62 protein-coding genes and 2 tRNA genes (1 of these 64 cut by a window edge) are annotated in these 56467 nt (G+C 28.8%); 43 read left to right on the forward strand and 21 right to left on the reverse strand.

Annotated features, from left to right (window positions below; all coding sequences use genetic code 11):
* From dnaA to CVOLT_RS00050, 10 genes are all read left to right on the forward strand, one after another.
* Nucleotides 1–1332, forward strand: coding sequence for a chromosomal replication initiator protein DnaA (gene dnaA, locus CVOLT_RS00005; protein WP_039664879.1), 1332 nt, complete (start codon nucleotides 1–3; stop codon nucleotides 1330–1332).
* A gap of 133 nt (nucleotides 1333–1465) precedes the next feature.
* Entirely contained in the window at nucleotides 1466–2533 is a 1068-nt protein-coding gene (gene dnaN, locus CVOLT_RS00010) for a DNA polymerase III subunit beta (RefSeq protein WP_039664880.1), read from the forward strand.
* A gap of 9 nt (nucleotides 2534–2542) precedes the next feature.
* On the forward strand, nucleotides 2543–4861 hold the full coding sequence (gyrB, locus tag CVOLT_RS00015) for a DNA topoisomerase (ATP-hydrolyzing) subunit B (RefSeq protein WP_039664881.1): 2319 nt from the start codon (nucleotides 2543–2545) through the stop codon (nucleotides 4859–4861).
* A gap of 9 nt (nucleotides 4862–4870) precedes the next feature.
* A complete protein-coding gene (locus tag CVOLT_RS00020; RefSeq protein ID WP_039664882.1) occupies nucleotides 4871–5863 on the forward strand; it encodes an adenosine deaminase in 993 nt (330 codons plus the stop codon).
* Nucleotides 5860–6387, forward strand: a complete 528-nt coding sequence (locus CVOLT_RS00025; protein ID WP_039664883.1) for a hypothetical protein — start codon at nucleotides 5860–5862, stop codon at nucleotides 6385–6387. The genes CVOLT_RS00020 and CVOLT_RS00025 overlap by 4 nt, the downstream gene beginning before the upstream one ends.
* A 26-nt stretch (nucleotides 6388–6413) precedes the next feature.
* Nucleotides 6414–6797, forward strand: coding sequence for a preQ(1) synthase (queF, locus tag CVOLT_RS00030; protein WP_039664884.1), 384 nt, complete (start codon nucleotides 6414–6416; stop codon nucleotides 6795–6797).
* 184 nt (nucleotides 6798–6981) lie between these two features.
* Complete coding sequence (gene sorA, locus CVOLT_RS00035) at nucleotides 6982–8241, forward strand: sulfite:cytochrome c oxidoreductase molybdopterin oxidoreductase subunit (RefSeq protein WP_039664885.1); 1260 nt, start codon at nucleotides 6982–6984, stop codon at nucleotides 8239–8241.
* A 1-nt stretch (nucleotide 8242) separates the two neighbouring features.
* Complete coding sequence (sorB, locus tag CVOLT_RS00040; protein ID WP_039664886.1) at nucleotides 8243–8581, forward strand: sulfite:cytochrome c oxidoreductase monoheme cytochrome C subunit; 339 nt, start codon at nucleotides 8243–8245, stop codon at nucleotides 8579–8581.
* A 46-nt stretch (nucleotides 8582–8627) separates the two neighbouring features.
* The gene (locus CVOLT_RS00045) at nucleotides 8628–9278 is read left to right on the forward strand and encodes an outer membrane beta-barrel protein (RefSeq protein WP_039664887.1); all 651 of its coding nucleotides are present in this window, start codon (nucleotides 8628–8630) and stop codon (nucleotides 9276–9278) included.
* 8 nt (nucleotides 9279–9286) lie between these two features.
* Nucleotides 9287–9496, forward strand: a complete 210-nt coding sequence (locus tag CVOLT_RS00050) for an alkylphosphonate utilization protein (protein WP_039664888.1) — start codon at nucleotides 9287–9289, stop codon at nucleotides 9494–9496.
* Nucleotides 9497–9512: 16 nt separating this feature from the next.
* Here the strand turns inward: CVOLT_RS00050 and thyX are convergent, their stop codons facing one another.
* Nucleotides 9513–10139 carry an FAD-dependent thymidylate synthase gene (thyX, locus tag CVOLT_RS00055; RefSeq protein WP_039664889.1) on the reverse strand — a complete coding sequence of 209 codons (627 nt, stop codon included), beginning with the start codon at nucleotides 10137–10139 and terminating at the stop codon, nucleotides 9513–9515.
* 99 nt (nucleotides 10140–10238) lie between these two features.
* Here thyX and pyrG point away from each other — a divergent pair, with 99 nt between their 5' ends.
* Genes pyrG through CVOLT_RS00070 form a run of 3 tightly spaced genes read left to right on the forward strand, consistent with a single transcriptional unit; the run spans nucleotide 10239 to nucleotide 14027 of the window.
* The gene (pyrG, locus tag CVOLT_RS00060) at nucleotides 10239–11879 is read left to right on the forward strand and encodes a CTP synthase (protein WP_039664890.1); all 1641 of its coding nucleotides are present in this window, start codon (nucleotides 10239–10241) and stop codon (nucleotides 11877–11879) included.
* Nucleotides 11869–13440: a single-stranded-DNA-specific exonuclease RecJ gene (gene recJ, locus CVOLT_RS00065; RefSeq protein WP_039664891.1), complete on the forward strand. Its 1572-nt coding sequence runs from the start codon at nucleotides 11869–11871 to the stop codon at nucleotides 13438–13440. Before pyrG ends, recJ begins: the two co-directional genes overlap by 11 nt.
* 14 nt (nucleotides 13441–13454) lie before the next feature.
* On the forward strand, nucleotides 13455–14027 hold the full coding sequence (locus tag CVOLT_RS00070) for a lytic transglycosylase domain-containing protein (protein ID WP_052243136.1): 573 nt from the start codon (nucleotides 13455–13457) through the stop codon (nucleotides 14025–14027).
* Here the strand turns inward: CVOLT_RS00070 and prfA are convergent, their stop codons facing one another.
* From prfA to rsmA, 5 genes are all read right to left on the reverse strand, one after another.
* Entirely contained in the window at nucleotides 14028–15095 is a 1068-nt protein-coding gene (prfA, locus tag CVOLT_RS00075; RefSeq protein ID WP_039664892.1) for a peptide chain release factor 1, read from the reverse strand.
* A gap of 4 nt (nucleotides 15096–15099) precedes the next feature.
* Nucleotides 15100–15363: a 30S ribosomal protein S20 gene (gene rpsT / locus CVOLT_RS00080; protein ID WP_039664893.1), complete on the reverse strand. Its 264-nt coding sequence runs from the start codon at nucleotides 15361–15363 to the stop codon at nucleotides 15100–15102.
* 122 nt (nucleotides 15364–15485) lie between these two features.
* Nucleotides 15486–16247, reverse strand: coding sequence for a pseudouridine synthase (locus CVOLT_RS00085; protein ID WP_039664894.1), 762 nt, complete (start codon nucleotides 16245–16247; stop codon nucleotides 15486–15488).
* 11 nt (nucleotides 16248–16258) lie between these two features.
* Nucleotides 16259–18199, reverse strand: a complete 1941-nt coding sequence (locus CVOLT_RS00090) for a ribonuclease J (RefSeq protein WP_039664895.1) — start codon at nucleotides 18197–18199, stop codon at nucleotides 16259–16261.
* The gene (gene rsmA, locus CVOLT_RS00095) at nucleotides 18165–18986 is read right to left on the reverse strand and encodes a 16S rRNA (adenine(1518)-N(6)/adenine(1519)-N(6))-dimethyltransferase RsmA (RefSeq protein ID WP_039664896.1); all 822 of its coding nucleotides are present in this window, start codon (nucleotides 18984–18986) and stop codon (nucleotides 18165–18167) included. The genes CVOLT_RS00090 and rsmA overlap by 35 nt, the downstream gene beginning before the upstream one ends.
* A gap of 99 nt (nucleotides 18987–19085) precedes the next feature.
* On the opposite strand from rsmA, the gene CVOLT_RS00100 reads away from it, so the two are divergent.
* Genes CVOLT_RS00100 through CVOLT_RS00110 form a run of 4 tightly spaced genes read left to right on the forward strand, consistent with a single transcriptional unit; the run spans nucleotide 19086 to nucleotide 21792 of the window.
* A complete protein-coding gene (locus tag CVOLT_RS00100) occupies nucleotides 19086–19610 on the forward strand; it encodes a purine-nucleoside phosphorylase (RefSeq protein WP_039666204.1) in 525 nt (174 codons plus the stop codon).
* 10 nt (nucleotides 19611–19620) lie between these two features.
* Nucleotides 19621–20676: a dual-specificity RNA methyltransferase RlmN gene (gene rlmN, locus CVOLT_RS00105; RefSeq protein ID WP_039664897.1), complete on the forward strand. Its 1056-nt coding sequence runs from the start codon at nucleotides 19621–19623 to the stop codon at nucleotides 20674–20676.
* A complete protein-coding gene (locus tag CVOLT_RS07980) occupies nucleotides 20673–20783 on the forward strand; it encodes a hypothetical protein (RefSeq protein WP_229238062.1) in 111 nt (36 codons plus the stop codon). Before rlmN ends, CVOLT_RS07980 begins: the two co-directional genes overlap by 4 nt.
* Nucleotides 20773–21792, forward strand: a complete 1020-nt coding sequence (locus tag CVOLT_RS00110; protein WP_039664898.1) for a radical SAM domain-containing protein — start codon at nucleotides 20773–20775, stop codon at nucleotides 21790–21792. Before CVOLT_RS07980 ends, CVOLT_RS00110 begins: the two co-directional genes overlap by 11 nt.
* A gap of 97 nt (nucleotides 21793–21889) precedes the next feature.
* Here the strand turns inward: CVOLT_RS00110 and CVOLT_RS08095 are convergent, their stop codons facing one another.
* From CVOLT_RS08095 to CVOLT_RS00120, 3 genes are all read right to left on the reverse strand, one after another.
* Entirely contained in the window at nucleotides 21890–22015 is a 126-nt protein-coding gene (locus tag CVOLT_RS08095; RefSeq protein ID WP_256375841.1) for a hypothetical protein, read from the reverse strand.
* Between the two features lie 584 nt (nucleotides 22016–22599).
* Nucleotides 22600–22944 (reverse strand): hypothetical protein, encoded by a 345-nt coding sequence (locus tag CVOLT_RS00115; protein ID WP_039664899.1) that lies wholly within the window; start codon nucleotides 22942–22944, stop codon nucleotides 22600–22602.
* Between the two features lie 16 nt (nucleotides 22945–22960).
* On the reverse strand, nucleotides 22961–23851 hold the full coding sequence (locus CVOLT_RS00120) for an RluA family pseudouridine synthase (protein WP_039664900.1): 891 nt from the start codon (nucleotides 23849–23851) through the stop codon (nucleotides 22961–22963).
* 90 nt (nucleotides 23852–23941) lie between these two features.
* On the opposite strand from CVOLT_RS00120, the gene purB reads away from it, so the two are divergent.
* The 11 genes from purB to CVOLT_RS00175 all read left to right on the forward strand — a co-directional run bounded on the left by purB (nucleotide 23942) and on the right by CVOLT_RS00175 (nucleotide 36309).
* Nucleotides 23942–25270: an adenylosuccinate lyase gene (purB, locus tag CVOLT_RS00125; RefSeq protein ID WP_039664901.1), complete on the forward strand. Its 1329-nt coding sequence runs from the start codon at nucleotides 23942–23944 to the stop codon at nucleotides 25268–25270.
* A 14-nt stretch (nucleotides 25271–25284) separates the two neighbouring features.
* Entirely contained in the window at nucleotides 25285–27654 is a 2370-nt protein-coding gene (locus CVOLT_RS00130) for an aerobic ribonucleoside-diphosphate reductase Ia, B1 protein subunit NrdA (RefSeq protein ID WP_039664902.1), read from the forward strand.
* 16 nt (nucleotides 27655–27670) lie between these two features.
* Nucleotides 27671–29656 (forward strand): OPT family oligopeptide transporter, encoded by a 1986-nt coding sequence (locus tag CVOLT_RS00135; protein WP_039666205.1) that lies wholly within the window; start codon nucleotides 27671–27673, stop codon nucleotides 29654–29656.
* 2 nt (nucleotides 29657–29658) lie between these two features.
* A complete protein-coding gene (locus tag CVOLT_RS00140; protein WP_039666206.1) occupies nucleotides 29659–30459 on the forward strand; it encodes an undecaprenyl-diphosphate phosphatase in 801 nt (266 codons plus the stop codon).
* 106 nt (nucleotides 30460–30565) lie between these two features.
* The gene (gene thrS / locus CVOLT_RS00145) at nucleotides 30566–32377 is read left to right on the forward strand and encodes a threonine--tRNA ligase (protein ID WP_039664903.1); all 1812 of its coding nucleotides are present in this window, start codon (nucleotides 30566–30568) and stop codon (nucleotides 32375–32377) included.
* Nucleotides 32374–32895 carry a translation initiation factor IF-3 gene (infC, locus tag CVOLT_RS00150; RefSeq protein ID WP_039664904.1) on the forward strand — a complete coding sequence of 174 codons (522 nt, stop codon included), beginning with the start codon at nucleotides 32374–32376 and terminating at the stop codon, nucleotides 32893–32895. Before thrS ends, infC begins: the two co-directional genes overlap by 4 nt.
* A 3-nt stretch (nucleotides 32896–32898) precedes the next feature.
* Nucleotides 32899–33612: an EcoRI family type II restriction endonuclease gene (locus CVOLT_RS00155; RefSeq protein ID WP_039664905.1), complete on the forward strand. Its 714-nt coding sequence runs from the start codon at nucleotides 32899–32901 to the stop codon at nucleotides 33610–33612.
* Nucleotides 33612–34709, forward strand: a complete 1098-nt coding sequence (locus CVOLT_RS00160) for a DNA adenine methylase (RefSeq protein WP_390621663.1) — start codon at nucleotides 33612–33614, stop codon at nucleotides 34707–34709. Before CVOLT_RS00155 ends, CVOLT_RS00160 begins: the two co-directional genes overlap by 1 nt.
* 78 nt (nucleotides 34710–34787) lie before the next feature.
* A complete protein-coding gene (rpmI, locus tag CVOLT_RS00165; protein ID WP_002777995.1) occupies nucleotides 34788–34979 on the forward strand; it encodes a 50S ribosomal protein L35 in 192 nt (63 codons plus the stop codon).
* Between the two features lie 99 nt (nucleotides 34980–35078).
* Nucleotides 35079–35432, forward strand: coding sequence for a 50S ribosomal protein L20 (gene rplT / locus CVOLT_RS00170; RefSeq protein WP_039617097.1), 354 nt, complete (start codon nucleotides 35079–35081; stop codon nucleotides 35430–35432).
* Nucleotides 35410–36309: a DNA ligase gene (locus tag CVOLT_RS00175; protein WP_052243137.1), complete on the forward strand. Its 900-nt coding sequence runs from the start codon at nucleotides 35410–35412 to the stop codon at nucleotides 36307–36309. The genes rplT and CVOLT_RS00175 overlap by 23 nt, the downstream gene beginning before the upstream one ends.
* Here CVOLT_RS00175 and CVOLT_RS00180 read toward each other — a convergent pair.
* The 4 genes from CVOLT_RS00180 to CVOLT_RS00195 are packed head-to-tail and all read right to left on the reverse strand — an operon-like array spanning nucleotide 36286 to nucleotide 40004.
* A complete protein-coding gene (locus CVOLT_RS00180; RefSeq protein ID WP_039664906.1) occupies nucleotides 36286–37101 on the reverse strand; it encodes a cation ABC transporter, integral membrane protein in 816 nt (271 codons plus the stop codon). The two genes, CVOLT_RS00175 and CVOLT_RS00180, sit on opposite strands and share 24 nt — an antisense overlap.
* Complete coding sequence (locus CVOLT_RS00185; protein ID WP_039664907.1) at nucleotides 37094–37843, reverse strand: cation ABC transporter, ATP-binding protein; 750 nt, start codon at nucleotides 37841–37843, stop codon at nucleotides 37094–37096. Before CVOLT_RS00185 ends, CVOLT_RS00180 begins: the two co-directional genes overlap by 8 nt.
* Entirely contained in the window at nucleotides 37843–39171 is a 1329-nt protein-coding gene (locus CVOLT_RS00190) for a HoxN/HupN/NixA family nickel/cobalt transporter (protein WP_039664908.1), read from the reverse strand. Before CVOLT_RS00190 ends, CVOLT_RS00185 begins: the two co-directional genes overlap by 1 nt.
* On the reverse strand, nucleotides 39168–40004 hold the full coding sequence (locus CVOLT_RS00195; protein ID WP_039664909.1) for a metal ABC transporter solute-binding protein, Zn/Mn family: 837 nt from the start codon (nucleotides 40002–40004) through the stop codon (nucleotides 39168–39170). The genes CVOLT_RS00190 and CVOLT_RS00195 overlap by 4 nt, the downstream gene beginning before the upstream one ends.
* A gap of 128 nt (nucleotides 40005–40132) precedes the next feature.
* On the opposite strand from CVOLT_RS00195, the gene CVOLT_RS00200 reads away from it, so the two are divergent.
* Together CVOLT_RS00200 and CVOLT_RS00205 are read left to right on the forward strand one after the other, a co-directional pair.
* Entirely contained in the window at nucleotides 40133–40480 is a 348-nt protein-coding gene (locus tag CVOLT_RS00200) for a Fur family transcriptional regulator (RefSeq protein WP_039664910.1), read from the forward strand.
* Nucleotides 40480–41175: a class I SAM-dependent methyltransferase gene (locus tag CVOLT_RS00205; protein ID WP_039664911.1), complete on the forward strand. Its 696-nt coding sequence runs from the start codon at nucleotides 40480–40482 to the stop codon at nucleotides 41173–41175. Before CVOLT_RS00200 ends, CVOLT_RS00205 begins: the two co-directional genes overlap by 1 nt.
* Nucleotides 41176–41178: 3 nt before the next feature.
* On the opposite strand, the gene pyrC is transcribed toward CVOLT_RS00205, so the two are convergent.
* From pyrC to CVOLT_RS00225, 4 genes are read right to left on the reverse strand one after another with little or no spacing between them, the layout of a single operon-like run.
* Complete coding sequence (gene pyrC / locus CVOLT_RS00210) at nucleotides 41179–42174, reverse strand: dihydroorotase (protein WP_039664912.1); 996 nt, start codon at nucleotides 42172–42174, stop codon at nucleotides 41179–41181.
* A 10-nt stretch (nucleotides 42175–42184) separates the two neighbouring features.
* Nucleotides 42185–42415, reverse strand: coding sequence for a DeoR family transcriptional regulator (locus CVOLT_RS00215; RefSeq protein ID WP_039664913.1), 231 nt, complete (start codon nucleotides 42413–42415; stop codon nucleotides 42185–42187).
* Nucleotides 42408–42770, reverse strand: coding sequence for a diacylglycerol kinase (locus tag CVOLT_RS00220; protein WP_039664914.1), 363 nt, complete (start codon nucleotides 42768–42770; stop codon nucleotides 42408–42410). Before CVOLT_RS00220 ends, CVOLT_RS00215 begins: the two co-directional genes overlap by 8 nt.
* Entirely contained in the window at nucleotides 42767–44317 is a 1551-nt protein-coding gene (locus CVOLT_RS00225; protein ID WP_039664915.1) for a phosphoethanolamine transferase, read from the reverse strand. The genes CVOLT_RS00220 and CVOLT_RS00225 overlap by 4 nt, the downstream gene beginning before the upstream one ends.
* Before the next feature lie 98 nt (nucleotides 44318–44415).
* Between CVOLT_RS00225 and CVOLT_RS00230 the strand changes: the two genes are divergently transcribed.
* Nucleotides 44416–45174, forward strand: a complete 759-nt coding sequence (locus CVOLT_RS00230; RefSeq protein ID WP_039664916.1) for an exodeoxyribonuclease III — start codon at nucleotides 44416–44418, stop codon at nucleotides 45172–45174.
* On the opposite strand, the gene CVOLT_RS00235 is transcribed toward CVOLT_RS00230, so the two are convergent.
* The gene (locus CVOLT_RS00235; protein ID WP_039664917.1) at nucleotides 45171–45731 is read right to left on the reverse strand and encodes a manganese efflux pump MntP; all 561 of its coding nucleotides are present in this window, start codon (nucleotides 45729–45731) and stop codon (nucleotides 45171–45173) included. The genes CVOLT_RS00230 and CVOLT_RS00235 overlap by 4 nt on opposite strands.
* A gap of 119 nt (nucleotides 45732–45850) precedes the next feature.
* On the opposite strand from CVOLT_RS00235, the gene CVOLT_RS00240 reads away from it, so the two are divergent.
* The 4 genes from CVOLT_RS00240 (at nucleotide 45851) to sodB (ending at nucleotide 49403) form a co-directional block, all read left to right on the forward strand.
* Nucleotides 45851–45925 (forward strand) — tRNA-Glu (locus CVOLT_RS00240).
* Nucleotides 45926–46125: 200 nt separating this feature from the next.
* Nucleotides 46126–48201 carry an anaerobic ribonucleoside triphosphate reductase gene (locus tag CVOLT_RS00245; protein ID WP_235362401.1) on the forward strand — a complete coding sequence of 692 codons (2076 nt, stop codon included), beginning with the start codon at nucleotides 46126–46128 and terminating at the stop codon, nucleotides 48199–48201.
* Nucleotides 48173–48682, forward strand: coding sequence for an anaerobic ribonucleoside-triphosphate reductase activating protein (gene nrdG / locus CVOLT_RS00250; RefSeq protein WP_039664918.1), 510 nt, complete (start codon nucleotides 48173–48175; stop codon nucleotides 48680–48682). The genes CVOLT_RS00245 and nrdG overlap by 29 nt, the downstream gene beginning before the upstream one ends.
* Before the next feature lie 67 nt (nucleotides 48683–48749).
* The gene (gene sodB, locus CVOLT_RS00255) at nucleotides 48750–49403 is read left to right on the forward strand and encodes a superoxide dismutase [Fe] (protein WP_039664919.1); all 654 of its coding nucleotides are present in this window, start codon (nucleotides 48750–48752) and stop codon (nucleotides 49401–49403) included.
* Between the two features lie 29 nt (nucleotides 49404–49432).
* Here sodB and purM read toward each other — a convergent pair whose 3' ends face one another.
* The gene (gene purM / locus CVOLT_RS00260; RefSeq protein ID WP_039664920.1) at nucleotides 49433–50422 is read right to left on the reverse strand and encodes a phosphoribosylformylglycinamidine cyclo-ligase; all 990 of its coding nucleotides are present in this window, start codon (nucleotides 50420–50422) and stop codon (nucleotides 49433–49435) included.
* Nucleotides 50423–50478: 56 nt separating this feature from the next.
* On the opposite strand from purM, the gene coaE reads away from it, so the two are divergent.
* From coaE to CVOLT_RS00275, 3 genes are read left to right on the forward strand one after another with little or no spacing between them, the layout of a single operon-like run.
* A complete protein-coding gene (gene coaE, locus CVOLT_RS00265) occupies nucleotides 50479–51069 on the forward strand; it encodes a dephospho-CoA kinase (protein WP_039664921.1) in 591 nt (196 codons plus the stop codon).
* Entirely contained in the window at nucleotides 51070–51822 is a 753-nt protein-coding gene (gene dapF, locus CVOLT_RS00270; protein ID WP_039664922.1) for a diaminopimelate epimerase, read from the forward strand.
* A complete protein-coding gene (locus CVOLT_RS00275; protein WP_039664923.1) occupies nucleotides 51794–52501 on the forward strand; it encodes a glucosaminidase domain-containing protein in 708 nt (235 codons plus the stop codon). The genes dapF and CVOLT_RS00275 overlap by 29 nt, the downstream gene beginning before the upstream one ends.
* On the opposite strand, the gene CVOLT_RS00280 is transcribed toward CVOLT_RS00275, so the two are convergent.
* Together CVOLT_RS00280 and CVOLT_RS00285 are read right to left on the reverse strand one after the other, a co-directional pair.
* Entirely contained in the window at nucleotides 52498–53556 is a 1059-nt protein-coding gene (locus tag CVOLT_RS00280) for an ATP-binding protein (RefSeq protein WP_039664924.1), read from the reverse strand. The two genes, CVOLT_RS00275 and CVOLT_RS00280, sit on opposite strands and share 4 nt — an antisense overlap.
* A gap of 6 nt (nucleotides 53557–53562) precedes the next feature.
* Nucleotides 53563–53638 (reverse strand) — tRNA-Ala (locus tag CVOLT_RS00285).
* 232 nt (nucleotides 53639–53870) lie between these two features.
* On the opposite strand from CVOLT_RS00285, the gene rpsJ reads away from it, so the two are divergent.
* The 5 genes in view from rpsJ to rplB are tightly spaced (at most 9 nt apart) and all read left to right on the forward strand, a layout consistent with a single transcriptional unit that may run on beyond the window.
* Complete coding sequence (rpsJ, locus tag CVOLT_RS00290) at nucleotides 53871–54182, forward strand: 30S ribosomal protein S10 (protein ID WP_012660810.1); 312 nt, start codon at nucleotides 53871–53873, stop codon at nucleotides 54180–54182.
* 9 nt (nucleotides 54183–54191) lie between these two features.
* Complete coding sequence (rplC, locus tag CVOLT_RS00295) at nucleotides 54192–54767, forward strand: 50S ribosomal protein L3 (RefSeq protein WP_039664925.1); 576 nt, start codon at nucleotides 54192–54194, stop codon at nucleotides 54765–54767.
* Nucleotides 54764–55378, forward strand: coding sequence for a 50S ribosomal protein L4 (gene rplD, locus CVOLT_RS00300; RefSeq protein WP_039664926.1), 615 nt, complete (start codon nucleotides 54764–54766; stop codon nucleotides 55376–55378). Before rplC ends, rplD begins: the two co-directional genes overlap by 4 nt.
* Before the next feature lies 1 nt (nucleotide 55379).
* Nucleotides 55380–55661 (forward strand): 50S ribosomal protein L23, encoded by a 282-nt coding sequence (locus CVOLT_RS00305; RefSeq protein WP_039664927.1) that lies wholly within the window; start codon nucleotides 55380–55382, stop codon nucleotides 55659–55661.
* A 1-nt stretch (nucleotide 55662) separates the two neighbouring features.
* Nucleotides 55663–56467: the 5' portion of a 50S ribosomal protein L2 gene (rplB, locus tag CVOLT_RS00310; RefSeq protein ID WP_039664928.1), read on the forward strand. Its footprint extends 26 nt past the window's final position; only the first 805 of its 831 coding nucleotides appear in the window; the start codon lies at nucleotides 55663–55665; its stop codon lies beyond the right edge, outside the window.

Here is a 56467-nt window from a genome sequence, read left to right on the forward strand (position 1 = left end):
ATGGACATAAAAGAATTTTTACAAGAATTTAAAACTGAAATTACTGATAATGAATACCAAGCTTATATCACGCATTTGCAATTTAGCGAAAAATTAAGTAAAAATAACAATTTAGTATTTATAGCCCCTAATCATTTTTTAGCTAAATTTATACAAACAAAATATGCACAAAAATTAGCTTATTTTTATGAAGTAAAAACTGGTATTAATCCCCAAATTACCATAAGCACAAATGAAACAAAATCTTCAAATAAAAATAATTCTAAAATAGATATTTCACAAATTAAAGCACAAAGCACTATACTTAATCCATCTTTTACTTTTGAAAGTTTTGTTGTAGGTGATTCTAATCAATACGCTTATGCAACTTGTAAAGCCATTACAAGTAAAAATAAATTAGGAAAATTATACAATCCTATTTTTATATATGGGCCTACAGGACTTGGCAAAACGCATCTACTTCAAGCAGTAGGTAATGCATGCTTAGATAATGGATATAAAGTTATTTATGCTACAAGTGATAATTTTATCAATGATTTTACTTCACATTTAAATAATAAAACTATGAATAAATTCCATGAAAAATATAAAAGTTGTGATGTATTGCTTATAGATGATGTGCAATTTTTAGGCAAAACTGACAAAATTCAAGAAGAATTTTTTTTCACATTTAATGAAATAAAAGAAAAATTTGGTCAAATTATAATGACAAGTGATAATCCCCCAAATATGCTAAAAGGCATTACAGAGCGTTTAAAAAGTCGTTTTGCAAATGGAATTATTGCAGATATTACTCCGCCTGAACTTGATACAAAAATAGCAATTATCAAGAAAAAATGTGAATTTAATGCTATTGATCTTGACTCACAAGTAATTAGTTATATCGCTACTTCTATGGGAGATAATATCAGAGAAATTGAAGGAATGATTACAAATTTAAATGCTCAAGCAAGACTTTTTAATCAAAAAATCACACTAGAAATAGTAAAAAGTTTTATGAAAGATCATATCAAAGAAACAAAAGAAAACATTAGCATTGAAGATATACTAAGTGAAGTTTCAAAAAGCTATAATCTAAAACCAAATGATATAAAATCAAACAAAAAAACACAAAATATCGTCATAGCAAGAAGAGTAGTAATATTTTTAGCAAGGGAATTAACAACGATGTCTATGCCTCAACTTGCAAGATTTTTTAATATGAAAGATCATACAGCTATATCACATAATATTAAAAAAATTCAAGAACTCATTAAAGAAAATGAAAATTTAAAAATCATCATCGATGAACTAAGAAACAAAATTTTAACAAAAATAAAAAGTGCTATGTGAATAAATGTGAAAAATATTATTTTTTATTCTACAAACAAAAAAGCTATAGAAAAAAGTCTCAAAATACTTTTTCACATTTTCACATTACTTATTATTATGATAAAATAAATTTTAAAAACTACAAGGAAGAAAAATGAAAATAAGCATTAACAAAAACACCCTTGAATCAGCCATAGTTTTAACAAATTCTTATGTTGATAAAAAAGATTCTAGTAATATAGCTTCACACCTTCTTTTTGAAGTAATAGAAGATAAATTAATCATAAGAGCAAGTGATTATGAAATAGGAATAAACTATAAAATCAAAAAAATAAAAGTTGAAAATGCGGGTTTTGCAACAGCTAATGCAAAAAGTATATTAGATATTATCAAAAGTTTAAATAATGAAGATGTAGTTTTAGAAACTATAGAAAACTTCCTTTTTATTAGACAAAAAGGAACAAAATATAAACTTCCTATGTTTAATTATGAAGATTTTCCAAATTTTCCAAGTATAGAAGGTAAAGATAAATTTGATATTGACTCAAGTGATTTAAGTAGATCTTTGAAAAAAATCTTACCAGCAGTAGATACAAATAATCCAAAATACTCTTTAAATGGTGCCTTACTTGATATAAAAACAACCCATATAAATTTTGTAGGAACAGACACAAAACGCTTAGCAATTTTTACTTTAAATAAAACAAATGAAAGAGAATTAAATCTTTGTATCCCTAAAAAAGCTATACTTGAAATGCAAAAAATCTTCTTTGAAAAAATTGAAATTTACTATGATGAAAATATATTGATTGCTAAAAATGATAATTTTGAATTCTTCACAAAACTTATCAATGATAAATTTCCTGATTATGAAAGAGTCATACCAAAAAATATCACAAAAGAATTTATCTTTAAAACTGAAGATTTTTCAGATGCACTAAAAAAAATCAATGTCATTACTGAAAAAATGAAATTAAATTTTCATAAAAATAAATTGGTATTTGAAGGTATTAGTTTAGATAATATGGAAGCAAAAACTGAACTTGACATAGAACTTGACATAGAAGAAGAATTTAATCTTTGTATAAAAAATAAATTCATCACAGACTTTTTAAATTCTATAGAAAGTGAAACTTTCAAACTAAGTATAAATGAACCTCACATGGCTTTTTTAGTTTCAAGTGAAGAATTACAAACTGTGATAATGCCAGTAATTTTATAAGGAAAATAAATGCAAGAAAATCAAAATTATGGTGCTGGAAATATAAAAGTATTAAAAGGCTTAGAAGCTGTTAGAAAACGCCCTGGTATGTATATAGGTGATACAAACATAGGCGGACTTCATCATATGATTTATGAAGTAGTAGATAATTCTATAGATGAAGCTATGGCTGGATATTGCGATACTATAGATGTAGAAATTACCACTGAAGGTTCTTGTATAGTTAGTGATAATGGTCGTGGAATTCCTGTTGGTATGCATCCTACTGAAAATATGCCTACTTTAACTGTTGTTTTAACTGTTTTACATGCAGGCGGTAAATTTGATAAAGATACTTATAAAGTTTCTGGAGGACTTCACGGAGTAGGTGTAAGTGTTGTAAATGCTTTGTCTAAAAAACTTATAGCTACAGTTCATAGAGATGGTGAAATTTATAGACAAGAATTTTCAGAAGGAAAAGTAATAAGTAATTTTGAAACTATAGGAACTAGTAAAAAAACAGGAACTATAATAGAATTTTGGCCAGATGATAAAATTTTTGAAATAACTAATTTTGATTACGAAATTTTAGCAAAAAGATTTAGAGAACTTGCATATTTAAATCCAAAAATAACTATAAATTTTAAAGATAATCGCATAGGTAAAAGTGAAAGTTTTCATTATGAAGGTGGTATAAGCCAATTTGTAATGGATATGAATAAAAAACAAGCTTTAACTAAAGCTATATTTTTTAATGTAGATGAAGAAGATGTAAATGTGGAAGTAGCTTTGCTTTATAATGATAGTTATAGTGAAAATTTACTTTCTTTTGTAAATAATATTAAAACCCCAGATGGTGGAACTCATGAAGCTGGTTTTAGAATGGGACTTACAAGAGTTATAAGTAATTATATAGAAGCAAATGCTAGTGCTAGAGAAAAAGATTCTAAAATAACAGGTGATGATGTAAGAGAAGGTTTAATAGCGGTTGTAAGTGTAAAAGTTCCTGAACCTCAATTTGAAGGACAAACTAAAGGTAAATTAGGTTCTTCTTATGTTCGTCCTATAGTTTCTAAAGCTACATTTGAATATTTAACAAAATATTTTGAAGAAAATCCTATAGAAGCAAAAGCTATTATGAATAAAGCTTTAATGGCTGCTCGTGGTAGAGAAGCTGCTAAAAAAGCAAGAGAATTAACAAGAAAAAAAGAAAGTTCAAGCGTAGGAACTTTACCTGGAAAATTAGCTGATTGTCAAAGTAAAGATCCAAGTGAAAGTGAAATTTATTTAGTTGAGGGAGATAGTGCTGGAGGTTCAGCAAAACAAGGTAGAGAAAGAACTTTTCAAGCTATTTTACCTTTAAGAGGAAAAATACTTAATGTTGAAAAAGCAAGACTTGATAAAATTTTAAAATCTGAACAAATTCAAAATATGATTACAGCTTTTGGTTGTGGAATAGGAGATGAATTTGATATAGAAAAATTAAGATATCATAAAATTATCATTATGACAGATGCTGATGTAGATGGATCTCATATACAAACTTTGCTTTTAACATTTTTCTTTCGTTTTATGAATGATTTAGTTAAAAATGGCCATATTTATTTAGCTCAACCGCCTTTATATCGCTATAAAAAAGGACAAAAAAAAGAAATTTATTTAAAAGATGAAAAAGCTTTAAATGATTATTTAATAGAAACTGGTATAGAAACTTTACCTTATGAAGGTATAGGTTTAAATGATTTAAAAGATTTTTTAAAAATAGTCGCAGCTTATAAAAATGTTTTGAAAGAATTAGAAAAAAGATTTAATGTTATTTCAGTGATTAGATATTTGATAGAAAACCCTGATTTTATAAAATTAGATAATCAAAAATTATTTGATATTATCAAAGAATTTTTAGAAAAACAAAATCACAATATCTTAAATTCATATATCAATGAAAATGAAATTCGTCTTTATGTACAAACTGAAAATGGTTTAGAAGAGCTTATAATAAATGATGATTTATTTTCTCATCCTCTTTATGAAGAAGCAAATTATATTTATCAAAAAATCAAAGATAGAGATTTGAAATTTGATAAAGATGTATTAGAAATTTTAGATGATGTAGAAAAAAATGCTAAAAAAGGTGCTTACATACAGCGTTATAAAGGTCTTGGTGAGATGAATCCTGATCAATTATGGGAAACTACTATGGATCCAAACAATCGTCGTTTATTAAAGATTACTATAGAAGATGCTCAAAGTGCAAATGATACTTTTAATCTATTTATGGGAGATGATGTAGAACCTCGCCGTGAATATATACAAACTCATGCTAAAGATGTTAAACATTTGGATGTTTGATATTAAATTATGAAAACTTTTTTACAAAATATCCCAAAAGTAGAATTACACTTACACATTGAAGGCTCATTAGAGCCTAAAATGATGTTTGATTTAGCTAAGAAAAATAATATTACTTTAAAATATAAAAGCGAAGAAGAGATTAAAAAAGCTTATGATTTTTCAAATTTGCAAGATTTTTTAGATATTTATTATCAAGGTGCAAATGTCTTACAAACCAAGCAAGATTTTTATGATTTAACCTTTGCTTATATGAAAAAGTGTAAAGAGCAAAATGTAATCCATACTGAAATTTTTTTCGATCCTCAAACTCATACTGCTAGAAATATTCCTTTAAAAGATGTTATAGAAGGTATTTGGGAAGCTTTACAAAAAGCTAAAAGTGAATTTGGAATTTCAAGTTTTTTAATAGCTTGTATTTTAAGACATTTAAGCGAAGAAGATGGTTTAAAAACTTTAGATGAGCTTTGTTTGTATAAAGATAAAATCAAAGCTATAGGACTTGATAGCTCAGAACTTAACAACCCTCCTTTTAAATTTAAAAATTTATTTAAAAAAGCTAAAGAAGAAGGCTTTTTATTAGTTATGCATGCTGGCGAAGAAGGAGATAGTGAATATATCAAACAAGCTTTAAATTTAGGGGCTAATAGAATAGATCATGGAGTAAGGTGTCAAGAGGATTTAGAGCTTGTAAAACAATTAGCTAAAAGTCAAATTCCATTGACAGTATGTCCTTTATCAAATATAAAATTAAAAGTGTTTAATGTTATGCAAGAGCATAATATCTTAAAACTTTTAAAACAAAATCTCTGTGTTTGCGTAAATTCAGATGATCCTGCGTATTTTGGTGGATATATTTTAGAAAATTTTAATGCTTTAGATGAAGCTTTTAAATTTAGTAAAGATGAGGTTAAAAAACTTTGTATAAATGCTGTAAATGCATCATTTTTACAAGAAAATGAGAAAAAAAGTTTAATAAAAATGATCGAAGAATTTTCATGATTTTTTTAATTGGTGGAGAAAGTCATACAGGAAAAACTTTATTAGCCCAAAAATTACTTGAAAAATATTTTTATTCTTACTTGAGTTTGGATCATTTAAAAATGGGGTTAATCAAAGGATTAAAGGATTTTCCTTTTAGAGTATATGAAGACGAAAAAATAAGTGAGTATTTATTTCCTATCGTAGAAAGCATTATACAAACTTGTCTTGAAAATAATCAAAATTTAATTATAGAAGGAATTTATCTTACTCCTAAAAGAATTCAAAAATTTAAAAATAACGCTTTAATAAAGATATTCTATATTATTTTTTCAAAAGAATATATTTTGCAAAATTATAAATTAATATATCAAAAAGAAAATATTATAGAAACTCGTTTAACCAGTGAAAAAGAAAATATAAATATTTTAATATCAAATCATAAGTATTTAAAATCACAATGTGAAAATTTTAATTTAGCTTTTTTAGAAATTAAAAAAGACTATGAAATTGAAATTCAAAAAGCTTTTGATTTTTTTGTATAATTTTAATTTTAAATAGGAGAAATTATATGAGATATGGTGAAAAAGAGATAAAGGAATTTAGCGTAGAAAATATGGAAGTTTGGCCAAATGATGCTAAAAATGATTATGTGATTAAGATCACTTTACCTGAATTTATGTGTTGTTGTCCGCGTAGTGGATATCCTGATTTTGCTACTATTTATCTTGAATATATACCAAATAAATTAGTAGTAGAGCTTAAAGCTATAAAACTTTATATAAATACTTTTATGCATAGAAATGTTTCACATGAAGCAAGTATAAATGAAATTTATAATACTTTAAAAGAAAAATTAGATCCAAAATGGATAAAAGTAGTTGGCGATTTTAATCCACGCGGTAATGTTCATACTGTTATAGAATGTAGATCAGATTTAGTAGTACCAAAATAAAATATTTGTTTTAAAAATTCCATTTTTAAAAATATAAATTAAATTTATATTAAATATAATAATTATATATTTTAAACACTTTTACTTTTAGAAACACTTTTTATATAAATAGGATACTTTTTATATTATTTTATAAAAAAGTATCTTAGAATTTACTCGAATTTACATTTTAAGGATAAATACAATGGAAAAGTATCAATTAGATCAAGAACAAAATTCACAAGAAGATCGTAGAGGCTTTTTAAAAAATTTAGGTATTACTTTGCTTGGAGCTAGTGCTTTGGCAAATGTTTCTTTTGATAATTATTTTTTAGGTAGTCAAGCACTTGCTAAAGAATTAGATAGTTTTAAAATCGATGGAAAAAAAGATGTGATTTATCATGGGGAAAGACCTATGACAGCAGAAACACAAATTTATGCTTTAGATCCTGATTTTACAAGACCTGAAAATTTCTTTGTAAGAAATAATGGTGTTCCACCTGAAATGAGTACAATAAAAGAAAGAATGAAAAAAGGTTGGACACTTGAAATTGGCGGAGAAAGTGTAAAAACTGCAAAAACATACACTCTAGATGAACTAAAGAAAAAATTCAAACATTATACCTATGCATTGACTTTAGAATGCGGTGGTAATGGTAGAGGTGAAGTTATACCTAGCACTAAAGGGACTCAATGGGGTTATGGAGCTGTTGCTTGTGGTAGATGGACAGGAGTTAGACTAAAAGATATTTTAGAAGATTGTGGTGTAAAAGATGATGCTGTTTATATAGGGTATTATGGAATCGATACTAAATTAAATGGTGAAGAAGCTTCTCCTATTAGTAGAGGTGTGCCTATTAAAAAAGCTATGCAAGATGAAACATTAGTTGCTTGGGCTTATGAGGGTAAAGATATACCTTGGATCAATGGTTATCCACTTCGTTTAGTTTGTGGAGGATACCCTGCGAGTACAAGTGGTAAATGGCTTTCAAAAATTGTTGTAAGAAATAAAGTTCATGATGGTGAAAAAATGGACACTTCTTATAAAGTTCCAGTAAATCCTGTAAAACCAGGTGATTTTACATCTAAAGTTGAAATGAAAATCATCGAATCAATGCCAGTAAGATCTATCATCACTAACATCAAAAATAACACAAAAATTAAAGCAAATAAAAAATTTGAAGTTAGAGGAAAAGCTTGGGCGGGCGAGTTAGAAGTAAAAGAAGTATATGTAAGTAATGATTATGGTGTAACTTGGACTAAAGCAAAAGTTGAAAAACCTTTAAATCGTCTTGCATGGCAAAAATGGAGCACTCAAATTTCAATCCCAACAAAAGGATATTATGAAATTTGGGCTAGAGCAGTTGATAGTGAAGGAAATAGTCAGCCTATGGTTTTAGCACAATGGAATCCGGGTGGTTATATCAACAATGCTTGTCATAGAATAAATGTTCTTGGAGTATGAGATGTTTAAAAAAATAATCTTAGTTTTATGTATAGGATTTTCTTTTCTTTTTGCAAATGCGCAATATAAAGTAAATCCTGATACAGGATTGATTATAGATCCAGATTCTCCTTTAGTGGAAGCTAATTGTTTAGCTTGTCATGGCTCAGGACTTATCACTAATATGCGTGCAAGCAAACAAGCTTGGCTTGCTGCTATTAGATGGATGCAAGAATCAGAAGGTTTATGGGAAATTCCTGCAGATGATGAGGAAAAAATTTTAAATTATTTAACTAAATATTACGGGGAAAAATACGATACTAGAAGAAGAATCCCTTTAAATGTTTTGTTAGAAAAATAAAAATTTAGGATATAATTAATAAATTATAAACCAAAAGGAGTAAAATATGAAGTTAAAATCTTTAAGTATTATCGCAAGCATTGCTTTGCTTTCTAATGTAGCTATAGCAGATGAAAATTCTGGTTTGCTTTTAGGTGTTGATGCTGGTTGGTTTCATACTCAAATAGATAGTAGTATCAAACATAGAAATAATGGACAAAAAGCAAATTTTAATGGTGATTTAGAAGGTAATATCCCTGTTTTTGGTTTAAAAATAGGCTATCGTATTAATGAAAATCATAGAGTATATAGTGCTTATAATTATTCAAGCGAAATGAGTGATGTGATTACCATTCCTAGATTTACAATAGATGGGGAATTTGATACTCATAAGATTTTATTTGGTTATGATTTTACTCCAAAGGTATTTGACAATACAAGAGCTGTTTTAGGACTTTATGGTGGGTATGCTAGAACTGATCTTACTTTAAAAACAGGTCGTTTATCTTTATCTGAAAATTTTGATGGTTTTACTTACGGAGCAAAAATAGGTGCTTTATATGAACTAAATCTTTCAAATGAGATAGAATTTGGTTTTAAAGTGGAAAAAACTACCTATACTTCAAGAAATTTTTATAAAGACTCAATAGGATCAAATTTTTATAATCCTGAGCAAACTAACTATGGTTTATATCTAGGTTATACTTATAAATTCTAGGAGTAAAAATGCCAAAAGATGCAAATGGTGCAGAATTAAATGCAGGTGATAGTGTAAGCGTCATAAAAGATTTAAAAGTTAAAGGAGCAGGTGCTACTTTAAAGCGTGGCACCACTATCAAAAATATCAAATTAACAAACAAAGATACTGAGATTGAAGCTAAGGTTGATAAATTTGGTATGATAGTATTAAAAACAGAATTTCTTAAAAAAATTTAAATAAATTCTCAAAAAATTATTTTTGAGAATTTTCTTCTATACAATGTTTAAAAATAAATTGATGTTCTTGTGGTAAGGTTTCAAACAAAGCATTAGCTAAATTTCTAATCTCCCAAAGGGCTGATTTAGAACTTCTTAAAGTAAGAAAATTTTGCAAACTTCTTGCGTTTATAGTTAGAGTGAGTTCGGTTTTGTAGCTTTCTGGTAAGCAGTATTTTGCTATATCTAAACTTATGCTATTTTGTAAAATTAAACGCAAATTTTCTAAAGCTTTTATGCTTGCATTATCTACTACTTCATTTCCTGTTAATACTAAGTATCTTTTGGCATTTTCAAAATCATTTTCTTTAAATTCATTTTCATTTTTGAGTTCTTTTAAAGTATATCTTGTGCTTTTTACACTAGGACTAGTGTGACGATGTCTTGCAACTTCTTGCAAGCAAGCTCTTGAAATGCCTTGTATATAAAAAGTATAATTTAAATGTTCTAAAGTTGAAGCGTGTTTAAATTTATTTCCTACACGATCGATTAATTCTTTATCTTTTTCTCCTCCACAATCGCCTTTATCAAAACTTTGCCAACAAGTTCTTGTAGCATGTGAGCACACGCTTAGTGGAGTGTAGTTTAATAATGTAATCTTCATCAATTATCCTTATAAAAAATAAGCTAATTTTACAAAAAAAGTTTATAAAAATAAAATTTTTTATTGGTTATAATTTTAAAAAAATAGCAAGGTAATTTTATGAAATTAAAACAAACTAAATATATATTTGTAACGGGCGGAGTTTTAAGTTCTTTAGGCAAAGGTATCGCAGCAGCTTCAATCGCTACAATTTTAAAAAATTCAGGTTTAAAAGTAAGTATTTTAAAAGCTGATCCTTATATAAATGTAGATCCTGGCACTATGAGCCCTTTAGAACATGGAGAAGTTTTTGTAACTGATGATGGAGCTGAAACGGATCTTGATTTGGGTCATTATGAAAGATTTTTAAATGAAAGTTTGTCTCAAGATAATAATTTTACCACAGGAAGAGTTTATCAAAGCGTCATAGAAAAGGAAAGAAGAGGAGATTATCTTGGTAAAACTATACAAGTTATCCCTCATATAGTAGATGAAATAAAAGATCGTATAAAAAAAGCTGGGATAGATAAAGATATTTTGATAGTAGAAATTGGTGGAACGGTTGGCGATATAGAAGGTTTGCCATTTTTAGAAGCTATTAGAGCTTTAAAGCTTGAAGTTGGAAAGTATAATGCTATCAATATACATTTAACTTTGGTGCCTTTTATAAAAGCAGCAGGAGAGCTTAAAACTAAGCCAACGCAACATAGTGTTGGAGAGCTTCGTCGTATAGGTATAAGCCCTGATATGATTATATGTAGAAGTGAAAAATCTTTAGATAAAGACTTAAAAGAAAAAATTGCAATTTCATGTGGAGTTGAAAAAAATTGTGTTATAGAAAGTGTTGATGCAGCAAGTATTTATCAAATTCCATTGAATTTTTTAAGTCAAGATATTTTAAGTGCTATTGCAAATTTGCTTGATTTAAAAGATTTAAAGCCAAATATGAATGAATGGGATATTTTAGTAAAAAGGGTTATAGCTCCAAGCAATGAATTAAACATTGCTTTTGTTGGAAAATATGTTGATTTAAAAGAAAGTTACAAAAGTTTAACTGAAGCTATTATCCATGCTGGCGCAGCTTTAGATGCAAGGGTAAATTTAAAATGGATTGATAGTGAAAAATTAGAAAATTCTAATATAGAAGAAAATTTTAAAGATGTAAGTGGGATTTTAGTAGCTGGTGGTTTTGGATATCGTGGTGTAGAAGGTAAAATTCAAGCTATAAAATATGCAAGAGAAAATAAAATTCCATTTTTGGGAATTTGTTTAGGGATGCAGCTTTCTTTAATAGAATTTGCAAGAAATGTTTTAAAACTTGAAGATGCAAATTCGAGTGAATTTGACAAAAATTGTAAAAATCTTATTATATTTTTGATTGATGAATTTATTGATTCTAGCGGTAAAAAACAAATTAGAACAAGCAAAACCCCACTTGGTGGAACTATGAGACTTGGATCTTATGAGTGTCATATAAAAGAGAATACTTTGCTTAGCAAAGTCTATAATGGTCAAAAAATAGTAAAAGAACGCCATCGTCATCGCTATGAAGCAAATCCAAAATATAAAGATATTTTTGAAAAAAATGGACTTATAATTAGTGGAGAAAATGATGGGTTAGTTGAAGCTATAGAATTAAAAAATCACCCATTTTTCTTAGCAGTGCAATTTCACCCAGAATTTACTTCTCGTTTGGTGAAAGTAAATCCTGCGATTTTTTCTTTTATAAAAGCATCGTTAGATAAAAAATATGTTAAATAAAGCACAAATTAAACAAATTTTACATCAGCGTTTTGAAAATGATATCCATGTAAAACTTTGTGATCTTCCTATGCCTTCTTGTTTAAAAGATGTTTTTAAAGGAGCTTTGCGTATAAAAGAAGCCATTGAAAAAAATCAAAAAGTTGCTATAGTTGGTGATTATGATGTAGATGGGGTTATTTCTTGTGTTATATTTTCAGAATTTTTTGATGATATAGGTTTTGATTATATAGTTAAAATTCCAAATCGTTTTAAAGATGGCTATGGTTTAAATGAAGAAATTATTAATGAACTTGGATCAATTGATCTAATTATCACTGTAGATAATGGCATAGCCGCTGTTGAAGCAGCAAAAATGTGTAAAGAAAAAGGCATTGATTTAATTATTACAGATCATCATATGCCACCTGCTATTTTACCCGATGCCTATGCTATTATTAATCCAAAACAGCAAGATTGTGATTTTCCTAATGTTGAAATTTGTGGAGCCCAAGTTGCGTGGTATTTGATTGGAGCTATAAAAGAAGTTTGTAAAATTAATTATGATATGTGTAAATTTATCGAGCTTTTGGCTATTGCTATTATAGCTGATATGATGGAGCTTAGGGATTTAAATAGAGCTTTGGTAAGAAAAGGCATAGAATGTATTAACTCTTCTAATCGTGTTGCATTTAAAGCCATACGAAAATATTTTGGAAAAGATAAATTTGAAATTGATAATATTAGCTTTTTAATAGCACCATTAATCAATAGCGCAGGAAGAATGGATGATGCTATCATTTCTTATAAATTTTTACATTCAAAGAATATGGATGAGGTGATGGATTATTTAGAGCAAATTGTCTCTTATAATAATAACCGCAAAGATGAAGAAAGAGAGCTTTTTAAGCAATGTCTAGAGCAAGTTGATGAAAATAATAGTGTGATCATTGTTAATGGTTGTAATTGGCATGAAGGGGTTTTAGGCATAGTAGCAAGTAGGTTAGCAAAGCATTTTAATAAACCTGCGTTTGTATTTTCACAATGTGAAGATAGAGCTAAAGCAAGTGTTAGAAGTGTTGGACAAATTGATATTTTAGAAGTGATAGAAAAAGCTAAAGAATTAGTTTTAAGCTATGGCGGACACAAAGGTGCGGCTGGAGTAATGGTTCATGTAGATCAATTTGAGTTGTTTAAAAATAGACTTAATGAAATTTGTGCTCAAATTCCAAAAGAGGATTTTTATAGTTCAGATGAAGTTCTTGGTAGTATTGATCCTAATGAAGTTGATTTTGAACTTTTAGAAATTTTAGAATTTTTTGAGCCATTTGGCCATAAAAATCCAAGACCATATTTTAAATTTAATCAGCTTTTTGTAAAAAATAAAAAATATATAGGTAAAGATGAAAAGCATATTAAATTGATTTTAACTTATGATAATAAGACATTAGAAGCTTTGTTTTTTAATTATGATTATGAGCCAAATATAGGTGAAAATATTAGTTTAATTGCAAGTATTTCTAAAAATAATTTTAGAGGTTTAATTACCCCTCAGCTTACCATAAAAGAGATTATAAAATAGTATTTAGGACTAGTATGATTCAAAAATTATTATTGTTTTTTATATTTCAAGGTATCGTTTATGCTTATGAAACAAAAATTTTTGTTAATAATACCTATATACCTGAAAATTTTTACAAATATGACAAAGACTTTAAAAATGCAGCTAAAAAGTATAATATACCTGTATTTTTACTAAAAGCTATAGCTTTAACTGAAAATGCTTCTTTTGAGCATGATAGTATAGGTATTAATAAAAATAAAACTAAAGATTATGGATTAATGCAAATTAATAGCATTCATTTAAAGCGTTATGGAATTAGCAAAAAAGATATACAAAGAGCTTGTGTTAATATAGATACAGCAGCAAGATTGTTATATGAAATTATACAAAAACATGGTTTTAATTGGGATGCTATAGGTAGATACCACTCTTCTAATGAAAAATATAAAAATATATGGCTTAATAAAGTAGCAAAAAATTTTATAACAGTAATTTTTAAAGATATAAATGATCTTATAGTAGTAGAAAAAATTAGGGTAACAAAGCTTATGTATTTATTACTTAGTTTTAATGAAAAACAATATTTACATCTAGCAAATAATTAATTATAAATTTTCTTGTTTTAAAGCTTGAGCTTGATGATAAGTAATTAATGGCTCTATGATTTCATCAAAAAGACCACCTTCTAAAATCGCATCAAGTCTATATAGAGTAAGATTTATTCTATGATCGCTAATTCTATTTTGAGGGAAATTATAAGTGCGTATGCGTTCGCTTCTATCGCCGCTTCCAACTTGAGATTTTCTTGCTTGACTTTCTTTTGCTAAGCGTTCTTGTTCTTGCATTTCAAAAAGTCTTGCTTTTAAAACTTTCATGGCACTTTCTTTATTTTTATGCTGACTTTTACCATCTTGATTTACCACTACTATACCAGTTGGGATATGGGTAATTCTTACAGCACTATCTGTGGTATTTACACTTTGTCCGCCATGACCGCTACTGCGCATTACATCAATTTTTAAATCGTTTGGATTGATTTGAATTTCTACATCATCAACTTCAGGCATAATAGCTACTGTAATAGCTGAAGTATGGACTCTTCCTTGTGATTCAGTTTCAGGAACTCTTTGAACCCTATGGGTGCCACCTTCATATTTTAATCTAGAATAAGCTCCATTTCCTTTTATAAGAAGGATGATTTCTTTAAATCCACCAACACTTCCTTCGCTTGAGCTGACTATTTCGTATTTATAATCACGATTTTCAGCATAGCGTATATAAGCTTTTACCAAATCTCCAACAAACAAAGAAGCCTCATCGCCACCAGTTCCAGCACGAATTTCTAAAAAGATATTTTTATCATCATTTGGATCTTTTGGTAATAAAAGGATTTTTAGCTCTTCTTCGAGTTTAGGTTTTAAAAGTTCTAAATTTTTTAATTCTTCTTTGGCTAATTCTCCAAGCTCAAGATCAGATAATAGAACCTTATTTTCTTCTATATCCTCTAAAGTTTTAAGATATTCTTGGGCTTTTTCTACTATAGGTTCTAAATTTTTTTGCTCTTTTGATAGAGCAGTCATTTTGGAAATATCATTGGAGATATTAACATCGCTTAAGAGAGCATTAAGCTCATCAAAGCGTGCTAAAAAAGGTTTGAGTTTATCAGCTAACATTAAATTATGCTATTTTATTTACCAACAATGCTAATCTACTTACACGGCGTGAAGCAGTTTGTTTTTTCAAAAATCCACGACTTACCATAGCATGGATGCTTTTATTTGCTACTTTTAATGCATTTATTGCTGCTTCTTTGTCGCTATTTGCTGCTGCCTCGCGAACTGCTTTAGTAATGTTTTTTAATCTTGTTCTATAAAATCTATTTCTTTCAGTTCTTTTTATAGTTTGTCTTGCTCTTTTTTCAGCAGATTTATGGTTTGCCATAACATTCCTTTTTTATAAATTAAGTTGATAATTATACAAAAAATAAATTAAATTTTTATAAATTTAAGCGATATTAAAGTATTTAGAATGCGAACTATTAAAGTTTAAATTGCTTACTTGTTTTAATATTTTATATTATTAAATTTTAGAAAATCTCTTAATTTATCATACTCTCCATTTTCTAAATAGCGATATTTTCCAGCTTTCAATACACCAAGATCTAAAGCACCAAAAGCCACTCTTTTAAGATCCATTACTTCTAGATCAAAATGTCCAAAAAATCTTCTAAGTTCTCTATTTTTACCTTCATTGATAATTACTTTTAGTTTGGTAAATCCTCCACTTGATCCAAAAATTTCAAAATCCAAAAAAGGAGCAAAACTCATAGATGTTATTTTAGTTTTTGCGTGAGCTCCTTTTGTTTCATTTTGAATTTCTAAACCATTTTGCATAGCCTCTATGACATTTTTGTCTACAATACCTTTAACTTTTAAATAATACTCTCTTTCTAAATCGCTATGCATTAACGCATCAGCTATTACAGGAGAGTCTGTTAGTAAAAGCAACCCCTCACTTGCAAAGTCTAATCTTCCTACACTAAGCCAAGTGTTAAATTGTCTAGGCAAGCTATCATAAATAGTTTTTCTGCCTCTATCATCTTTTTTACTAACTATTTCACCCTTTTGTTTGTGATAAATGATGACTGAAAATTGTGTTTTTTTATGTAATTTTTTACCATTTATAAAAATTTTATCATCTTCTTTTACACTATCGCTTAATTTTGCAATCTTGTGATTTATTTTAACCAAATCTTGCTTTATAAGCTCATCAGCTTCACGGCGTGAATATTTGCTATTGTGTGAGATAAATTTGTTAATTCTCATTTTCACTCATTTTATACTACAAATATTGTTGGAACTATGGTTGGATATTTTTTAATTTTTTTAAATATATGTTTTTTTAACACTTGTCTAATTTGTGCTTCTAAAATTTTTGGATTGTTTAAAATTTCATCCTTTATATTTGGTAAAAATTGACTTAAAACATCACTCATTTCTTTAGAAAATGCTCCATCTTGCTTATCTGCTACCAAGCCATAACTAAAAACTCTTGGTTTGTTTATAAGTGTTTTGGTTTCTTTATTTAGTTGAGCAATAATAACCACTATGCCACTATCTGCTAATTTTTGTCTATCTATCACAACATCATCAGCGATTTGTTTATTGATTTGATTGTCTACAAAAACCTTGCCTGTTTTGACTGTTTTTACGCGTTTGATGTATTTTTGGCAAAGCTCTACTTGATCACCATCACTCATTAAGTAAATGTTTCTTTCAGGAATTCCACATTTAATAGCTGTTTCTTTATGCTTGTTTATGTGATTATATTCTCCATGGACAGGTAGGAAAAATTTAGGTTTTACTAAGGTTAGCATTAGTTTTTGCTCTTCTATACTAGCATGTCCGCTTACATGAATTTCGCTAAATTCTTGATAAGCTACTTTTGCTCCTGCTTTTAAAAGAAAATCAAGCACAGCAGAAACATTTGCTTCATTTCCAGGTATAGCTTTAGCTGAGATGATTACTTGATCGCTAGGTTTAATTTTGATAAATTTATGCTCATCTGTAGCCATTCTATATAAAGCACTCATTGTCTCACCTTGGCTTCCTGTGGTAACTATAAGCACTTCATTGTCTTTGTATTTGCTTACCTCATCTGCATCAATGAAAATTTTTCTATCTAGCTTAATATATCCAAGTTCCATAGTTGTATATAAATTTCTTTCCATAGAACGACCTATAACACATACTTTTCTTCCATATTTTAAGCCATAGCTAATTGCTTGATAGACTCTGTGTATATTTGAGCTAAAAGTGCTCATTATCACCCTGCCTTTAGTCTTAGAAAAAATTTGATCAAAAGTAGGTCCTACAGAACTTTCGCTTTTTGTGTAGCCTTCTTTGTATGAATTTGTACTATCGCTTAAAAGACACAAAACTCCTTCTTCTCCATATTGAGCTAAACGATTTAAATCGCTTGGATATCCATCGATTGGAGTTTGGTCTATTTTAAAATCTCCTGTATGTATTATAGTTCCTGCTTTGGTTTTTATGGCCAATGCTGAAGCATCAATGATAGAATGGGTTATATGTATCCATTCTATATCAAAATCACCTATTTCATAAATTTGTCTTTTTGTTACTGGTCTAAACCATTTGCGTTCAGCTTTTAATCCATGCTCTTCAAATTTGTTTGAAATCATTCCAAGAGCTAATGGGGTAGCATAAATTGGAAATTGAAATTCTTTAAAAAAATACGGCACGGCGCCTATATGATCTTCATGTGCATGAGTGATGATGATGGCTCTAATTTTATTTTTGATTTTTCTTATATAATCAAAATCAGGTATGATGATATCTACTCCATGCATAGTACCATCTGGGAAACTCATACCTATATCAACTACAATCGCATCATTGTTTGTTTCAAAAACGGTTATATTTCCACCTATTTCCCCAAGTCCTCCAAGAGGAGTAATTTTGATTTTATGCTCGCTTTGATTATTGTGTTTTAAAGGGTGCAATCTTAACTCATGCATAAGTTTGTTTGCTTCTATGCTTTTTGCAAGTTCTATTTGCCAATCTTCATTACCATTTAATTTCGAAGGCAAATTGCGATTTTTCTTTTTTTTCTTTTTATCATCAGAATTGGTAGAATTTTCTATATTATTAGCATTTTCTTCTGCTGTATTTTCAAAATTTTTCTTTTTTTTATTTTTGAATTTGTTATATCTTTTAGCTTTATTTTGCTCTAAAGTTTTGTTTTCCTCGTTCATAGTTATCCTTTAAATACTTAAAAATTTTAAGGTATTGATCAACGCTTATTTCATGAGCCCTTGAAGTGGGCACTATTTTTAATGTATTGAAAATTTCTAAAATTTTTTCTTTTTTATCTTTAAAATTTGATATTAATTGCTTTCTTGGATTTTGAAAACAAATTCTAAGAAAAGCTTTAAAATCTTCTAAATTTTCAATTTTTTGCTCATAAGTCGCTATTTTTTCGAGCTTCATCACAGCTGAAGTAACTTTTGGAGGCGGATTGAAACTTTCTGGTTTGATTTCAAATAATAAATTTCTTTTACAAATCAATTCACAAAGAATACTTAATGCCGAAAAATTACTTTCTTTAAAATTTGCACAAAATTTTTGCGCGACTTCTTTTTGCACCATAACGATAAGCCCTAGACATTTTTTATCTTCTAAGGCTTGTAAAATTAAATTTGTAGCAATATAATAAGGTAAATTTGCTACTAAAAAATACTCTTCCTTGCTTAAATTTCCATTTTCAAAAGCTAAACTAGCGTCTTGATGGATAAGCTCGAAATTTCCACCTTGAATTTCATTTTGAAATTTTTTATTTAAAATAGGAATCAAATCTTTATCAATCTCATAAGCTCTTAGTTGAACTTGTGGGATTTTCAAAAGTTCTTGCGTTAAATCACCTAAGCCAGGCCCAATCTCAACTATATTTGTAGTATCTTTGGGTATGGCTTGAGTGATTTTCATTATCACGCTCTTATCGCATAAAAAATTTTGTCCAAAATGTTTTTTTGCTTTTATCATTGATATATTCTATCTAAAATTAATTAATTATAGCATTATTTTAAGCACCAATTAGATAAAATTTACCTTATTTTTTGCAAAAGGTTTAAATTGGATAAGTTGATAGTTTGTGCAGGCGGTAATGAAGAATTTGAATTTGCACAAAATATAGGAATAGGCCTTATAAATTCTGCTTTTAATTTAGGAAAAATTTTAAGCAAAACAAGTGTTAGACAAATCATTTTCATAGGAACTTGTGGAATTTATAAAGATGGAGAAATTTTGGATATTTATGAGAGTTCTTGTGCTAGTAATATAGAATATTCTAATTTTTTTGACGGATTTTATACCCCTATAGAAAATAAAATCATATTAAATGTTTCACATGAAACTATTATCAATTCTTCTAACTATATATGTAAAGATAAGATTATAGCTCAAAAATACGCACAACTTGGGCTTAGTATAGAAAATATGGAAGCTTATTCGGTGCTTTCTTGTGCAAAAAATCATAATATAGATGCAATTTGTTATTTATGTGCTACAAATTTTTGTAATGAATTTGCTCATGAAGATTTTTTAAAAAATCATAAATTTGCTAAAGAAAAATTAAAAGATTATTTATTTGATAAAAAATTAATATAAAAGGTTTAGATTGATAAATATTTTAGATTATACAAAGGAAGAATTATACGAAATAATAAAACCAAATTTTAGGGTAAAACAAATTTTCGAATGGATTTACAAGAAAAATGCAAATGATTTTTTGCAAATGTCTTCTTTGCCAAAAAATTTGAGAGAAGAATTGAATAACACTTATCATTTTTCTCCATTAAAATGTATAAAAAGTGAAGAAAGTAAAGATGGTAGTATAAAATATCTTTTTGAACTTTTAGATGGTATGAAGATAGAATCAGTTTTACTTCCCATGAAAAAAGAGCTTATAGATGAGAATGGAAAAATAATTAAACATGCTAGATATACCATATGTGTTTCATCTCAAGTGGGTTGCAAGAGTGGCTGTAGTTTTTGTTTGACAGCTAAAGGTGGTTTAAAAAGAAATTTAAGTGCTGGTGAGATAGTAGGACAAATTTTATGGATAAAAAAGCACAATAATATCCCTTATGAAAGAAGAGTAAATATAGTCTATATGGGTATGGGAGAGCCACTTGATAATCTTAAAAATGTATCAAAAGCTGTAAAAATTTTAGCTGATAATGATGCATTAGCTATAAGCCCTAGAAGACAAACTATAAGTACTAGTGGATTGGCAAAACAAATAATCGAACTTGGAAATATGAATTTAGGCGTTCTTTTAGCTATTTCGCTACATGCTGTAAATGATGAGCTTAGAACTAAGCTTATGCCTATAAATAAGGCATATAATATAGCTAGTATTATGGATGCTGTTAGAGCTTTTCCTATAGATCAAAGAAAAAGAGTTTTATTTGAATATCTTTTAATAGATGGTTTGAATGATAAAATAGAGCATGCAAAAGAATTGGTAAAGCTTTTAAATGGTATAAAAGCTAAGGTAAATTTAATACTTTTTAATCCACACGAAGGTAGTGAATATAAAAGACCAAGCATTGAAAACGCTGTTAAATTTCAAGATTATTTAAGCGCAAAAGGTGTTACTTGTACTATAAGAGAAAGCAAAGGACTTGATATATCAGCAGCTTGTGGACAATTAAAAGAAAGGTTATCATGACACTTTTGGATATTATACAAATTATATTTATTGCTATAGTTGTTATAGTGAGTATTGGTGGAATTATTTATGTATTGAAAAATGAAGGAAAAAATGATGATAAATAAACAAGATTTGATAAATAATGAATTATTTCAAAAAAGATATATCAAGGCAAATATATCTTGGTATTATTCTTATTTAGCTGGAAAAAGAGGGTTTGTTAGAATTTTTAGAGTTCCTTATGCTGAATTTATGAAAAAATTCTTTTTGAAAAAATATTTTGAAAAGAGAGTGAGAAATGGCAAAATAGATATACCATATTTAGAATTAGTTTTAACTACAAAATGTACTTTAAGATGCGAATCTTGCAATAATTTAATGCAATATTTTTCTCCATCAAATCAGTATACTTGTACTTTAGAAGGACTTGTTAGTTCTTTAGAGCTTTTATTATCTAAAGTAGATAGCATAGCTAGAGTTAGAATTATAGGTGGAGAACCGCTTATGTTTAAAGATTTACCAAAATTAATAGAATATTTAGATGGTCAAAAAAAGATTTTAACTTTTAATTTGGTAACAAATGCGACCATAGATTTTAAAGATGAATTAATTGATAAATTAAAAAAATCAAAAAAAGCTAGAAAAATAACAATATCTGATTATACTAAATCTCCAAATTTAAAAATTCCATTAAAGCAAGAGAGTATAATTAATAAATTAAAATTTCATAAAATTCCATATTCTATGGATTCTAGTGGAGAAAATGCCACTTGGAGCGATCCAGAACGAATTTACAAGCGCAATAGAAACAAAGAAGAGATAATAAAAAATTATTTAAATTGTCAAATGCCTTGTGTTAGTTTAATGACTTCGCAAGGATTAGAAAATAAATCTTTAGCACCAAATGGAGCTATTTTTGTATGTCCTATTTCTAGTTCTTTATCAAGACTTAAAGGTTTAGATGAATTTAACGGAGATTTTATAAATTTAGACGATGATAGAGAAAGAATTTTAGAATTTTATACACAAAATTTTTATAAATCTTGTGATTATTGTAGAGATTTTAGCAAGCCAAATAAAAAAATTCCAATAGCAATACAAACAGATAAAGTTTTGAAATTAGAAAAAGATTAATATGCAAATTTATGTTTTTTTGTGATATCTATATTTCTTTTAGTAGTTCGTTAATTTTTGGAATATCTTAAAATTAATAAAAAATATATAAGTTTTTCTAGCTTATATATTTTTGCAATTTATTTATAACATCAGATATGATTTTATCTGCATCATTGCGTGAAAATTTATTATGTATTGCATCAATAAAAACATAATCTTTATTATATGTTGACCAATACATACTATTTTTTTGAATATAGTTTTATGCTAGAAATTTTTAAATTGCTTGCTATATGTATAACTCCCGTTGAAGGACTGATTACACATTTTGATTTAGATATTAATTCTACAAGATTTAAAATATCGTTGTTATTTTGAAAAATAAATATTTTTGTCAAAAGTTTTGAATCAAATTCTGTAATTTTTTCTATAAAATATTTATAAATCCTATTATAAGTTGGAATAACTATACTTATATTTTTAGTATTTAATATTTTTTGAATCAGATCAAAATATAAAAATATATTTAAATTAAATTTAGTATATATGCTAAATGGATTGATAATGATAAAATTATTAATTCTTGTTATATAAAAATTTATTTATTAAATTTTTATTTCTTTGCGTCGTTTGTATGCTAATATCAAAATATAAATTTTAATTTTTTTACAAATATTTTTGGTTGTATTTTTCTTGCATAATATAGCATCAAATCTTCAATATTTTTATTGTTGTGTATTCTTTTTAATATATTAAAATACAACTTTGCATTTCATAGATAATATGCTTTTAATTTTGCTTTTATTATAATTTTTTAGCATTTGTTTATTCTAATAATTGTATTGTCGAATATGTTGAAATATAGCTTATAAGGTAATCTAATTTATGATTATTGATTTTTTGTATTATATTGTTTTTATTTATTAATTGTATTTGATCAATAAAATTTAAGTTTAAAAGATTTTTTAGATTGTGATTTTCTATAAAAATAATAATTTTGGCATTATAAATATGCTTAATAGAATAAAGCATTTTAAGACTTAATATTGTATCTCCTATTTGGGTTGAGCAATAATATCCTATATTAAGCTTGCTTATACCCCGCCCCATAATATCTCTAGTTTTTGTGTATATATTTATTAAATTGTTATCACTTTTTTGTTTAGCCATTAAAAATTCCTGTTTTTTAAAAAAATTCTTCTTTTATATCTTTTTTTGATTTTATGAAATAATTTTCATTATTATAACTAAATTTCAAGCTATGAGAATGCAAAAGCAATCTCTTAGCCCCTGTTATTTTCGCCCTTTCTTTTTCATTTAGTTTATTATCCAAGATTTTTTCTATATCTTTTTTTTCTAAGCCATATAAAGGTTCTCCAAAAATTTTATGTTTCACATGAAACAAATGAAGGCGAATTTGATGTTGTCTTCCTGTTAAAGGTTTTGCTAAAATTAAACTAGCATTTAAGTGTTCTATATATTCTAATGTTTCAAAATGCGTAATAGCATTTTTCCCATTTATGTCTATACACATTCTAGTTTTGATGTTGTTATAGTTTTTTTCTAAACTCATACTTTCATTTACTGTAAAAAATGGTTGTGTTTTACCATTCACTAAAGCTATATAGTTTTTTTCTATAAGTCTTTTTTCAAACATAGTTTTAAATTCTATTTGAGATTTTTTATTTTTTGCTATGAGTATAAGTCCGCTAGTTTCTTTATCTAGTCTATGAGTCACACAAGCTTTTTCTCCCCATAAGTGCCAAATTTCATCACAAAGGCTATATGTGCAATTTCTTCCATTTGGGTGGGTTAAAACTCCGCTTGGTTTTTCAACTACTGCAAAATCATCATTTTCATATACTATATCTATGCCTTTGGGGTTGTTTTCATATGTTATCAATTCTATTAATCCATCTAAAATTTTATTTTTTTCTTCTACTAAATTTCCATTGCAAAAAAGTCTTTTTTTATCTATGATTTTTTGAGCTTCATTTATAGAAATTTTTAGTTCATCCATAAGCACTCTAAAAGCTTTTTTTCCATTATTTGAAAGTTTAATTTTTATATAAGGCAATTTTAATCCTAGTGTAAAATAAAGTTAGATAAAATAAATACTTTTTTATAAAAAAGTATTTATTTATATTATACAAAAAAAGGTCTTAAAATGGTCGAAAGATATAGCAGGGAAGCTATGGCTAAAAAATGGGATATTCAAGCAAAATACGATGCTTGGTTAAAAGTAGAATTAGCCGCAGTAAAAGCTTGGAATAAACTTGGGCTTATTAATGATGAAGATTGTGAAAAAATCCTAAAAAACGCAAAATTTGACATAGCAAGAATTAACGAGATAGAAAAAACCACCAAGCACGATGTTATAGCTTTTTTAACTAATATCAGTGAAAATTTAGGGGATGAAAGTCGTTTTGTGCATTATGCGATGACAAGTTCAGATTGTATCGATACAGCTGTGGCTTTGCAGATTAAAGAAAGTTTAGAATTAATACTACAAGATTTGGATGAGCTTTTAAAAGTTATTAAAACTAGAGCTTATGAGCATAAAAATACTCTTATGGTTGGAAGAAGCCATGGAATTCATGGAGAGCCTATAACTTTTGGTTTGGTAATGGCTATTTGGTATGATTCTTTGATACATGCTAAGGATTTAATCATCCACGCTAAAGAAGTTATCAGCCATGGTAAAATTAGCGGGGCTATGGGAAATTTTGCTCACGCGCCGCTTGAATTTGAAGAAGAAGTTTGCAAAAATTTAGGTCTTAAACCCGCTTTAGTTTCTAATCAAATCATACAAAGAGACAGATATGCCCAAGTGATTTCAGCATTAGCCATATTAGCTTCAAGTTGTGAACAAATTGCTGTAGCGATTCGCCATTTTCAAAGGACTGAAGTTTATGAAGCCGAAGAATATTTTTCAAGCGGACAAAAAGGAAGCTCTGCTATGCCGCATAAGAGAAATCCAGTTTTAAGTGAAAATATAACAGGACTTTGTAGGATTATAAGATCTTATGTAACTCCAGCTTTGGAAAATGTAGCTTTATGGCATGAAAGAGATATATCTCATTCTAGTGTTGAAAGATTTATCTTGCCAGACGCTTTTGTAACTACTGATTTTATGTTATCAAGACTTTGCGGAGTGATAGAAAAATTACTTGTATATCCAGAAAATATGATGAAAAATTTAAATTTAACAGGGGGCCTTGTATTTTCTCAAAGAGTATTGCTTGAGTTACCATTAAAGGGTATTAGCAGGGAAGATGCTTATAAAATAGTTCAAAAAAACGCAATGAAAGTTTGGCAAGATTTGCAAAATGGTAAGTCAGCTTTAAACGAAAAAGGCGAGAGTTTGTTTTTGATAGCGCTATTAAACGATGAGGATCTTAAAAAATCTTTAAACGAAGCAGATATAAGAGAATGCTTTAATTATGATTATTACACAAAAAATGTGGATAAAATTTTTAATAGAACATTTCAATAAGAGGGGTTGGAAACATGAAGGTATTAAAAAGAAATGGACGCACAGAAGAATTAGATGTGTCAAAGATTAAAAAATATACCACTGATGCGGTAGCAAATTTGGATAATGTTAGTCAAAGTGAGCTTGAAGTTGATGCAAAAATTCAATTTCGCGATGGTATAAGCACTGAAGAAATCCAACAAACTCTTATAAAAACAGCTGTGGATAAAATAGATATAGATAGGCCTAATTGGACTTTTGTTGCTGCAAGATTGTTTTTATACGATCTTTATAAAAAAGTCAGTGGGTATAGTGGGTATAAGCATTTAAGAGAATACTTTGAAAAAGGTGAGAAAGAAGGTAGAATTTTACTTGGTCTAAAAGAAAAGTATGATTTAGATGATTTAAATGCCTATATAGATCCAAACAGAGATTTGCAATTTACTTATCTTGGGATTAAAACTTTATATGATAGATATTTAATTAAAGATTCTAAAGGTAATCCCATAGAGCTTCCACAGCATATGTTTATGGCTATTGCTATGTTTTTAGCGCAAAATGAGTTAGATTCTCAAACTTGGGCTAAGAAATTTTATGATTTAATCTCTAAATTTGAAGTGATGTGTGCAACTCCAACTCTGTCTAATGCTAGAACCACAAGACACCAATTAAGCTCTTGTTATATAGGAAGTACTCCTGATAACATAGAGGGAATTTTTGATTCTTATCAAGAAATGGCACTTTTGTCTAAATTTGGCGGTGGTATAGGCTGGGATTGGTCCAAAGTTCGTGCTATGGGCGGAAGTATAGATGGGCATAAAAATGCAGCTGGTGGGATAATACCATTTTTAAAAATTACTAATGATATAGCAGTAGCAGTAGATCAACTTGGTACTAGAAAAGGTGCGATTGCAGTTTATATAGAGCCTTGGCATATGGATATAAATGACTTTTTAGATTTGCGTAAAAATTCAGGTGAAGAAAGAAGAAGAGCTCATGAACTTTTTCCGGCTTTATGGGTGAATGATTTATTTATGAAGCGTGTAAAAGAAAATGGAAAATGGACTTTATTTGATCCAGCTGATACGCAAGATTTATGTGATTTATATGGTGAGGCTTTTGAGCGAAAGTATGAAGAATACGAAAAAGATGAAAGCATAGCTAAAGAAATAATTGATGCTAAAGAGCTTTGGAAAAAAATACTGCTTAGTTATTTTGAAAGCGGTTTGCCATTTTTGTGTTTTAAAGATAGTGCAAATAAAACAAATCCAAATGCTCATAGTGGGATCATAAGAAGTTCAAATTTATGTACAGAAATTTTTCAAAATACAGAGCCAAATTACTATCAAATAAAAGTTACTTATGAAGATGGTAGTTTTGAAAATTTTAATGAAGAAGATGAAATAATCATCGATGGCGGTTATAAAAAATTTGCTAAGAAAATTTCTACCTTAGATAGCATTAATGGTAAAAAAGTTTATATAGTAGAAAAATTTAAAAACGAAGGTAAAACCGCAGTTTGTAATCTAGCTAGTATAAATTTAAGCAAAATTAATACAAAAGAAGATATCCAAAGAGTTGTTCCAACAGCTATTAGAATGCTTGATAATGTGATTGATTTAAATTTTTATCCTCATTTAAAAGTAAAAAATACCAACTTGAAATCTCGTGCTATAGGGCTTGGTGTAATGGGTGAAGCACAAATGCTAGCACAAGAGCAAATTCATTGGGGTTCTAGTGAGCATTTTGAAAGAATAGATCGCATTATGGAAATGATTAGCTATGAAGCCATTTTGGCTAGTTCTAATTTGGCTTTAGAAAAAGGAAAATATCCTGATTTTGAAGGTTCTAATTGGAGCAAGGGTATAGTTCCTATAGATGTGGCTAATGAAAATGCTAAAAAACTTACAATTAGTGATGGATTGTTTTCTCAAAGCGAGTGTGATTGGGAAAAATTAAGAGAAAAACTAAAAAGAGATGGTATTAGAAATGGTTATTTGATGGCTATAGCACCAACTTCTTCTATATCGATTTTGGTTGGAACTACTCAAACTATAGAGCCTGTGTATAAAAGAAAATGGTTTGAGCAAAATTTAAGTGGTATGATCCCTACTGTGGTTCCAAATTTAAATCTTGATACTTGGCAGTATTATACCCCTGCTTATGAATTAGATCAAAAGATTTTAGTTAAAGCTGCTGCTATACGCGGTAAATGGATAGATCAAGGTCAATCTTTAAATATCTTTGTATCTTTAGATAAGGCAAGCGGTGGATATTTAAATGAAATTTATCAACTCGCATGGGAGCTTGGTATAAAATCAACTTATTATTTAAGAAGTGAAAGTCCAGATAGTGAAAAGGTTAATGTGGCTGATCGTTCTATAGAATGTGAAGGTTGTCAGTGAAAATGGAGAAGCAAATATGTATAGGAAAAATTCATTACCAGAGTTTACGCTTAGAGGTATAATTTTAGGAAGTATTTTAACGGTTATTTTTACAGCCTCAAATGTTTATTTGGGGCTTAAGGTAGGTCTTACTTTTTCAACTTCGATTCCTGCTGTTGTGATTGCAATGGCAGTTTTAAAATTCTTTAAAGATTCAAACATTTTAGAAAACAATATGGTTCAAACTCAAGTTTCTGCCGCAGGAACGCTTTCAGCGGTGATTTTTGTTATTCCAGGTCTTTTTATGTGTGGATATTGGTTTGAATTTCCTTTATGGCTGACTTTTATGCTTTGTCTTTGCGGTGGTGGTTTAGGGGTGCTTTTTACCATACCTTTGAGAAAAACTATGGTTGTTGAAAGTAAATTAGCATATCCTGAAGGACGCGCTGCGGCTGAAATTTTAAAGGTTGCTAATAAAGATCAAGCTGATAAAAAAGGAAAAATTGGTTTAAAAGAAATAGGCTTAGGGGCTATTTTAGCATCGATAGTGAGTTTATTTTCAAGTGGATTTAAATTAATTGCAGGTGGGAGTAGTTTTGCTTTTATGTGGCAAAAAATGGCTTTTGGCTTATCTATGGGATATTCTGTAGCTTTATTAGGGGCTGGGTATTTAGTAGGAATAGCTGGTGGAGTAGCTTTGCTTGCAGGGATGATTTTAGCTTGGGCGGTATTTGTCCCTTATTTTTCTGTTAAAGAAAGTTTTGATATAAGCTTAAGCGCTTTAGATATAGCTAATCAAATTTGGGCACAAAAAGTGCGTCTTATAGGTACAGGTGCTATAGCTATAGCAGCTTTATGGACTTTACTTGAACTTGCAAAACCTGTATATGAAGGAATGAAAAATTTACTCAAAACAACATCTTTTAATACTTATAAAGATTCTAAAGATACAGATTTATCTTTAAAGGTGATGTTGATTTTATTTGCATTAATGGTTTTTGGTTTGTTTGTATCTTTTTATGCTTTTGTGGCTGATTCAAATTTGTCTAGCTCTCATCAAGTACTTTTTGCGTTTTTGGGGACTTTGTTGGCTGTTTTTATAGGATTTTTTGTCGCATCAGCTTGTGGTTATATGGCAGGATTGGTTGGATCTTCTTCATCTCCTATATCAGGTATAGGCATTATAGCCATCATGGTTTCTTCTTTGATTATATTATTAATAGGATATAAAATAAATTTATTTAGCGATCCTTTAATGGCTAAATTTGCAATCGCTTTTGCTATTTTTACCACCAGTGTTATTTTAGCGATTGCAGCTATATCTAATGATAATCTACAAGATTTAAAAACAGGTTATTTGGTAGGAGCTACTCCTTGGAAACAACAAGTTTCTTTGATTATAGGATGTTTTTTTGGAGCCTTAGCTATAGCTCCTGTTTTAAATTTGCTTTATCAAGCTTATGGTTTTGTAGGTGCTATGCCAAGAGAGGATATGGATGCAGCAAATGCTTTAGCAGCACCACAAGCAAATTTAATGAATACCATAGCTCAAGGTATTTTCAATGCCAATATAGATTGGAATTATATTATTATAGGAGCTTTTGTAGGAATTGGTGTTATTATCATAGATCGTTTATTAAGAAAGAAAAATATGTCTTTACCTCCTTTGGCTGTTGGTATAGGTATTTATTTACCCCCTGTTGTAAGTACGCCTTTGTTTATAGGTGGCTTGATAGCATATTTAACCAAAAAGCGTCTTGAGAACAAATATCACAACAACGCGCACAAAAAAGAATTCATGCAAGAACATGAGCAAAAAGGCATTTTGTTTGCTTCAGGATTGATAGTAGGAGAAAGTATTTTTGGTGTGCTTATAGCTGGTTTAACGGTATTTTCTGTGAGTAAATATGGTATTGAAAATCCACTTGCGATAACAAGTTCTTTTCAAAATAGTGAAAGCATTGGTTTAATTGTTTTTGCAATGATTATATTTATTTTTATAAAAAGAGTGCTTAAAAAATGAATATAGAATATTATTATGCTTTAATCCTAGGAATCATAGAAGGTTTGACTGAATTTTTACCTGTTTCTTCTACAGGTCATATGATCTTAGGAGCAGAACTTTTGCGTTTGCAAATTAATGATTTTTGGCGTAGTTTTTTCATTATAATCCAGCTTGGATCCATCCTAGCTGTGATTTTTATATTTAAAGATAGACTGGTTCAAAAAATAGACATATGGCTTAAATTATTTGTGGGTTTTTTACCAGCAGGTGGTGTGGGCTTTATAATGTATAAATTTTTAAAAGAATTATTTAATGGCTATACGGTAGCTACTATGCTTATTATAGGGGGTATTATATTTATCATTATAGAGCTTAAACATAGAAAAAAAGATTATGCTATACATTCTTTAGATGAGGTGAGCTATAAGCAAGCTTTTTTAATAGGCTTAACTCAAGCTTTAGCTATCATACCAGGGACTTCAAGAAGTGGTGCTAGTATTATTGGGGGGTTATTGTTAGGACTTGATCGCAAAATTGCTTCTGAATTTTCATTTTTACTTGCGATTCCTACTATGATAGCTGCAACTTCTTATAGTATTTATAAAGAGCCAGAAATTTTAAGCAATATGAATAATTTCATACCTTTATCAATAGGTTTTATAACAGCATTTATAACAGCATTTATAGTGATTAAAATTTTTTTAAAGCTTATTAGTAAGATAAATTTTATACCATTTGGAACTTATAGGATAATTTTAGGTTTAATCTTTTTATGGCTTTTTGCAAATGGAATTTTAGATACAAGTAAAACTAGTATTTAAAAACATAAAATATTCTTAATTTAAAACAATATTAAGTTTTCATAGCTAAAATTGTCTTTAAAATTTTAAATGAAGCTCACAAAGTAGGTGAGTGATAAGGGTAAAAATGACAAAAGATATTATCGCATATATAGATAATGGTGCTTTGATAGATACTCAAAGCTGTAAAGATAATGCAAATTTAACTCCGATTTTTTTTGATAATTCTAAAGATAGCTTAGAAGTCATTCGTCATTCTTGTGCGCATTTGATGGCGCAAGCTATTAAAAGCTTATATCCAGAAGCTAAATTTTTTGTTGGTCCTGTTATAGAAGATGGATTTTATTATGATTTTAGAGTAAATAGTAAAATTTCTGAAGAAGATCTAGCTAAGATAGAAAAGAAAATGAAAGAACTAGCTCAATTAAAGCTAGATATAACCAAGTATGAACTTTCAAAACAAGAAGTTAAAGAAAAATTTATAGATGATGATTTAAAACAAGAAGTTTTATTAAGAATTCCAGATGGTAAGGTAAGTGTTTATAAACAAGGCGATTTTGAGGATTTATGTAGAGGTCCTCATGTGCCTAATACAACATATTTGAGATTTTTTAAATTAACACGAGTTGCTGGAGCATATTTAGGTGGCGATGAAAAAAGAGAAATGCTTACTAGAATTTATGGCGTGGCATTTGCTGATAAAGAAAGTTTAAATGAATATTTAAAAATCATAGAAGAAGCAAAAAAAAGAGATCATAGAAAGCTTGGCAATGAAATGAAACTTTTTGCTTTTGATGATGAAATAGGAGGCGGTCTTCCTATATGGCTTAGCAATGGTGCGAAATTAAGAAGTAAATTAGAGCATTTATTATACAAAGCACATAGATTAAGAGGGTATGAGCCAGTTAGAGGCCCAGAACTTTTAAAAGCTGATGCTTGGAAAATAAGCGGACATTATGCAAATTATAAAGAAAATATGTATTTTACTCAAATTGATGAGCAAGAATATGGCATAAAACCTATGAATTGTGTGGGACATATCAAAGTTTATCAAAATGATGTGAGATCTTATAGAGATTTACCTTTGAAATTTTTTGAATACGGTGTGGTTCATAGACATGAAAAAAGCGGTGTTTTGCATGGGCTTTTTAGGGTTAGAGAATTCACTCAAGATGATGCGCATATTTTTTGTATGCCAAGTCAAATCAAAGAACAAGTTTTAGAAATTTTAAGTTTTGTTGATACCTTAATGAAAGCTTTTGAATTTGATTATGAAATGGAAATTTCTACTAGACCAAGCAAAGCAATTGGTGATGATGAAATTTGGAACATAGCTACCAATGCTTTAAAAGAAGCTTTAAATGAGCAGGGTTTAAAATATGGCATAGATGAAGGCGGTGGAGCTTTTTATGGTCCAAAAATAGATATAAAAATAACAGATGCACTAAAAAGAAAATGGCAATGTGGAACCATACAAGTAGATTTTAATCTACCAAATCGTTTTGAACTTGAATATACTGATGCAAATAATGAAAAAAAGCAACCTGTAATGCTCCATCGTGCGATTTTAGGTTCTTTTGAAAGATTTATAGGAATTTTAATAGAACATTGCGGTGGCGAGTTGCCATTTTTTATCGCACCAACTCAAGTGGCTATAGTGCCAATTTCACAAAATCATCATGAATATGCAAAAAAAATCGCCACACAGCTTTTAGAGCTTGGTATTGATAGTGAAATTTATGCTAAAAATGAAAGTTTAAATAAAAAAATTCGCCTAGCTGAAAAAGCACATGTTCCTATGATACTTGTATTAGGTGATGAAGAAGTAGCAAATGAAAGTGTTGCATTAAGAGATAGAAGAGCAAAAGAACAAAAAACATTGACTTTAGATGAATTTATAACCCTAACAAAGGAGAAATTAAGTGAGGTACGCTTTTGAGTAAAGAAAAAGAAGTTTTGCTAAATGATGAAATCGAAGCAGATGAGATTAGATGTATAGGTGATGATGGCAAAGTTTATGGCATTATTAGTTCAGATGAAGCTTTAGATATAGCAAATAGACTAGGACTTGATTTGGTGATGATAGCTCCTGATGCAAAACCACCAGTATGCAAAATAATGGACTATGGAAAATTTCGCTATCAGCAAGAGAAAAAACAAAAAGAAGCTAAGAAAAAACAAAAAGTTATTGATGTAAAAGAAATTAAACTTTCTGTAAAAATTGCTCAAAATGATATAAATTATAAAGTAAAACACGCTAGCGAATTTTTAGAACAAGGTAAGCATGTTAAATTTAGAGTTTTTCTAAAAGGTCGTGAGATGGGTACTCCAGAAGCAGCCATAGCTTTGCTTGAAAAAATTTGGCAAATGGTAGAAGAGATAGCAGATAGAGACAAAGAACCTTTACTCGAAGGTCGTTATGTAAATATGTTAGTAACTCCTAAAAAGAAAAAGTAAATTATGCCAAGAGAAGCTTTGAGAAATAGTTTAGAACAACATAAACCAAAAAATGTTGTTTCTAAAAATGATGATTTAAATATCAACGAGGCTATGGAAAAAACTAAGATATATTTGGAAAATAGATTTGGTAATATTGAAAATTTTACCAAAGAAAAGTATTATCTCACTATAGAGAAAAAGATTGATATATCATTTATGATTGATAGTATAAAAAATACAAAAATTAGGGCCCAATTTGATACAGCATATATACATCATTCCATAAAACCAGATGGCGGTGTTTTATTTTTGAATAGTTTTTCTGGATTAAAAAAAATATTATTAATAGCTGAGGCAAAGCGACAAGGAACAAATGATGTTAGATTGCAAGAAGGTAAAAATAAACAGGCCACAGGAAATGCAATAGAAAGGTTGGGTAAAAATTTAACAGGTATTAAAGCTATGTTAAATCATGAAAAAATAACACCTTTTGTGTGTTTTGGTTGGGGTTGCGATTTTGCTTCAGACCAAAAAAGTGTTTTGGCAAAACTTAATGTTCTTAATGAATTTTATTATTTGAATAAAACATATATTTTCAAATCAGATGGAAACAGTGATCATAATTACTTTTCACCAGTTAGTATGTATTTTAGAGAAGAAAAGTGGAAAGTTGAAGAAATGTTTGAGATTATGAAAGAAATAGCTGAAACATCATTAAGGTATTATATTTTTTGATGAGTTGTATAATCGAAAATCCTGCTTTTTTAAAAGAACAAATCATAACTTATCTTGGAAATAAAAGATCTTTACTCGAATTTTTAAACCAAGGCTTTAAATTTGCACAAAATGAGCTAAAAAAAGACAAATTTAGCTTTTGTGATGTGTTTAGTGGCTCAGGTATAGTTTCGCGTTTTGTGAAGCCTTGTGCAAGCTTTATCATAGCAAATGATTTGGAAGATTATTCTAAAATCATTAATGAGTGCTATTTGACCAATCAAAATACAGATTTTTTACAAGAACTACAAAAATATTATGAAATTTTAACTTCCAATCTAACACTTAAAAAAGGCTTTATCAGCAAGCTCTATGCTCCTAATGATGATGAGAGTATTAAAAAAGAAGAAAGAGCATTTTATACACTTAAAAATGCGATGTATTTAGATACCATGAGGCAAAATATTTCAAAATTACCTTGTGATATGCAAAAATACTTCATTGCACCACTTATTTATGAAGCTAGTGTCCATGCAAATACTAGTGGAGTTTTTAAAGGTTTTTATAAAGACAAAAATGGCGTGGGAAAATTTGGCGGAATAGGGGAAAATGCACTAACTCGTATTAAAGGTGATATTGCTTTAAAAATGCCTATTTTTTCAAATTATGCTTGTGATTTTAAAGTATTTCAAAAAGATGCAAATGTTTTAGCCAAAGAGCTTGATGGTTTTGATGTAGCATATTTAGATCCTCCTTATAATCAGCATCCTTATGGATCAAATTATTTTATGTTAAATTTGATCGCTAATTATAAAAAACCAAAAGGTATTTCTAAAATTTCTGGCATTCCAAAAGACTGGAACCGAAGTGCTTTTAACAAGCAAAATAAAGCTGAAGATGCTTTGTTTGATCTGATAAATGATTTAAAAGCCAAGATTGTTTTACTTTCTTATAATTGCGAAGGTTTTGTAAAAAAAGATAGTTTTTTAAAGCGTTTGCAAAGTCTTGGAAAATGTGAAATTTTAGAGCAAAAATACAATGCATTTAGAGCCAGTAGAAATCTTTCTAAACGCTCTATACATATACAAGAACAACTTTATGTGCTAAAGAAGTATTAATAAATTTAATTTTCCTAAAGCATAGTTATAGTAAAATCATAGCTTTCTTTTATGAAAAAATTTATCCAAAGGATACACATGCCAAAAATGAAAAGCGTTAAAAGTGCTGTTAAACGCTTCAAAGTAGGTAAAAATAAAATCAAAAGAGGCTCAGCTTTTAGAAGCCACATTTTGACTAAAAAACCTGCTAAGAGAATGCGTGATCTTCGCACTGCTAAGTATGTCCATTCAACCAATGTTAAAGCGGTTGAAAAAATGTTAGGAATTTAAGCTTACTTAAATTTTAGTTTTTGACAAAAAGTCATTCAAACTCCCCTTGTAAAAAGGGCAAGATTCGTTTAACGAACGCCAATTTGTGAAAGGATAAATATGGCAAGAGTAAAAACAGGTGTTGTAAGACGCCGCAGACATAAAAAAGTTTTAAAACTTGCGCGTGGTTTTTATAGTGGTCGCCGCAAACACTTTAGAAAAGCTAAAGAACAATTAGAAAGAAGTTTGGTTTATGCGTATCGTGATAGACGCCGCAAAAAACGCGATTTTCGTCGTCTTTGGATAGTGCGTATCAATGCAGCTTGCAGACTAAATGATATTAGTTATTCAAGATTTATAAATGGTCTTAAAAAAGCAGGCATTGAGCTTGATAGAAAAATTTTAGCTGATTTAGCGATGAACGATGCAGCTGCTTTTGCTAAAATCGCAGATGCTGCTAAAAAAGCACTTTAATCTTATAGCAAGGCTTTTTATAAGCCTTGTTTTTCTTTGCCTATTCCCTTTAAATTCTCTTTTTGCAAAAGATATTTTGCTTTTTAAAGTTTATGATGAAAAGTTTTTTATAGATAAAAATTTAAGCCATTATTTAATGAGTGAAAAGCTTGATGGTATAAGAGGACTTTGGGATGGAAAAAATATGCAAACAAGGGCAAAAAACACCATAAAGCTTCCTGAATTTTTTACAAAAAATTTTCCAAATTTTAAACTCGATGGTGAGCTTTGGATCCAAAGAAATGCTTTTGAAGAAATTTCATCTTTAGTGCGTCAAGAAAATCCTGATGAAAACCTTTGGAATAAAGTAACCTATAATGTCTTTGATGTGCCAAATGCTTGTGAAGAATTTAAAATTTCTTCTTGTACTTTAGAAGCTAGACTTGATGTTTTAAGGATGTATTTGGCTAAAAATCCTAGTAAATTTATAAAAATCATTCCTCAAATCCGCATAAAAGATAAAAAACATTTAGAGCAATTTTACCAAGAACTTATAGCTCAAAAAGCAGAAGGTGTAATCATAAGAAAAAATAATATGCCTTATGAAAAGAAAAGATCAGATAATGCTTATAAGCTAAAACCATTTGATGATGCAGAATGTGTTGTAAAAAAGCATTTTGAAGGCAAGGGTAAATTTGAAGGCAAAATGGGATCTTTGCTATGCGAAGCAGATATCAAAGGTAAAAAAGTAAGCTTTAAAATAGGTTCAGGTTTTAAAGATAAAGATCGTATAAATCCTCCTGCTATAGGATCAATCATCACTTATAAATACAATGGTTTTACAAAAAATGGCACTCCAAGATTTGCTACTTATTTAAGAACGAGAGAAAATTTTTAAAGCATTAATTCCTAAATATACAGCAAAAGCAATACATGAGATCATAATGATACTAGCGCCACTTGAAATGTTAAAATAATAACTCACCATTAAACCACTTAAGCAAAAAAATAAACTCAAAATACTCGAATAAATCATCATCCAGCCAAGTTTTTTACTAATGCCTTCTGCTATAAAGCTTGGTATGCTTAATAAAGCCATAGCTAAAATTAACCCCACAAGTCTAATGCTAATAACCACACACAAGCTTATCATAAAAATCAAAAGATAATAAAATAAATTAGTGTTAATCCCTCTAGTTTGAGCAAATTCGCTATCAAAGCTTATAATTTCAAATTGTCTATAAAAGCATAATAAAATAATGATAAAAATGATATCTACACCAAGCATAAGCCAAATGTCTTCATTAGAAACGGTTAAAATATTACCAAATAAATATGCCATTAAGTCGTTATTGTATTTTGGACTTAAGTCTATAAGTATGATTCCTATAGCCATACCAAATGCCCATATGACAGCTATGATGCTATCGCTTCTGTTTGGATAGTGTTTGCTTAAATAAGCCACTATAAAGGCTAAAATCAAAGTAAATAAACTTGTGCTAAGCAAAATAGGCAAAGAAAAGTAAAATGCCACTCCAATGCCACCAAATGCCCCGTGTGTAATGCCACCAGCCATAGACATAAGCCTATTTACCATTACCAAACTTCCTATACAACCACAAGCGACGCTTACTAGCACGCAAGAAAATAAAGCATTTTGAAAAAAGTTAAAATTTAAAATTTCAAGCATCATATTCCTTACATAGGCAAGAATTTAAACTCATTTCAACATCGCAAAAATGAGAATGGTTTTGGTATAAGTGTTTTATATAGTTGATTTTATTTGGATCTTTGATGTTTTTGTGTATGAAAATTTCTTTGTTTAAATACGCGATTTTATCACTATATGCTAAGGTTATATTAATATCGTGACTAATGCATATAATGCCCATACCATTTTGATGAAGTTGTTTTAAAAGCTCAAAAATTTGTATAGCATTTTTAGTATCTACACTTGCTGTAGGCTCATCTAATATAAGTAATTTACACTCTCCTACTAAAGCTCTTGCTATGAGTACTCTTTGTCTTTGACCGCTACTTAAAGAGCTGATAGTTTTATCCCAAAAATCTTGCATAGATACTTTTTTTAGAGCATCTAGGGCTAGTTCTTTGTCTTTTTTGGTATAAAAACCAAATGTTTTATGATTTATCCTTCCCATAAGTACAACTTCTAAGACTCTAGTTGGAAAATTGGTATTAGTTAGAGTGTTTTGTGGGACATAGCCTATTTGATTTAAATTTATATTTTTAAATTCAATTATATTTTTACTCTTTAAAAGTCCAAATATGAGTTTTATAAGAGTTGATTTTCCACCACCATTTGGTCCTATTATAGATAAAAAATCATTATTATCATAGCTTAGATTGATATTTTTTAACACAAGTTCTTCATTATAGGAAAAATTTAAATTAGATATTTGAAATAATTCCACTAAAATACACCTTCTTTAGTATTGATAAATAAAAATAATCCAAATAATATCATAAATATCAAAGCTAGATACTCTAGTAAAGTTCTTATTTTTGTAGTTTTTATATTTTGATGGAGTTTGTTAGCTCCTATAGCAAATAAAAACAACACAAAACACATTCCTAAAGTCACAAATATAGCAGAACTTAAAGCATATAAAAAGTTAAATTTATACGCAAAGATAAAAAGCAATACAACCCCAGGGCAAGGCACCAAAGAAGCTCCTAGTATGACTACCCATTCACTTGTTTTATGTGAGTGACAAGAGCAAGAGCAAGAGTTTTTATGGAGTATTTTTTTACTTAACATAAAAAGAGCTATAAAAACTATAAGCAAACTTGTAAATTTGGTCAAGATAAATCCAGCCATATTGACATCTTTGAGTAATTTCTCAAGCATAATTATGCCAATGCTTACAAGCAAAAATGCGCTCATTATATGCACTATGCCTATTTTTAATACAAAATAAAATATTTTTGAAAATGAGCTTTTGTGTGTTAAAAAATACGAGCTTGTAAGCATTTTAGAATGACCTGGTGCGCTAGCATGAAAAACGCCATATCCAAAAGATATGATTAATAATATTAAAAATGTTTGTATATTAAATTCTTGCTGAAGAAGTTGTTTGATATACAATAAAATATTTTCGTTAAAAATTTGTAATTTATTTAAAAGATCATCTATAAAATTTGGACTTTGCTTGGTTTGAATTTTTGCAAAGGTTGTATTTGGTGCTTTGCCTTTTTGTACTTGTAAAAATATGAGATTTAAATTGGGATTTGCACTTAGATAATAGCTTGAATTTAAAGTGATAAAATCTTGCGGTATAAATTTAAAATTAAAAAATCCTTCCTTATCTTCAAATCTTATGCTAAATGTGTTATTTTCTTTTATAGGGATGTTAAGTTTTACTTCAAAAGTAAAAAATAGTTTTGTTTTATCTGAAATTAATTTAGCGTTTGAAAATTTTTCTATGTAAATTTTTTCATCTAAATTATAAAATTGAAATTGCATTAAAAATTGTCTTGGCTCTATATAATCTAAAAGAGTATATTTAATATCACTAAGTTCGTCTTTGTCTAAAGTATCATTATAATTTATATCATAGTTTTGAAGCAGTATTTTTACAAAATCTTGCGAAAATTCCCAAGTTACATGAATTTGATTGATGTTATTATCACTTGCGTTAAAGTCTAATTTTACATTTGCCGTTGGAGTATAAGCTGCGCATAAAGCACAGCTTAATACTTTTTGAAAGCATATAAAAGCTAGTATTAAAATGATTTTCATTCTAAAGCCATTTTTAATGCTTGTATGGTTTTTAAAAGTTCTTTATCCCAATCTTTAGCTAAATGATCGATAAAAACAATTTTTGCGTTTAATTCTTTAGATAATACCTTAGCCGAATTTTCACTAAAACCAGGCTGAACAAAAATAACCTTTATGTTTTTTTCTTTGGCTATTTTTATTAGTTTTTGCAAATCTTGAATTTTTGGCTCTTTTCTGTCAATTTCTACAGGAATTTGGATGAGGTTGTATCTTTTTGCAAGATAATTCCAGCTAGGATGATAGACTATAAATTCTCGGTGTTTGATATCTTGTAAGTTTGTTTTGATTACTGAATTTAAATCATCTAATTCTTTAAGAAAATCATCTAAATTTTTTGCATAAAAGTCTTTATTTTGCGGAAAAGTTTGGCTTAGGGCTTTATAGATATTTTGTGCTTGTGTTTTTACTAAAATAGGATCTAGCCAAGTGTGAGGATCATTTTTATCATGCTCGTGTTCATCGTGGTCATGTTCATCATTTTCTAATAATGATATACCATCATTAATATTAACAATTTTGACATTTTTAAGTGTATTTTTAAATTTGCTTTCTAGGATTTTTTCAAGTTCTAAATTAGCAAGAAAATAAATTTTGCTTTTTTCAAGATTTTTAATGACTGCAGGTTTAAATTCTACATTATGCTCATTAGAATTAGGTGAAATCAAAATATTAATTTCTACACTATCTTTAGCAATCTTTTCTACAAAAAATGCTTGAGGTGGTATGCTAACACTCACAATAGGCTTTGAAAAAGCAAATACGCATGATAATAACAATAATAATATTTTTAACATTATCCACTCCTGTATCATTTAAAATTTGCGTAATTATATATAATGCAACTTAGTTGCAACTTAAAAATCAAGTTGCATTTATAAAACTTTTTTTGTGGTAAAATACATTTATTTTCTAAGGTAAAATTATGGAAGCTATTGATTTGCTAAAAAAACATGATATTGCTATGACAACTTTACGAGTGGAAATTTTGCAAATTTTATCTCTTGCTAAAACTCCATTAAGTTATGATCAATTTAATCTCAAAGCAAATAAAACTAGCTTTTATAGAAATATGGAGCTTTTTGAAAAAAAAGGTATCGTCAATAAAAGCCAACTTGATCGCAAAAGTTTTTATGAATTAGCAGATCATGCTAAAGCGCATTTTATATGCGATGTGTGTCATGAGATTAGCGATGTAAAAATGCCTAAAGTTAAAGGGACTATAAAAAGTGTTGTGATCAAAGGAATTTGTCAAAAATGTGAGAATGAATAATGAATTTATGGGATAAAAAAGCAAAAACTTACACAAGATTTTCTTTAGAGTTAAATGAAATTCAAAAAGCAACTTTTGAAAAAATAGGCTCTTTAGATGGTAAAAATATAGTAGATATTGGCTGTGGGAGTGGTGTTTGGACTTTGCATTTGGCAAAAAAGGCTAAAGAAGTTTTAGGTGTTGATAATGCTAGTGCTATGCTTGAAATTTTAAAAGAAGATGCGCTTAAAAATGATATAAATAATATCAAAACTATAAATTTAGATTTTGAAAATTTTTATAAAAATAATACTTTGAAATTTGATTTAGCATTTTTGAGTATGTCTCCAGCCTTAAAAAATGAAGAAGATTTTAAAGCTTTTTTAAATTTAGCACCAAAAAGAGTTTATTTGGGTTGGGCAGATAAACGCAAAAGCACTCTTTTAGATCCTATATTTGAGCATTTTAAAACAGAATTTAAAGGTTTTTACAAAAAAGATTTTCAAAGCTTTTTAGACACTCAAAATATACCTTATGAGATTGAAATTTTTAGCGAAACTAGGGTTGCAAAAAGAGGCAAAGAAAGTGCTATAGAAAATGTTTTATGGCATCTAAGTATGAATGGCATTAATGCAACTAAACAAGATTTAGAGTCTTTTATAAAAGATGATGTTGAAGAAATTATAGAATCAAAAATAAAACTTATAATGTGCTAATTTTTATAGTTTTGTTTTAAATTCTAAAAATTTATCAGCCATAAAAGGCACTACATCGCCGTATTTTTGTGGAACTTGCCATGTATTTTTTTCTAAGGTGATGGTTTTTTCTTTTTCAAATTTGAGATTATGAATTTTGCAAGCATTGCCACTTATGAATTTTTGTAAATTTTCTTCATTTGAATTTTTTTCAAAAAGCTCAGCCAAAACAGGCAGTATAACAGGAGCACTAAATACTCCAGCTGCACAACCACAGCATTCTTTAGTGTGTATAGGGTGTGGTGCGCTATCGCTTCCAAACATTACTTTTTCATATCCGCTAAAAGCAAGCTCGCAAAGTGCGTCTTTGTCTTCATATCGTTTTGCTATAGGTTTGCAAAATAAATGTGGATCCATTTTACCACCTATAACATCATCTAAAGTTATGATTAAATGATGTAAAGTTATGGTTGCATATAAATTTTCATAATCTTTTAATAAATCGCATAAAGTTTTTGTTGTAATATGTTCCATGACTATTTTTAATTTAGGAAAATTTGTGGCTAATTTTTCATAAATTTTGGCAAAATTTGCTTCTCTATCCATTACAAAATCATTTGTTTCACCATGAACTAATAATGGTATATTTAGCTCACTCATTGCGTTTAAAGTAGGTTTTAGCTTTTCTATATCAAAGCTTGAAATTCCATTATCTGAATTTGTAGTAATACCAGCAGGATAAAGTTTTATAGCAAAAATTTCATCTTTAGTTTGTTCTAAAAATTTATCATCATAATTTTGAAAAAATAAAGTCATAAGTGGTATAAAATCTTCATTTTTAATAGCTTTTATAATTCTTTGTTTATATGCTTTTAAATTTTCTAAATCAGTTAAAGGAGTTATTAAATTTGGCATTATAACACCAGCTTTAAAGTCTTTTGCGCTAAATGGAGCTACTAAATTTAAAACTTCTTCATCTCTTAAGTGTAAATGCATATCAAGTGGATTTTTAAGTGTCATAATATCTCCTTTATTTGAGTTTATATAAACCATTTTTTAATTTTTCTAGTAAAGATTTTTCTTCTAAAAATTTAAAAGTATTGATTATAGTTGGTTTGCTTGTGTTTAATCTTTTGCAAAGTTCTTCTATGCTGATAAAAACAAAACCATTTTCATCAGCATTTATGGCTAAAAATTCTATGATTTCAAAGCGTTTTTTACCATGAATTTTTTCACATATTTTTTTTACTCGTTCATCCATAAAACCACCATTTTGCTAAAACAAAACACCAAGTAATTATAGCTAATACTACACTAAAAAACACCCCAGCACTAGCACAATCTTTAGCCTTTTTAGCTAAGATGTGAAAATCATTGGTGCAAAGATCTACACAAGCTTCTATAGCAGAATTTAAAGCTTCTACTATCAAGATTAAAATCAAAACAAAAATCAATACAAAATGTTCTATAAAGCTTATGGGTAAAAAAAAGCTTGTGATAATAAGTGGTGAAATGATAATACTTTCAATTTTAAAAGCCATTTCATCTTTTAGTAAAAATTTAATCCCGCTTAATGCATACGAAGCATTTTTAAATAAGCTGTATTTTGGCTTCATTGAGGATTTTCCTTTAAACTTTTGCTAAATAAGTCATAGTTTGCTTCATATTCTTTGGTTTGGACATTAAAATATCCAAGCAAACTTGAAAAAATGTTATCTTGAGAAAGTACGAAATCTTTTTGTGTTTTTAATTTCGCACTTAAATTTTCGTCTTTACTCCAAAATATCATAGGAATATGAGTTTGTTCTTTTGGTGCTATAAAATATGGCATACCATGAAGATAAATTCCATTTTCTCCTAAGCTTTCTCCATGATCTGATACATATAGCAATGAAGCATTTTGTAAAGGACTTTGTTTGAGTAAATCTATAAGACTTTTAATGATAAAGTCTGTATAAAGCAAGGTATTATCATAAGTATTGGCTAGTTCTTCTTGAGAGCAAGTTTGTAATTCATTTGTATCACAAGTTGGAGTAAATTTTTTAAATTTATCAGGATAGCGTTTAAAATATGCTGGTCCATGAGAGCCTTGCAAATGAACAACTATGATTTTACTTGAGGATGTATCTTGCAAAGCCTCTTTAACAAGTTCAAGCAAACTTTCATCATAATCTTTTGATATAAGTTTGTTTGAAATACGATCACAATTTCCTTTGCAACCCCCAGAATTATTACCAAGCCAAATGCTTTGCACCCCAACTCTTTGTAAAACATCTAGAGCATTTTCTTCATACAGGCTATTGTCAAATGAAGCTCTTTTGTGCCTTGAAAATATACAAGGTAAGCTTTTAGCAGTAGCAGTTCCACATGAACTTACTTGGCTAAAATATACTAAATTTGGTTCGTTTTTAGTATAAAAATTTGTATCATTTTTGGTGTATCCACCTAAGGAATAATTATTTGCTCTAGCGGTTTCTCCAATTACCAAAATCATCGTTTTGTTTAAATCTTTTTCTAATGTCGCATCTAATGCTATCTTTTGAAGTTCTTTTTTAGGAATGATTTCTAATTTTATGTATTTAATTGCTGAATAAATTTGATAAAAAGGAGTGTTATAAACTCTTACTTCGTTATAGGTTCTTAAAAAAGGCACAATACTCTTTGAAAAAATTCCAAGTAATCCAAAAGCAATAACTAAAGCAATAACTAAAGTGCTAAATTTGACAATTAGATGTTTTTTAAAGCTATAATAATTTATTTTAGTTTTTATAATTAAAAATGTTGGAAGCAAAAAGGTAAAAAATACATAAATAAAGATGTTAAAATGAAGCAAATCAGATACTTCTTTTTGATCAGTTTGTACGGCATTTCTTATCATGTCATGATCTATTATAACGCCATAATTTATCATAAAATAACTACTAATAGAGCTTACTCCAATGAAAAAAATCATTAAAAATTTACTAATATAGGGCAAAAATAAAAGAGCAAAAATCCCAACTAACAATGCAAAATATATGATGATATATAAAACAATGGAAATATCATTGCTAGCAGGGTGTAAATTTTCATGAATATAAGAAAATAATTTTAAATTGATACTAGTTATATAAATAGCACTTAAAAGAACAAATTTAAGCCAAGATATATTAAAAAATTGCATAAAATCCTTTCATAATTGTGTAATTAATTATAAATTAAAATAGTTAATTTAATACCTTTATGGTATGATTTTGCTTTTTGTAAAATTAAGGATTTATTATGAAATTACTTTCTTGGAATATAAATGGTTTAAGAGCGATTTGTGATAAAAATGCACTTGATTGGATAGATAAAGAAAATATAGATTTTATAGGTTTTCAAGAGATTAAAGCGCATGAAGAAAAATTTCCTAAAAAAATTTATGAGTATGATTTTAAGCATATGTATTTTAATAGCGCTAAAAGAGCTGGATATTCTGGTGTTATGAGTTTGTGTAATTTTGATAGCGAAGTTAAAAAATGTGAATTTTTTGATGATGATGAAGGTAGGGTTTTAGAACATAGATTTAAAAATATAGTTTTATTTAATATATATTTTCCAAATGGTCAAAAAGATGAAGAGCGTTTGAATTTTAAAATGAAATTTTATAATGATTTTTTAGTATATTTAGATAAGCTTTTAAAAGAAGGTAAGGAAATTATAATATGCGGAGATGTAAATACAGCTCATTGCGAGATAGATCTAACCCATCCAAAAGCAAATGAAAAAACTTCAGGGTTTTTACCCATAGAAAGAGCTTGGATAGATGAGCTTTTAAAGCTTGGATTTATTGATACTTTTAGATATATAAATGGTGATATAAAAGAAAAATACTCTTGGTGGAGTTATAGAATGAAGGCAAGAGAAAGAAATGTAGGCTGGAGAATTGATTATTTTTTCATTTCTAATGGCTTAAAAGATAAACTTAAAAATGCTTTTATAAGAGATGATATTTTTGGTTCAGATCATGCTCCTGTAGGGATTGAAATAGACATTTAAAAGTATAAGTGTTCCAATAAAATTTTAATCGCTAGAATAATTAAAATAGCACCACCTATAAATTCGGCTTTGTTTTTAAGATAAGTGCCGAATTTATTACCTATTTTTAAAGCCAAAACACACATTATAAAAGTAATTAAACCTATAGATAGCAATGCTATTAGTAAATTTACTTTTAAAAAAGCAAAACTTACTCCAACTGCAAGCGCATCAATGCTCGTTGCAACTCCAAGAGCTATCATAGTTTTAAAGTCAAATAAATTTGAATTTTCTTTACAATGATCTTTTTCTAAAGATTCTTTAATCATTTTGCCACCGATGATACTAAGGAGAACAAAAGTAACCCAATGATCAATTTTTTCTACAAAAGAACCAAAAGAAGAACCTAAAATATATCCAATAGCAGGCATTAAAGCTTGAAAACCACCAAAATATAATCCAACTATTAAGTAATGTTTGAGTTTTAATTCTTTTACGCTAAATCCTTTACATAATGAAACTGCAAAAGCATCTGCAGCTAGGGCAAAAGATAAAATAATCAAACTTAAAATATCCATTAATCTTTCCTTGATAAAAAAAGAGTTATTATATCTTAGTTATGTGAAAATATAAAATTAATCATTTATTAAGTAAAAAATACATATAATTTTAATTTTTTAAATTCTATTACAAAATTGGCCCATTCGTCTAGCGGTTAGGACATCGCCCTTTCACGGCGGTAACACGAGTTCGAGTCTCGTATGGGTCACCACTTTTTTACTACTAAATAAAATCAAAATTTTTATATACTTTATACAAGATTATCTTATCGGGCTTAGGCTTTATTTGATACAAAAAAGGTGTGATTTTTTATCAATTTTTTTAAGTTTTTCATCAAGTTTTTGTACTACACTTAACTTTTTTAAAGTGCTATATGATAGTGCTTAGAGATTATTTTTTAGGAAAATTTTTATGAAGATAAAATTTCTTATGCAAGAAGATGAGTGTGGTATTAGTTTAGATGAATTAAATCTTAAAAAACAAAATAAAAATTTAAATGATTGCTTACTTAGTGTGTATGATGATTTAACTTTTAAAGATTCTAAAGAAGCTGATTTAAAAAGAGAAAATGCAAATATTAATTCAGATAGCGCTATGGGTATGATGTTAAAATATGGCTCAGAAGGAGCAAAATACTATGTAGATGAGTGTATTTTGCCAAAACATATCGCAAATGCACACAAAAACGGCGATATACACATACACGATAAAGATTTTTATATGCTAACACAAACTTGCTGTCAAATAGACTTGTTAAAGCTTTTTGAAAATGGTTTTAGCACAGGACATGGAAGCTTAAGAGAACCAAATGATATACGATCTTATGCAAGTTTAGCATGTATTGCCTTACAGGCTAATCAAAATGAGATGCATGGGGGTCAATCTATACCCAATTTTGATTTTGCTATGGCAAAAGGCGTGGCAAAGACTTTTCAAAAAGAGTATAAAAAGGCTATAAATGCTTTTTTTGAAATAAAATTAGAGCAAAGTTTGGATGAGCAATGCTTTAAAAATGCTAATTTTCAAGTTTCAAGCGAAAAAGAATGCTTCAAAGAGCTTTTAAAGCTTGATTTAAATAGCGATGAGAATTTTTTAAAACAAGCAAACGCTTATGCTTATAAAAGAGCATTAAAGCAAACTCAAGATGCGACTTTTCAAGCTATGGAAGCTTTAATACATAATCTTAATACTATGAACTCAAGAGCAGGAGCCCAAGTGCCTTTTAGTACGCTAAATTATGGTACCGATACTTCTTTTGAAGGGCAAATGGTGATAGAAAATTTACTCAAAGCTACGATGAGAGGTTTAGGAAATGGCGAAACACCGATTTTCCCTGTGCAAATTTTTAAAGTAAAAGAGGGTGTTAATTATAATGAAACAGATCCAAACTATAAGCTTTTTAAGCTTGCTATAGAATGCGCTTCTAAAAGACTTTTTCCAAATTTTAGCTTTTTAGATGCAAGTTTTAATGTAAAATACTATAAAAAGGGCGATTATAATAGCGAAGTAGCTTATATGGGTTGTAGAACTAGGGTTATGGCAAATGTTTATGATGAGAGCAAAGAAATCACAAGCGGCAGGGGAAATTTAAGCTTTACAAGTATAAACCTTGTGCGTTTAGCTATAGAAGCTAAAGGAAATTTAGAGCTTTTTTACTCACTTTTAAAAGAAAAATTAGAGCTTGTGTATGAGCAATTACTTCATAGATATAAAATTCAAAGTCTAAAAAAGGCTAAAAATTTCCCATTTTTAATGGGCGAGGGAGTTTGGATAGATTCAGATACTTTAAAAGAAAATGATAGTGTAGAAAAAGTTATTGCACACGGGACTTTAGCTATAGGTTATATAGGACTTTGTGAGAGTTTAATAGCTTTAGCAGGTTCTCATCATGGACAAAGTCAAGAAGCAAGGGAGCTTGGCTTACAAATCGTGCGTTTTATGCGTGAATTTATCGATGAAAAAGCGCGTAAAGATAAACTGAATTTTTCACTCATAGCTACTCCAGCTGAGGGTTTAAGTGGAAGGTTTTTAAAGCTAGATCAAAAAAAATACGGCATTTTAAAAGGCATAACTGATAAAGAATTTTATACTAATTCCTTTCATATTCCTGTGGATTTTCCTATCAATATCTATGAAAAAATTCAAATAGAAGCCCCATATCATGAGCTAAATAATGGTGGGCATATTACTTATGTAGAATTAAATGGCGATGTAAGTAAGAATTTAGAAAGTTTTGAACGCATTATAAAATGCATGAAAGAAAGCAATATAGGCTATGGCTCGATTAATTTCCCTCTAGATAGAGATCCAGTATGTGGCTATAGTGGCGTGATAGATGAGTTTTGTCCAAAGTGTCATAGAAAAGAAGATGATATTAAATTTGAACGCATCAGAAGAATCACGGGTTATTTGGTAGGAACGCTTGATCGTTTTAATGATGCTAAAAAAGCTGAAGTTCATGCAAGAATTAAGCACCATTTTGATTAAATTAGCAGGAGTTGTAAAAGAATCAATAGTCGATGGATATGGTTTGCGTTATGTGATTTTTACTCAAGGATGCCCTCATAAATGCAAAGCTTGTCATAATCCACAAACGCACGATTTTAACAAAGGATATTTGCAAGATTTAGCAAGTTTATATGATGATATTTGTAAAAATCCTTTGCTTCAAGGTGTTACTTTTAGTGGCGGAGAGCCTTTTATGCAGGCAAAAAATTTAAGCATTTTAGCAAAGAACATTAAGGCTTTAGGACTTGATCTTACTATATACACAGGTTTTACTTATGAAGAGTTGTTGCAAGAAAAACCAAAGAAAGAATTGCTTATCTTAGCTGATGTTTTAATCGATGGGAAGTTTATTTTAGAGCAAAAAGACTTATCTTTAAAATTTAAAGGTAGTAAAAACCAACGCATTATCGATGTAGCAAAAAGCTTAGATCAAGGCAAAGTAATACTTTTTGAAAAATAAAGACTCATTTAGTCTTTTTTAATTTAACTATGTTAGAATGCTATAAAATTTAAAAAAGGAGAACAAAATGTTTGAATTAAGAAAACTACCTTATGAAGCAGATGCTTTTGGAGACTTTTTAAGTGCAGAGACTTTTTCTTTTCACCATGGCAAACACCATCAAACTTATGTAAATAATCTAAATAATCTTATCAAAGATACTGAATTTGCAGGTAAAGATTTAGTTTATATTATAAAAAATTCAAATGGTGGAATTTTTAACAATGCTGCTCAAGTTTATAATCATGATTTTTATTTTGATTGTATAAAACCAAAAACTTGCTCTGGTTGTGGCTGTTCTTTGGATGATTCATTTAAAGCAGCGGTTGAAAAAGATTTTGGATCAATGGAAAATTTAAAAGAAGAATTCATTAAAGGTGCTACGACTTTATTTGGTTCAGGTTGGTTTTGGCTAGTTTATAATACTCAAAATCAAAAATTAGAATTAGTTGCTACTAGCAATGCTGCTACGCCTATTACTGAAGATAAAATTCCACTTTTAGTAGTAGATGTATGGGAGCACGCATATTATGTTGATCACCGCAATGCTCGTCCTGCGTATTTAGATAAATTTTATGCACATATTAACTGGGAATTTGTATCTAAGGCTTATGAGTGGGCTATTAAAGAAGGTATGAATTCAGTAAGTTTTTATGCAAATGAACTACACCCTGTAAAATAAAAATAATCTCTTAGATTTTTTCTAAGAGATTATTCTAATACAATTTTTTCATTTAATACTACTTCACCTATAATAAAAGCGTTTGAATTTTCTAAAACTTTTCCAACATTGCAAGGACTCACAGCCATTACTAATCCAACCCCCATATTAAATGTTCTATACATTTCATCTTCATAAACATCTTGCCCTATTTGGTAAAAAATTTCTGGGGTTTTTAGATGATGTTTTCTGATGATTGCTCCCATGCCTTTTGGAAAAATTCGTGGTAAATTTTCTATTAAGCCTCCGCCTGTAATATGCGCAAGAGTATTAATAAAAGGTTTTAATTTTAAAAAATCTTGAACATAAATTTTTGTAGGTTCAAGTAAAATATCAATAATATTTTTTCCATCGATTTTATCATCAAATTTTAGCCGTTGCTTTTCAAATAAAACTTTTCTAGCTAAAGAATACCCATTTGAGTGAAGCCCACTGCTAGCTAAAGCAAGCAAGATGTCTCCATTTTTTACAAAATTTCTTCTATCTATTTCTTCTTTTTCTGCCATGCCTACTGCAAATCCCGCTAAATCAAAATCTTTTCCATGATACATACTTGGCATTTCAGCAGTTTCTCCACCTATTAGAGCACAATTTGCTTTTTTGCACCCATTTACTATACTAGCTATAACTTTTTTTGCTACTTTTATATCTAATTTTGCACTTGCATAATAATCTAAAAAAAATAAAGGAGTTGCAAAATTACAAATGAGATCATTTACACACATTGCTACCAAATCCTCACCTATGCCATCATACATTTGAGTATCGATAGCAAGACGAAGTTTTGTCCCAACCCCATCAGTAGCTGCTAGCATAACAGGATTTTTAAATCCTTGAGGCATAGCAAAAGCACCAGAAAAAGAACCTATATCGCCTAAGACATTTTCATTAAAAGTTTCTTTTGCTAAAGGCTTTATTGCTTTTACAAAATCATTGCCATCATCAATACTTACTCCAGCATCTTTATAACTTATAGCCATTTACTTTCCTTTAAGAATTTGAATGTATTTTAACTAAAAATTTTTAAGGTTAAATTATGAAAAATGCTTACTTTGTGACTTCAAGTATAGCAGGTGGAAAATCAAGTTTTATAAAAATAGTTAAAAAATTAGGTTTTTGCGCTATAAATGCAGATGAAATTGCTCATGAATTATTAAACGAACACTCTCATGATATAGCAAAAATTTTTAATGATTATACTTTAATAATAGATGGAAAAATAGATAGAAAAAAACTAGGAAATATAGTTTTTAATGATAATCTTTCTAAGAAAAAGTTAGAAGAATATCTTCATCCAAAAATCAAACAAGAAATTTTAAAACAAGCTAAAAAATTGGATGAATTAAACAAAGCTTTTTTCATAGAACTCCCTTTGTTTTTTGAAAATGATCATTATCAAGGTTTAGGAAAAAGCATTTTAATATATACTCCAAAAGATCTTTTGATCCAAAGGTTAATGAGCAGAGAAAATATAGACAAATCACAAGCCTTAAAAAGAATAAATTTGCAAATGGATATAGAAGATAAGAAAAAAATTGCAGATTATATTGTAGAAAATAATTCTAGTTACGAAATGTTTGAAAAAAATGTGTTAAATTTGTTACAACATAGCTTAAAGGTTTTTTAGATGAAATATTATAAGTATTGTGCTAGTGGAAATGATTTTGTAGTATTTACAGATACTGAAAAAAAAGATAGAAAAAAATTAGCTCAAATTCTTTGTAATCGTTATGAAGGCATAGGCGCTGATGGTCTTATAGTGGTGATTCCACATGATAGGTATGATTTTGAATGGCAGTTTTATAATTGTGATGGAAGCGAAGCAAGTATGTGTGGAAATGGTTCAAGGGCTGCAGCACATTTTGCACATCATTTTTTAAAAAAATCTCAATATTTAAATTTCATAACAGGCGCAGGATTGATCAAATCACATGTAGAAAATGATATAGTTGAAATTAGATTAAGTAGTGTCAAAAATGTAAAAGATCCTTTTGAATACAAACATAGAAAATGGCAAATGTGCGATACAGGAGTGCCTCATCTTGTTACTTTTGTAGAAAATTTAGAAGAATTTGATGAGGATTTGTGTAGAGAACTCCGTAGAAAATATAATGCTAATGTTAATTTTGCAAAGATCGAAGATGAGGATTTATTAAGAGTAAGAACTTTTGAACGCGGTGTTGAAAGTGAAACTTTAGCTTGTGGCACTGGAATGGGAGCTTGTTTTTATTTGGCTTGGTTGAATAAAAAAATAAAAGATAAAGTCATGGTTAAACCAAAAAGTGATGAGGAGTTGTTTTTTAGATTAGAAGATGGTCAGATATTTTTCAAGGGAAAGGTAAAATGCTGTTTTGAAGTTAATTATAATTTTTCTCATTAGTTGTGTTTTTTTAAAAGCTGAATTTGTGCCAGGATTTGATCCTAGTTTTTACGCTTTAGATATGGATCAAAAACGAGAAGTTTTTATAGGAAAAATTAATACCTTGCTTGATGAATCTTTTAAAAGTATTGAAGAAGAGCAAAAATTTGTAGATAGTTTTTTTAATGAAGCTTTAAAATCTAATTTTAGAAATCTAAATTCTAATGCTTTAGCTAGACTAAACAATTTAAAAGAAAAATATCGCATTAAAAATTTATACGATATTGAAGAATTTAAAAAAAGAATTCAAAAAGTCCCAAAATCATTAGCCATAGCTCAAGCTATCATAGAAAGTGCGACTGGAACTAGTCGTTTTGCTAAAGAAGCAAATAATCTTTTTGGAGAATGGACTTGGGGGGATAAAGGTTTAGTGCCTAAAAACAGAGAAGCAGGAAAAACTCATAAAATTCGAATTTTTGATACTTTGCAAGAAAGTGTGGATTCTTATGTGTTAAATTTAAATCGTCATTTTGCTTATGAAGAATTTCGCACTTGGCGTCAAGGTGCTTTAGAAAAAAATGAGAAATTAGATGGTAAAGAAGCTGCAACGCATTTGGAAAAATATTCTGAAATTAAGGGTAAATATACACAATTAATTTTATCAATTATTGAAAAACATCAACTTGATAAATTAGACTAAATTCCCAAAGCCCATTCATCAAATGGTAATAATAAAACTCTTACCCCATTGATGAAAATTTCTTCATATTGAGAAAGAGTTATGATGTATATTGATGATAATTGGAGTTGATTTTTGTTGAGTATTTTTTTAACTTTTAGTAAGATTAAATCTTTATCTTTGAAAGGTGAGCACAAAAAAGCGTATTTTATTGAAGGTATATAAAAATCAAAATTTTTTGTGTAATAAATTTCTTTTTTAAATTTAAACAATTCATTCAATACCAAATTTTCAAACAAGGCCTTAAAATCTTTTTGTATGCTTAATAAATTTTTTAAAGAAAAATCCCAAAAATATACTTTTTTTAAATTTTTTTCATAATTTTTTACAAAATACAAAGTGTAATTTTGCTCTAGTATTGATATGCTTTTATATAAAGTATCTTTAGATATTTTGATATCATTTTTTAAAGTTTTAAACAAATCATTGATGCTAAATTCACTAGAAATATTCAAGGCTATGAGTTTTAAAATATTTAGTTCTAATGGGGTGTAAAAACTTTTTAGGTAAAAAAAATCTATGTCTTGATTTTGATTTAAAATACTTCTTCCAGTTTGTAAAAAATAACTCACCATGGTTTTTATGTCGCTATATTTTTTATTTAAACTTAAAAATTCTTCAAAATCTAAAAAATCTAAATGAATTTCTTCAAAAGAATCTATCGTTAAATTTGCATTGGTGGTGCTTATGATGATTTGTAAATTAAGATGTTTTAAAGTATTAAAATCAAAATCATGATAAAAATTGCAAAGAGCTAAAAATTGAATTTGAGGATTATAAGTCAAAAATGAATTTAAATGCAATAAGCTATTTTTATCAAATCTTAAATCAGCACAATCTATAAAAAGTATTTTTTCGTGTTTATAAAAAGATAAAAAATTTAAGATTAAATTTTTTTTACCACTAGCAAAACCGCCTTTTAAAATAAAATTTTTATTGGTTTGAATTTGAATTTTTCTTTCGTTAAAATGCTGAATTTTTGGATAATTATCATAAAAATAATGCAGTAATTTCATAATTTATGGTGGAGCATAGCGGGCTCGAACCGCTGACCCCAACGCTGCCAGCGTTGTGCTCTCCCAGCTGAGCTAATGCCCCTCTTTCTTAAAAATTTAAAAAATTAAGTAATGATAATATATCGTAGCTTATATTTTCTTAAATGATTGTATTTTTATATAAAAATCTTTTTTCCTTTTTATAAGGATAAAAATACAAAAAAATTATATTATTTCTTGACTTTCAAAATGCTATTTTATATAATTTTCCAATCATTTTTATATGGTGGTTAGATTTACATCAAATCTAACGAGTTCTTTACAAAGGAAAAAATATGGAAAGAATCAGGCTTAAGCTAAAAGCTTATGACCACAGAGTTCTAGATCGCACAGTTGCAGCAATTGTAGAAGCTGTCAAAAGAACAGGTGCGGACATTAGAGGTCCAGTGCCAATGCCTACAAAAATAAAAAGATATACAGTTTTGAAATCTCCGCATATTAATAAAGATTCACGCGAACAATTTGAAATGAGAATTCATGCTCGTATGCTTGATATAGTAGCAGCTACTCCAGATACAGTAGATTCACTTACTAAGCTTGACTTGGCTCCAGAGGTCAATGTTGAAGTAAGAGCTATGGGTAAATAAGGATAGAATATGGAATACATTGTAGAAAAAATTGGTATGAGTAGAACAATCAACACACCAAGCATTCCTGTAACCTTACTTAAACTTGTTCAAACTAAAGTATGTGAAGTAGAAAATGGGAAAGCTTTAGTTGCTTATGTAAAAGGCAAAACAAATAATAAATGTATAGCTGGTCAGCAAAAAAAATACAATCTTTCAACAGAATTTAATAGATTTGCTTCTTTAGAAGTAGCAAATACACAAGCAGGTGATATTGATCTTAATCCTTTAAAAGAAGCTTCAATTTTAAAAGTAAGTTTTAATTCTAAAGGTAGAGGTTATAGTGGGGTTGTAAAAAGACATGGTTTTGCTGGTGGTCCTGCAAGTCATGGTTCAAGATTCCACAGAAGACATGGATCAATTGGTAACCGCGAATGGCCAGGTCGTGTTCAACCAGGTATGAAAATGGCAGGACACTATGGTAATGTAAAAGTTACTGTGAAAAATGAAATAGTATCGTTTGATGAAGAAAATGGAATTTTAGTTGTTAAAGGTGCAGTTCCAGGACATAATGGTGCTATGGGTAAAATAAGGATTGCAAAATGAGTAAAGTAACTGTTTTAAATGATAAATTTGAAAAAGCTAGTGAACTCGATCTTCCTGCAAAATATGCAGAAGTTAATCCTCACAACCTTTACTTATATGTAAAATCTTATCTTGCTAGCCTTAGAGCAAATACTGCTCATACTAAAGGCAGAAGCGATGTAAGCGGTGGTGGTAAAAAACCATGGAGACAAAAAGGTCGTGGTGGTGCAAGAGCTGGTTCAACAAGAACAAATGTTTGGGTTGGTGGTGCTGTAGCATTTGGTCCTACAAACAATCGCAATTATTTTCAAAAAGTTAATAAAAAACAAAAACGCTTGGCTCTTGAAAGAGCATTGGCTGACAAGGCTAACAATAATACATTATTTGTAGTAGATAGCTTAAATATTGAAAGCGGTAAAACAAAAGATGCAAATGCAGTTATTAAAAAGCTTGGCTTAAAAGATGCTTTGATAGTAAAAGACTTGCTAGATGAAAAAACATTTCTTGCTTTTAGAAACTTAGCAAATTGCTATGTTGTTGATATAAGCGAAGTAAATGCTTATTTAATATCTGTATTTAAGGCTGTTATTATTGAAAAAGCAGCACTTGAATCTATCGTAAAAGAGGGTTAAAATGGCAGATATTACTGATATAAAAACAATACTTTACACTGAAAAAAGTTTAAGCCTTCAAGAACAAGGTGTTGTAGTGATTCAAACTTCTCCAAAAATGACTAAAAATGGTCTAAAAGAAGTTTTAAAAGAATATTTTGGTGTAACTCCAGTAAGAATTAATTCTTTAAAAATGGATGGAAAAGTAAAGCGTTTTAGAGGTCGTGAAGGTCAAAGAAATAGCTTTAAAAAATTCTATGTTAAGCTACCAGAAGGTGTAAGCTTAGAAAATTCGGAGGCATAAGATGGCAATTAAAACATATAAACCATATACTCCAAGTAGAAGATATATCACAGGCGTAAGCTCTGAAGATATTACAGCAAAAGCTAGTGTTCGCTCATTGCTTGTAAAACTTCCAGCACATGCGGGTCGTAACAATAATGGTAGAATCACAAGCCGTCATAAAGAAGCAGGTGCTAAAAAACTTTATAGAATTATAGATTTTAAAAGAAGAAAATTTGGCATTGAAGGTAAAGTTGAAGCTATTGAGTATGATCCATATAGAAATTGTCGTATAGCTTTGATTTCTTATAAAGATGGCGAAAAAAGATACATCTTACAGCCAAAAGGTTTGGGTGTTGGTGATATTGTTTGTGCTGCTGAAAGTGGTCTTGATATTAAACCAGGCAACGCAATGAAACTTAGAAATATCCCAGTAGGTACTATAGTGCATAATATAGAATTAAAACCAGGTAAAGGCGGACAAATGATTCGTTCAGCTGGAGCATATGCACAACTTATGGGTAAAGAAGAAAAATATGTTATCTTAAGACTTGCAAGTGGTGAAATGAGACAAGTTTTAGCTGAATGTATGGCAAGTATTGGTGAAGTTGGGAATGAAGAATGGTCAAATGTGACTATCGGTAAAGCAGGAAGAAATCGCCACAGAGGTATTCGTCCGCAAACTAGAGGTAGTGCAATGAACCCAGTAGATCACCCACATGGTGGTGGTGAAGGTAAGAAAAATTCAGGTCGTCATCCAGTTACTCCTTGGGGTAAACCAACTAAAGGTGCAAAAACTCGCCGTAAAAAAGCTAGCGATAAGCTAA

It is taken from the genome of Campylobacter volucris (assembly GCF_008245045.1).
In the GTDB taxonomy this organism is placed as follows: Bacteria; Campylobacterota; Campylobacteria; order Campylobacterales; family Campylobacteraceae; genus Campylobacter_D; species Campylobacter_D volucris.

Bases quoted from the DNA above. Each gene is read 5' to 3' on its own strand.
- dnaA (WP_039664879.1), top strand. From the start codon at position 1: ATGGACATAAAAGAATTTTTACAAGAATTTAAAACTGAAATTACTGAT.
- dnaN (WP_039664880.1), top strand. From the start codon at position 1,466: ATGAAAATAAGCATTAACAAAAACACCCTTGAATCAGCCATAGTTTTA.
- gyrB (WP_039664881.1), top strand. From the start codon at position 2,543: ATGCAAGAAAATCAAAATTATGGTGCTGGAAATATAAAAGTATTAAAA.
- CVOLT_RS00020 (WP_039664882.1), top strand. From the start codon at position 4,871: ATGAAAACTTTTTTACAAAATATCCCAAAAGTAGAATTACACTTACAC.
- CVOLT_RS00025 (WP_039664883.1), top strand. From the start codon at position 5,860: ATGATTTTTTTAATTGGTGGAGAAAGTCATACAGGAAAAACTTTATTA.
- queF (WP_039664884.1), top strand. From the start codon at position 6,414: ATGAGATATGGTGAAAAAGAGATAAAGGAATTTAGCGTAGAAAATATG.
- sorA (WP_039664885.1), top strand. From the start codon at position 6,982: ATGGAAAAGTATCAATTAGATCAAGAACAAAATTCACAAGAAGATCGT.
- sorB (WP_039664886.1), top strand. From the start codon at position 8,243: ATGTTTAAAAAAATAATCTTAGTTTTATGTATAGGATTTTCTTTTCTT.
- CVOLT_RS00045 (WP_039664887.1), top strand. From the start codon at position 8,628: ATGAAGTTAAAATCTTTAAGTATTATCGCAAGCATTGCTTTGCTTTCT.
- CVOLT_RS00050 (WP_039664888.1), top strand. From the start codon at position 9,287: ATGCCAAAAGATGCAAATGGTGCAGAATTAAATGCAGGTGATAGTGTA.
- thyX (WP_039664889.1), bottom strand. From the start codon at position 10,139: ATGAAGATTACATTATTAAACTACACTCCACTAAGCGTGTGCTCACAT.
- pyrG (WP_039664890.1), top strand. From the start codon at position 10,239: ATGAAATTAAAACAAACTAAATATATATTTGTAACGGGCGGAGTTTTA.
- recJ (WP_039664891.1), top strand. From the start codon at position 11,869: ATGTTAAATAAAGCACAAATTAAACAAATTTTACATCAGCGTTTTGAA.
- CVOLT_RS00070 (WP_052243136.1), top strand. From the start codon at position 13,455: ATGATTCAAAAATTATTATTGTTTTTTATATTTCAAGGTATCGTTTAT.
- prfA (WP_039664892.1), bottom strand. From the start codon at position 15,095: ATGTTAGCTGATAAACTCAAACCTTTTTTAGCACGCTTTGATGAGCTT.
- rpsT (WP_039664893.1), bottom strand. From the start codon at position 15,363: ATGGCAAACCATAAATCTGCTGAAAAAAGAGCAAGACAAACTATAAAA.
- CVOLT_RS00085 (WP_039664894.1), bottom strand. From the start codon at position 16,247: ATGAGAATTAACAAATTTATCTCACACAATAGCAAATATTCACGCCGT.
- CVOLT_RS00090 (WP_039664895.1), bottom strand. From the start codon at position 18,199: ATGAACGAGGAAAACAAAACTTTAGAGCAAAATAAAGCTAAAAGATAT.
- rsmA (WP_039664896.1), bottom strand. From the start codon at position 18,986: ATGATAAAAGCAAAAAAACATTTTGGACAAAATTTTTTATGCGATAAG.
- CVOLT_RS07980 (WP_229238062.1), top strand. From the start codon at position 20,673: ATGACACTTTTGGATATTATACAAATTATATTTATTGCTATAGTTGTT.
- CVOLT_RS00110 (WP_039664898.1), top strand. From the start codon at position 20,773: ATGATAAATAAACAAGATTTGATAAATAATGAATTATTTCAAAAAAGA.
- CVOLT_RS08095 (WP_256375841.1), bottom strand. From the start codon at position 22,015: ATGTATTGGTCAACATATAATAAAGATTATGTTTTTATTGATGCAATA.
- CVOLT_RS00115 (WP_039664899.1), bottom strand. From the start codon at position 22,944: ATGGCTAAACAAAAAAGTGATAACAATTTAATAAATATATACACAAAA.
- purB (WP_039664901.1), top strand. From the start codon at position 23,942: ATGGTCGAAAGATATAGCAGGGAAGCTATGGCTAAAAAATGGGATATT.
- CVOLT_RS00130 (WP_039664902.1), top strand. From the start codon at position 25,285: ATGAAGGTATTAAAAAGAAATGGACGCACAGAAGAATTAGATGTGTCA.
- CVOLT_RS00135 (WP_039666205.1), top strand. From the start codon at position 27,671: ATGTATAGGAAAAATTCATTACCAGAGTTTACGCTTAGAGGTATAATT.
- thrS (WP_039664903.1), top strand. From the start codon at position 30,566: ATGACAAAAGATATTATCGCATATATAGATAATGGTGCTTTGATAGAT.
- CVOLT_RS00155 (WP_039664905.1), top strand. From the start codon at position 32,899: ATGCCAAGAGAAGCTTTGAGAAATAGTTTAGAACAACATAAACCAAAA.
- CVOLT_RS00160 (WP_390621663.1), top strand. From the start codon at position 33,612: ATGAGTTGTATAATCGAAAATCCTGCTTTTTTAAAAGAACAAATCATA.
- rpmI (WP_002777995.1), top strand. From the start codon at position 34,788: ATGCCAAAAATGAAAAGCGTTAAAAGTGCTGTTAAACGCTTCAAAGTA.
- rplT (WP_039617097.1), top strand. From the start codon at position 35,079: ATGGCAAGAGTAAAAACAGGTGTTGTAAGACGCCGCAGACATAAAAAA.
- CVOLT_RS00175 (WP_052243137.1), top strand. From the start codon at position 35,410: ATGCTGCTAAAAAAGCACTTTAATCTTATAGCAAGGCTTTTTATAAGC.
- CVOLT_RS00180 (WP_039664906.1), bottom strand. From the start codon at position 37,101: ATGCTTGAAATTTTAAATTTTAACTTTTTTCAAAATGCTTTATTTTCT.
- CVOLT_RS00190 (WP_039664908.1), bottom strand. From the start codon at position 39,171: ATGAAAATCATTTTAATACTAGCTTTTATATGCTTTCAAAAAGTATTA.
- CVOLT_RS00195 (WP_039664909.1), bottom strand. From the start codon at position 40,004: ATGTTAAAAATATTATTATTGTTATTATCATGCGTATTTGCTTTTTCA.
- CVOLT_RS00200 (WP_039664910.1), top strand. From the start codon at position 40,133: ATGGAAGCTATTGATTTGCTAAAAAAACATGATATTGCTATGACAACT.
- CVOLT_RS00205 (WP_039664911.1), top strand. From the start codon at position 40,480: ATGAATTTATGGGATAAAAAAGCAAAAACTTACACAAGATTTTCTTTA.
- pyrC (WP_039664912.1), bottom strand. From the start codon at position 42,174: ATGACACTTAAAAATCCACTTGATATGCATTTACACTTAAGAGATGAA.
- CVOLT_RS00215 (WP_039664913.1), bottom strand. From the start codon at position 42,415: ATGGATGAACGAGTAAAAAAAATATGTGAAAAAATTCATGGTAAAAAA.
- CVOLT_RS00220 (WP_039664914.1), bottom strand. From the start codon at position 42,770: ATGAAGCCAAAATACAGCTTATTTAAAAATGCTTCGTATGCATTAAGC.
- CVOLT_RS00225 (WP_039664915.1), bottom strand. From the start codon at position 44,317: ATGCAATTTTTTAATATATCTTGGCTTAAATTTGTTCTTTTAAGTGCT.
- CVOLT_RS00230 (WP_039664916.1), top strand. From the start codon at position 44,416: ATGAAATTACTTTCTTGGAATATAAATGGTTTAAGAGCGATTTGTGAT.
- CVOLT_RS00235 (WP_039664917.1), bottom strand. From the start codon at position 45,731: ATGGATATTTTAAGTTTGATTATTTTATCTTTTGCCCTAGCTGCAGAT.
- CVOLT_RS00245 (WP_235362401.1), top strand. From the start codon at position 46,126: ATGAAGATAAAATTTCTTATGCAAGAAGATGAGTGTGGTATTAGTTTA.
- nrdG (WP_039664918.1), top strand. From the start codon at position 48,173: ATGCAAGAATTAAGCACCATTTTGATTAAATTAGCAGGAGTTGTAAAA.
- sodB (WP_039664919.1), top strand. From the start codon at position 48,750: ATGTTTGAATTAAGAAAACTACCTTATGAAGCAGATGCTTTTGGAGAC.
- purM (WP_039664920.1), bottom strand. From the start codon at position 50,422: ATGGCTATAAGTTATAAAGATGCTGGAGTAAGTATTGATGATGGCAAT.
- coaE (WP_039664921.1), top strand. From the start codon at position 50,479: ATGAAAAATGCTTACTTTGTGACTTCAAGTATAGCAGGTGGAAAATCA.
- dapF (WP_039664922.1), top strand. From the start codon at position 51,070: ATGAAATATTATAAGTATTGTGCTAGTGGAAATGATTTTGTAGTATTT.
- CVOLT_RS00280 (WP_039664924.1), bottom strand. From the start codon at position 53,556: ATGAAATTACTGCATTATTTTTATGATAATTATCCAAAAATTCAGCAT.
- rpsJ (WP_012660810.1), top strand. From the start codon at position 53,871: ATGGAAAGAATCAGGCTTAAGCTAAAAGCTTATGACCACAGAGTTCTA.
- rplC (WP_039664925.1), top strand. From the start codon at position 54,192: ATGGAATACATTGTAGAAAAAATTGGTATGAGTAGAACAATCAACACA.
- rplD (WP_039664926.1), top strand. From the start codon at position 54,764: ATGAGTAAAGTAACTGTTTTAAATGATAAATTTGAAAAAGCTAGTGAA.
- CVOLT_RS00305 (WP_039664927.1), top strand. From the start codon at position 55,380: ATGGCAGATATTACTGATATAAAAACAATACTTTACACTGAAAAAAGT.